Raw genomic sequence first — 46,381 nt, forward strand, 5'->3', positions numbered from 1 at the left:
TAATTATGTCCTGAGAGGGATTCGAACCCACGACCGATGGCTTAGAAGGCCATTGCTCTATCCTGCTGAGCTATCAGGACTAAATGTGCAACAAAGTTGTACTCAACAAAACTTATTGTATGATTTTATTGGCTAAATGTCAATAGTTAAAGCGGAAATAATGAAAAACAGATGGTGACAAAGGCTGATTTGGTTGAGATACCCACACCAACATTATCGTCCATCTGTTATATCATAAAAATAGTTAAGGTTTTAATGTGTTAAGTGCTATTACTTAATATCACTCAAATAAAAGAGCAGTTTTAAATAATCTTTTGGTTCTGTGATTGTGTAAAGACGAATATCGCTGTGAACTTGTGATTGAATTGTAATAGTATCTGCTTGGTAATTGGCAGTGATCGAGCCAATTTTGGCATCAGATAACATATCGTAGATAGTGAAAGACTGTCTGTGAGAAACTTCGAGGTGTTTACGGATATGAATATTGCTACTAGATAGATGATTGATAGTATGCAGGATTTTCTCAAGTCCTTCGCTTTTACTATCATTGAGAGCTTTTAGCGTTGACATTGAATGACCTCCATAAGATAATGTGACGTATAGACCTGTACCCGTATTGAAAGAGACTAAAACGTAATAAGAGGAGGTTGGTCATGAGTTCTGAAGAAGATCGTATGCTGAAAAAAATGCTGGTGTCTGCTAACCGTGTAGCGCCTGAAGATCGACAAATTACCAATTTACTCATAGATATTTATCAAACTGAAAGCAAACATTATGAGGCGATTCAAGTAGGTGAGCGCTTCATGCGAATTGTTGCAACAGATATTGATATCATAGAAAAATTAGCAGCGAGCTACTTGAAAAGTGGTCGTATTCGTGAATACCAACACTGGTTAGAGGATTTAGCGATTGTCGAAGAAACAAAAACGATAGAAGCAGTTGAACAAACGGATAATCTAACGTATATGAGTGCGAGTTTCGTGATACATCCACATATTCAATTTGCTCGTTGGCCATTGCATGACCAATTAGGTTTTTTGGAACGCGGTAGCTATGTGCAATTAAAAGGCTATTTTCAGGATATCCATCAATTATTACAAGATGAAGGGATCACAATGGAGCAGCGTGTTGCATTGATAGAAGCATTGCATCGTTTGGAGGATGTTTCTCAATATAAGCTCGTAGTGATGGGTGAAGAAGTGACTGTTATTCCAGCAAAAATCGATTTACGAGTAGATAATCCATTCTATAATAGTTTAATTGAGAGAGTAACCGTTGAATTGGAAAATGAGAATCCCTCGTTAGCTCAAGAAGCAGAAACTGTTATTCGACGACATCAAACCGCTACTTATCCTTTAGCGCCTGATTTTGGAACAGTCAATGAATGGTGTGAATCCTATTTAGAATGGTTTTATCGTCTTAATCAAGAACCGTTAGATAATGCGGATGTGTCTAAAGAAGTGCTTGAAATTGATGAAGTAGAACGTTACGCCTTAGAAAATATGTCGTTTTAGTAATTATCAGTTGAAAAGACGACGTATGATAGTATATACTTGTATAGGTTGAACTTAAAACAAAAAAATATATAAACGAGCGTTAGCATGAAATTAAAGAACTGACGTTCACTATTTATGGAGGGAATTATATAATGACTGCACAATGGACGAAACAAGAAGGTAACGAAGGTAAATTAACTATCACTATTCCGAAAGAGGACGTAAAAGTTGCTCTTGACGAAGCGTTTAAAAAAGTACGTAAAACATTAGCACCAAAAGGTTTCCGTAAAGGTAAATTACCACGTCAAATATTTAACCAAATGTACGGTGAAGCATCATTATATAACGATGCATTAGACATCTTATTACCAAAAGTATATCCTGCAGCAATCGACGAAGTAGGTATCAACCCAGTAGCATCTCCAAACGTTGATATTGAAAAAATCGAAGCTGACGCTGACTGGGTTATCTCAGCAATCGTAACAGTAAAACCTGAAGTTAAATTAGGTGAATACAAAGGTCTTAAAGTAGATAAAGCTGATGTTGAAGTATCTGACGAAGATGTTCAACATGAATTAGCTCATTTACAAAGCCACCAAGCTGAATTAGTTTTAAAAGAAGATGCAGCTGCTAAAGGCGATACAGTCGTAATCGATTTTGATGGTTACTTAGATGGCGAGCAATTCGAAGGTGGAAAAGCTGAGAACTATTCATTAGAATTAGGTTCTAACTCATTCATCCCAGGATTTGAAGAACAATTAGAAGGCAAAAAAGCTGGCGAAAACGTTTCTGTAAACGTAACATTCCCAGAAGATTACCAAGCAGAAGACTTAGCTGGTAAAGCTGTAGAATTCAAAGTTGCAATTCACGAAGTTAAAACAAAAGAAGTGCCAGAATTAGATGATGAATTAGCTAAAGATATCGATAACGAAGTTGAAACGCTTGCTGAATTAACTGAAAAAGTTAAAGCACGTTTAACTGAAGATAAAGCGACTAAAGCTGTTCAAGCTAAAGAAAACCAAGCTTTAGGTCAAGCTGTAGAGAACGCTGAAGTTGACGTTCCTGAAGTAATGATCGAACAAGAAACTGAAATGTTGAAAAAACAATTCACTCAAGATATCGAAGCACAAGGTTTAACTACTGAACTTTACTTCCAGTTCACTGGTCAAACTGAAGAAGCTTTAAACGAGCAAATGGCAACAGATGCTGGTGGACGTGTGAAAACTAACTTAGTTTTAGATGCAATTGCTAAAGCTGAAGGCATTGAAGTAACTGAAGAAGAAGTTAACGAAGAAGTTGCACGTTTAGCTGAAATGTACAAAATGGATGTACCAACTGTCCGTATGGCATTAGGTGACCTTACAACTGTTACTGAAGATTTACAAATCCGTAAAGCAGTTAAATTTGTTGTTGATAACTCAGTAGAAGCGTAAACTGATAAAATAACACATTGAAAACACTGTCGCCTTGTAGGAAGATACCTTTCCTACAAGGTGTTTTTTATTGCTAGAAATCAGTAAATGATGATTGTGACAGGCGTTTGAAATAAGCTGTTTGATTGTAAGTGTTTTAGTTGCAAGTTAATACATCAATGAGTATAGTTATGGTAGTATAAAACATTATTCGAAAGAGAGATATTGCTAAGCAATTACTTTCTTTAGGTAACCAGTTGATTTAAGGAGTGACGTACGTGTCAAAATTTGATGAAAAAAACCAATTGAAATGTTCATTTTGTGGTAAACCACAGGATGAAGTTAAAAAATTAATTGCAGGTCCAGGTGTTTATATCTGTGATGAGTGTGTTGATTTATGTAATGAAATTATTACTGAAGAGTTGGAACTGGCACCAACAGCACCAATCTTTGAAGAATTACCAAAACCAAGTGAATTACGTTCGACATTAGATGAATATGTTATTGGGCAAGATCGTGCAAAACGTGCATTATCAGTTGCCGTATATAACCACTATAAACGTATCCAAGCGACTGCTTCACAAAGCGAAGGCGACGTTGAATTGCAAAAAAGTAACATTTGTTTAATCGGACCTACGGGTAGTGGTAAAACATTGCTTGCTCAAACATTAGCTCGCGTGCTAGATGTGCCATTTGCAATAGCAGATGCTACAAGTTTAACTGAAGCGGGTTATGTTGGAGAAGATGTTGAAAACATTCTCTTGAAACTTATTCAAGCAGCTGACTTCGATGTAGAACGTGCTGAAAAAGGGATTATTTATATCGATGAGATCGATAAAGTTGCCCGTAAATCAGAAAACACTTCTATTACACGTGATGTGTCTGGTGAAGGTGTGCAACAAGCATTGCTTAAAATTTTAGAAGGTACAGTTGCAAGCGTGCCACCTCAAGGTGGACGTAAACATCCTAACCAAGAATTTATCCAAATCGATACAAGTAAAATTCTCTTTATCGTTGGTGGTGCTTTTGATGGTGTTGAAGATATTGTTCGTAACCGTCTAGGTGAAAAAGTAATTGGCTTTGGTAAGGAAAGCGTTAAATTTAATGAGAATGAATCATTAATGCAAAAGGTTGTTCCTGAAGACCTCTTGAAATTTGGTTTGATTCCTGAATTTATCGGTCGATTACCTGTTATGGCAACCTTAGAGTTGTTAGATGAGCCAACGTTGATTTCAATATTGACGCAACCTAAAAATGCTTTAATCAAACAATACCAACGTTTGTTAGAGTTAGATGAAGTTGAACTTGAAGTCACTGAAGATGCTTTAAGTGCAATTGCGCTATTAGCAATCGAACGTCGTACCGGAGCGCGTGGTTTACGTTCAATCATCGAGCATATTATGCTTGACGTAATGTATGAAGTGCCAACACGTGAAGATGTTATTAAATGTAAAATCACTGCTGACGTCGTGAATGAAAAAGCACAACCAATCCTTATTCTAAATGATGGTTCAGAAGTAGCAATGGCATAGCGATTGTTAGTTTTGTAGTGTATAATGTAAAATGAGCAAGTAAATAAGCTAACTACCTTGTGCATGTTAAAGCAAGGTAGTTTTTTTAAGGAGCGAGACGATGAAAGTTAATCAAGTAGAATTATTAATCAGTGCTGTCCGACCGGATCAGTACCCTAAAGCCTTATTGCCAGAGTTCGCTTTAGCAGGTCGTTCGAATGTCGGGAAATCGTCATTTATCAACCGCATGTTACAACGAAAAGCAATGGCACGTATCTCATCAAAGCCTGGTAAAACACAAACACTTAATTTTTATGAAGTTGAAAAGAAATTAATTTTTGTTGATGTACCTGGATATGGTTATGCTAAAATTTCTAAAAGTGAACGCGCTAAATGGGGCGTAATGATGGAAACGTATATGACAGATCGAGCACCGTTACGTGCGGTGATTCAAATTGTAGATATGCGCCATAAACCATCGAATGATGATGTAACGATGTATGAGTTTCTAAAACATCATGGTATCCGTGTCATTATTATTGCGACAAAAGCAGATAAAATTCCAAAAGGTCGCTGGCAAAAAAGTATTAAAGAAATTAAAGAAACACTTGGTTTTGACCCAGATGATAATATCGTTATGTTTTCATCTGAAACTGGTTTAGGAAAAGACCAAGCATGGAAGATTATTGAAAAATTCATGTAAGGGGTGAGCAGATGTCGAAACGTAACATCATAAAATCGCAAACAGCTTTCAAAGAGGCTGTGACTAAAATGCCAGGTGGTGTAAGTAGTCCAGTTCGTGCATTTAACTCTGTTGATACAGATCCTGTTTATTTTGATCGTGGCAAAGGCGCGTATTTATACGATATTGATGGCAACAAATACATTGATTATGTATTATCATGGGGGCCGCTTATTTTAGGTCATGCAAATGATAAAGTCGTGCGTGCTGTTCAAGAAACGGCAGCAAAAGGTATGAGTTTTGGCGCGAATCATCTCAGTGAATTAGCATTGGTTGATGAAGTTATTAAACGTGTACCATCTGCAGAATCAGTGCGTTTTGTTAACTCGGGTACTGAGGCGACAATGAGTGCGCTTCGTCTTGCTAGAGGCTATACAGGACGTGATTTGATTATTAAATGTGTCGGTAGTTACCACGGCCATGGCGATTCGTTATTAATCAAAGCAGGGTCAGGAGTAGCAACTTTAGGATTACCTGATTCTCCCGGTGTGCCTAAAGGAACTGTTCGTGATACTATTACAGTGCCATACAATGATTTAGAAGCTGTTGAAGCGGTTTTTAAACAATATAAAGATCAAGTAGCGGCGATTATCGTTGAACCGGTTGCGGGTAATATGGGTGTTGTTCCACCAGTAGAGAACTATCTTGAAGGTTTACGTGAAATTACTAAACGTCATCAAGCGTTATTGATTTTTGATGAAGTGATGACAGGGTTCCGCGTTGGAATAAATTGTGCACAAGGGTACTTCGGTGTAACTCCAGATTTAACGTGTTTAGGTAAAGTTATCGGTGGCGGAATGCCAGTAGGTGCTTATGCAGGACCACGTGAGATTATGGATAATGTGGCACCAAGCGGCCCCATTTATCAAGCAGGAACATTATCAGGTAATCCTTTAGCGATGACTGCGGGTGTGGAGACATTGCGTCAGTTAACGCCTGCTGTTTATGATGATTTTACAATTCGAATTGATCAGTTAACAGACGGTATAAAAACAATCGGTAAAGCACATCAAATTCCTGTAACGGTTAATCGTGCGGGGTCAATGTTTGGCTTTTTCTTTGCTGAAGGACCTATCGCTAATTTTGAGGATGTGAACCGTGCCGATTTAAAACTGTTCAGTCATTATTATCGTGAAATGAGTGAACGCGGTATTTATTTACCTCCTTCTCAATTTGAAGGTTTGTTTATCTCAACAGAACATACAAAAGCAGATATTGATACAACGCTGAATGCAATGGAAGATACCTTTAAACAACTCCAATTATTGACGAACAGCGCTCGCTAGTGCTACAATAATGGAAACATAAATAGTAGACCAACAACGATGATGAGGAAGAGTAAATGGGTGGATTAGTATAGAGAGGAAACGGGTGCTGGAAGTTTCTCTAATTGCCGATTGAACGTAGCCTTTGAGTTGCTTTTTTGAACTAATAGTAGAAAAAGCCGGTGCGAGCCGTTACAGAAATGAAGTGCTAAACGTTAATCGTTTGGTATAAAGGTGGTACCGCGGAATGCTCTTTTCGTCCTTTCTAGGATGATTAGAGTATTTTTTTATGCGCAGAAAGGATGATTATAATGACAGAAAAACAAACATTAGCAACAAAATATGAACCACAATCTATTGAAGAAGGCCGCTACGACTGGTGGGTAAAACAAGGCTTTTTTGAAGCAACAGGAGACACAGCTAAGAAACCGTTTAGCGTTGTTATTCCGCCACCCAATGTAACAGGTAAATTACACTTAGGACATGCTTGGGATACGACGTTGCAAGATATTATTACACGTCAAAAACGTATGCAAGGTTACGATGTTTTATGGTTGCCAGGTATGGACCATGCAGGTATCGCGACTCAAGCTAAGGTTGAAGCGAAACTACGTGAAGAAGGCGTCACACGCTATGATCTAGGACGTGAAAAATTTGTTGAACAAGTATGGGATTGGAAAGAAGAATATGCCGGTCATATTCGTCAACAATGGGGTAAATTAGGTTTAGGTTTAGATTATTCTAAAGAGCGCTTTACATTGGATGCAGGTCTTAATACAGCTGTTAATAAAGTGTTCGTTGATCTTTATAAAAAAGGTTTAATTTATCGTGGGGAACGTATCATTAACTGGGATCCAGCAGCTAAAACAGCATTATCTGATATTGAAGTTATCCACAAAGATGTAGCCGGTCACTTCTATCATTTGCGTTACCCGTTAACAGATGGTTCAGGTTTCTTAGAAGTTGCGACAACTCGTCCTGAAACGATTCCTGGTGATACAGCTGTAGCAGTCCATCCAGATGATGAACGTTACCAAAAATACATTGGTAAAACAATTAAATTACCGTTGATGGACCGAGAAATTCCAATCATTGCTGATGAATATGTTGAACGTGAATTTGGTTCAGGCGTTGTTAAAATCACACCCGCACATGATCCTAATGATTTTGAAGTAGGTGAACGTCATGATTTACCGCGTATTATTGTTATGCATGAAGATGGTTCGATGAACGAGAATGCTGGTAAATACGAAGGTATGGACCGTTTTGAATGTCGTAAAGCGATTATTAAAGATTTTGAAGCGCTTGATCTTGTTGTGAAAATTGAAGATCATCCTCATTCAGTGGGCCATTCAGAGCGTACAGATGCAGTTGTTGAACCCTATTTATCAAAACAATGGTTTGTTAAAATGACGCCGTTGGCAGAACAAGCATTGGCTTTACAAAAATCGGAAGATAAAGTTAACTTTGTACCTGACCGTTTTGATGCCCAATATGTACGTTGGATGGAAAATATTCATGATTGGTGTATCTCTCGTCAATTATGGTGGGGACACCAAATTCCTGCTTGGTACAATGAAGCAGGCGAAATTCATGTTGGCATGGAAGCACCAGCTGGCGAAGGTTGGACACGAGATAACGACGTATTAGACACATGGTTCTCTTCTGCTTTATGGCCATTTTCAACAATGGGTTGGCCGGAAGAAGATGCCGAAATGTACAATCGTTATTTCCCAACAAATGTATTGGTAACTGGTTATGATATTATTGCTTTCTGGGTGTCACGTATGATTTTCCAATCAGTTGAATTTACTGGCCGCCGTCCTTTTGAAGATGCACTGATTCATGGTCTTGTACGTGATGAAGAAGGACGTAAAATGTCTAAATCATTAGGTAATGGTGTGGATCCAATTGATGTTATTGAGAAATACGGTGCGGATTCGTTACGTTACTTCTTAACAACAGGAACATCACCGGGTCAAGATTTACGTTTTAGCTATGAAAAAGTAGAAGCAACGTGGAACTTTATCAATAAAATTTGGAATGCTTCACGTTTTGTAATGATGAATATTGAAGGTATGGAAGCAAAAGATATTGATTTGAGTAACGTAACAGATGTAAGTGATCAATGGATTTTAACTCGTCTAAATGAAACTATTGCGAAAGTAACTGAGCTATCTGAACGTTATGAGTATGGTGAAGTAGGTCGTCACTTAAATAACTTTATTTGGGATGATTATTGTGATTGGTACATTGAAATTAGTAAAATTACTCTATACGGTGAAGATGAAGCATCTAAAGCAACAACGAAAGCTGTTTTAGCTTACGTATTAGATAATATTTTACGTTTATTGCACCCATTCATGCCGTTTGTTACTGAAGAAATTTGGCAACAACTTCCTACAGAGGGCGAAACAATTGTTACAGCTGCATGGCCAACTGTGCGTGAAGAGCTTAATAATGCAACAGCAGCAGATGCAATGAAATTGTATGTTGAAGTGATTCGTGCAGTACGTACGATCCGTACAGAAGTAAATACACCGTTAAGTCGTCCGATTACAATGATGATTAAAGCAAAAACACCAGAAATTAAAGCGTTATTACTTGAAAATCAATCATACATTGAACGATTCTGTAATCCTGAGTCATTGACGATTGATACAGAATTAGAAGTACCGACGCAAGTTATGACAGCTGTTGTAACAGGTGCTGAAATTTACTTACCACTTCAAGGTTTGATTGATGTTGCAGCTGAAACAGAACGTTTAACGAAAGAGCTCGATAAATTAAAAAATGAGGTTTCTCGTGTACAAGGTAAATTGAAAAATGAACGTTTTGTTGCAAACGCACCTGATGAAGTTGTGGTGGCAGAGCGCGCGAAAGAACAAGATTATTTAGAGAAATACGCATTAGTTGAACAACGTATTGCTGATTTAGCAAGTCTGTAAATAAAAAGGGTGAAGACGATGACATTACGATATGAGGAAGCGGTGGATTGGATTCATTCACGCTTACGATTAGGTATTAAACCAGGGTTAGAACGGATGTTGTATCTGTTAGAACAATTAGGACATCCAGAACAGAAAAATAAATGGATACATGTTGCTGGTACGAATGGCAAAGGTTCCACTGTTTCTTTTATGCGAACAGTACTGCAAGATTCTGGTTATGAGGTAGGGACATTTACTTCTCCCTACATTGAAAGCTTTAATGAACGTATCAGTGTGAATGGTGTTCCGATTAGTGATGAAAGTATCGTAGCGTTAGTTGAGAAATTTCAACCAATCGTTGAGGGAATGCAAGATAGTCCTTTTGGAGAACCGACTGAATTTGAAGTTGTCACCGCGATGTTTTTTGAGTATTTCGCAACGATGCACCCGATTGATATCGGTATTGTTGAGGTAGGACTAGGGGGACGCTTAGATTGTACGAATGTCTTTACGCCTCTATTGTCTGTCATTACTACGATTGGAATGGATCATATCGGCATTTTAGGTGATACATTAGCTAAAATTGCATCGCAAAAAGCGGGTATCATTAAACGAAATGTGCCAGTTATTTCTGGCGTCACGCAGTTGGAGTTACAACCGTTATTCCAACAGTGGGCTGCTGAGCAAGAGGCTCCCTATTATGCATCTGGTGCTGATTTTAAACTAACCGCAGTTGCAGATGACCGTTTCCATTTTGAAAATAGAGAAAATCGTTTAGCTGATATTGAAGTAGGCTTAGTAGGTGCGCATCAATTACGAAATGCGGCTGTTGCTATTCAAGCGCTGCTGCTGTTGCCGGAGCATTATTCGAATATAACAGAAGCGACCATTCGACAAGGTATTGCTCGAGCGTCTTGGCCGGGTCGCTTTGAAAAATTGAGTGAAGCGCCAGTTCTTATTATTGATGGTGCACATAATAATGAAGGAATTGAAACGTTTGTTCAAACGATGTCAACAGAATACCCGACACAAAAAAGTTATGTGCTCTTTTCAGCATTAACAGATAAACCAATTGATCAAATGATTAGCCGTTTACAGACTTGTTTTGCTGAAAACGTTATTCTCACTACATTTGATTACCCACGAGCATTAACTGCAGCGGAGTTACAAGTGAAGTCAGAAAAGTTAAACGTTCAGGTAGAAGTAGAATGGCAAAGTACGCTGCTCGAACTGATAAATAAAGCGAAAGCAGAAGCAGCTGTTGTTTCAATAACAGGCTCACTCTACTTTATTGCTGAAGTAAGAGCCTTCTTACTAAAGCGTATCGCTGCAACGATTAAATAGAATTATACCGAAGCATCTCTAATGCTAGTTATCAACTAGTGTTAGGGGTGTTTTTTTATTTTAAATAGAAGTACTGCGAAAAAAAGGCTGTTTGTCTTGTTTTAATGGTGATTTTAGTAGAGTCTCACAGAATAAAAATGCAAATTGAGCTTTAGGTACAAGCAATCCTAGTTGTTATACTAACAGCAAAGGAGAAAACGATGATTATAATTGGTTTTATGTTGAGTTCTTTCATCTATTGGAGTGTTGAAAATTATTGTAATCAAAAATCATGGTGGCGAAAACGTTCGTGTTGTGATCAGTGTTTGGTGCGTTTAAAGGTAATTGATTTAATTCCCCTTATTAGCTTTATGTTATTGAGAGGACGAGCTTCGTGTTGCAATGGGATTATTTCAAAAAAATATTTTATAACAGAAGTTATAGTTGTCGTTTTAATGCTACCTCTAGGATTCGAAATAACGTTGACGAATCTACTTGAAGGTATAGTAGTGCTATTGCTTTTTTGGATGACGCTTGTCGATTATCAGACGTTGCATATACCCATCCCGATAGTTGTCGTTATAATGATGATTGGTTTGTATCTCAGAGAAACGGCATGTGAGGGTACGATTTTAATCCCTTTACTGTTGTGTGTTTTATTATATATAATCTTTCGTCATTCGCTAGGAAGCGGTGATATTTGGTTATTTGCGGCTTTGAGCACATGGATGGATGTGATAACTTTTATGTTTTTTGTGGGATTATCCGCAGTGTTAGCGCTGGTTTATGTCATTTTAATGGATCGCCAAGGATTAGTACCATTTTGCCCTTTTATTGGGAGTAGTTTTTATATAGTAATAATAATGGAGGAGGTTTTTCGATGGGCACACAATCAGCTTTAGTCGATTTGCCACGTGAGCGCTTAATAAATGGTGGAGCTGCCGAACTCTCGTTGCAAGAATTACTCATGGTTATCTTACAATCAGGTACACGCGCATTGCCTGTAAGTGAATTGGCGATAAATGTATTGCATAATTATCAAGAACTAGCCGATTTGCATACTACGACACACAGTGAGTTGATGACAATTAATGGGATCGGTCCTGTTAAAGCTTCGCAAATACTGGCGGCTCTCGAATTTGGACGCCGCTTTGCTAAAGTTCCTTTTGAAATAAAAAAAGTTATTAAAACACCTGAAGATGCGGTCGGTGTGGTAATGTCTGATATGCGCTATCTTAAACAAGAACATTTTGTTTGTTTATATCTTAATTCTAAAAATCATTTATTAAAACGCAAAACATTGTATATTGGAGGTGTTAATGAAACGATGATTTCCCCACGTGAAGTTTATCTTAAGGCGTTACAATATGATGCAGTGAGCTTTATTTGTTTTCATAATCATCCCTCTGGCGATGTCACACCTTCCTTAGCGGATGAAAAAGCGACGGTTCGTTTGCATGAAAGTGGTTTATTGTTGGGGATACGTATGATTGATCATATTATTATTGGTGATGGAAAATTTTATAGCATGAAGCGGGCAGGCGTATTTGTTTGAAAAAGGCATACAAACGTTCGTCTTTTTACGTTTGTTTTATACAAAAATAGAGAAATACAGTCAATATGTTGTTTTTAGCCGACAATTTATTTTAAAAAAAGGATAGCTATGTTAAAATAGTGAACATGATGGTTAGTTTCATTTTTAGCTGAGGCATTATAAAAAGAACAGTGTGATTGTATGTATTTGATATGATGGATTCACATACAGTATATGATATAATGATAGAGTGACAAAAGTTAGAGACACATTGAATTGAAATGATGAATAATAATATAGAGAATACGATAAAAATCAACTTTTAAAGGAGTCTGAAAAAATGTTTAATTTCGGAAGCAAGGATATTGGTATAGATTTAGGGACAGCAAACACATTGGTATATGTAAAAGGTAAAGGTATCGCTTTACGTGAACCATCTGTAGTTGCAATTAATAAAGATTCAGGTCAAATCGTAGCTGTCGGAAGTGACGCACGTAACATGATTGGTCGTACACCAGGTAACATCGTTGCAATTCGTCCAATGAAAGACGGAGTTATTGCTGATTATGATATTACCGCAGCAATGATGAAATATTACATTAATAAGTTAAACAAAGGCATGGGTATTGGTAAACCGCATGTAATGATTTGTATACCAGTTGGAGTAACTGGGGTTGAAGAGCGTGCAGTAATTGATGCAACTCGTCAAGCAGGCGCTCGTGATGCTTATACGATTGAAGAACCATTCGCTGCTGCAATTGGAGCGGGATTACCTGTTTGGGAACCTACGGGTAGTATGGTAGTGGACATCGGTGGTGGTACAACTGAAGTTGCGATTATTTCACTTGGTGGTATCGTTACTGCTGTATCAGAACGTACGGCTGGTGATAAATTAGATGAAGCGATTGTTAATTACATTAGAAAAACATATAACCTATTAATTGGTGAGCGTACTGCAGAGCAAATTAAAATGGAAATTGGATCAGCTAATGTTGAAGGTTTAGAAAAACAAACAACCGATATTCGTGGTCGTGATTTAGTGACTGGTTTACCGAAAACAATTGAAATTACAGCAGCTGAAATTTGCACAGCTTTACACGATTCAGTTATGCAAGTAATTGATGCTGTTAAAACAACATTAGAAAGTACGCCTCCTGAATTAGCTGCTGATATTATGGACAGAGGAATCGTCCTAACAGGTGGTGGCGCATTGTTACACAACATTGATCGCTTAATCTCAGAGGAAACAAACATGCCAGTCGTTATTGCAGAAGATCCATTGGATTGTGTAGCAATTGGTACAGGTAAATCATTAGATAATATTGATTTGTTTAAAAACGCTAAAAAATCTAGATAAATTCTGAACTAAGACAGTGTAATTTGCTGTCTTATTCATTATCCATTAATATCAAATTAAATATGTTGAGGTGTTGTTATGCCACGTTTTTTCTTGAATAAACGTTTATTGATTCTACTAGTTGCAGTAGTCTTATTTGTAAGTCTGGTTGGATTTACTTCACGTGATCGTGAAAATGCTTCTTTGCCAGAGCTTTTTGTATATGATGTTGTTGGATTTGCATCTAATATTATTTCCAAACCAGTAAATTTTGTTGTCGGTATTTTTTCTGGTGCAAAAGATTTGAGTTCTACTTATGAGGAAAACAAATCATTAAAAGAACAAGTTGAACAACTTGGACAGTTGCAAAGTGATGTTGTCACGCTAAAACGTGAAAATGCAGAACTCAAACAACAAACAGATGTTAAAAGCACGTTATCTGAATTCGATCCGATTTCAGCACTTGTTATTTCTCGTGATCCAGACGGTTGGTTTGATCAAGTGACAATCAACAAAGGTTCGCTTGATGGTATTAAGCCGAATATGGCTGTTACTACTGGGAAAGGTTTAGTTGGTAAAATTAAATCTGTCAGTGCTAAATCATCCTCAGTTGAGCTTTTAAGTTCTTCAGATTCAAGAACGCGTATTTCTGCTGCAATCCAAGGTAAAGATAATAAAAAAGCTTATGGTATCGTAAGTGGTTACAATAAAGAAGAAAATACCATTCAATTAACGCAATTACCCATTGATCAAAAATATAAAAAAGGTCAAAAAGTCGTAACAACAGGTTACGGTGGTCGTTTCCCAGCAGGTCTTTTAATTGGTGAAATTAAAGATGTTGAGAATGATCAGTTTGGTTTATCACAAACAGCTAATATAAAAACTGAAGCTGATTTGTATGATTTTGATACGGTATTTGTTGCTAAAAGAACAGTGGATACAGATTCATAGGTTAAGGAGGAGCTCGCATGAATAGAATACCTGCAAGAATCCTTCTGCCTATCATTATGGGTTTGGTTTTCATTCTTGAAAATACAGTCAGCTTCTACTTTGCACGCACACTTTTTTATGGTGAGACGAGATTCATTCCTCATTTCATTATTGTGATGTTAGTGATGATGGTTGTTTATTTACCAAGAAACCAAGTGATGATTTATGCATTGGTATTAGGATTAGTATATGATATATATAACATCGGAATTATTGGCATTTACTTTGCGTTATTTCCAGTTGTTGTTTATATTTCGCAAAAATTACTTCATTATCTTCAAGGAACATTTATTATGATTCTGCTTGTTTCAATTTTCGGTGTGGCAATAAGTGAGTTTGGAGCCTACCTGATATTTTCAAGTATGAAGAGTGTATCAATAGCGTTTTTACCTTATGTGACAACGCGATTGACAACGACATTATTATTTAATATTGCTTATTTTCTAATTATTTACTTTCCATTTACGTTATTACTTAAACGTTGGAAACGTGAAACCAAAGGATTATCCTCTACACATGTTAAATTATGATGCATAGATTATAAATCTAGGGAGGTTCTATGATGGATAAAAAACCTGTTCAATTAAAAGGCACGAAAGATGGTATTGTTCTTAATCTATCCGATGAATCGGGCTATAAAGAATTGATAAATGAATTAAAAACGATGTTAAGTACAAGAAAAAATAAGACGGTAGATGAAACGTCTAAACGTTCACCCGTAATTGTTGAAACAGGTGCTAGAATTTTAAGTAAAGATTTTCAAGAACAGATTATTCGTATCATTCATGACGAAAGTGATTTAATAGTAAGTCGCATCCAAACGTCTGTTATGACGAGAGCAGCAGCTAAAAAGTGGAAGCATGAAGATGAGGTTTTTCCTGTCTCACGTTTAATTCGTTCGGGACAATTGGTTGAATCACAGGCGCATATCCTTGTTGTTGGAGAGGTGAATCCTGGCGGTCATGTTGAAGTTATTGAGCATGCGTTTGTATTAGGTGATGTAAAGGGAACAATACACGCAGGAAAAAATGGTAATATGAAAGCTGTTATCATGGGTTGTTTTCATTACCCAGCACAGCTACGAATTGCTTCGAGTGTTCGAACGATTGATAAAGAAGAAGCAATTGCATTATCATCGCGAATGTCCGTTGCGTACTTAGATAAAGAAAATAATATTGCAATTGAAGAATTGAGTAAATATAGTGACGTGAAATCGATTTTTGCAGTTGAAAAAGGGGGACGCTAAACGTGGGCGAGGCAATCGTTATTACATCTGGAAAAGGTGGCGTCGGTAAGTCGACAACTTCCGCTAATCTAGGTACAGCACTTGCGTTGCAAGGAAAGAAAGTTTGCCTAATTGATATGGATATTGGTTTGCGAAACCTCGATGTTATTCTAGGGTTAGAAAACCGTATTGTCTATGATATTGTGGATGTTGTTGCAGGTCGTTGCAAATTACATCAAGCGTTAGTTAAAGACAAGCGTTTTGATGGTGATTTATTCTTACTTCCCGCAGCTCAAAATTCAGATAAAGATGCTATTACAGGAGATGAGATGAAGACGCTCATTGACAGTATGCGTGAAGATTATGATTATATCATTCTTGATTGCCCAGCCGGTATCGAGCAAGGCTTTAAGAATGCTATTGCTGGAGCTGATCGAGCAATTGTTGTAGCTACGCCAGAAATCTCATCAGTACGTGATGCTGATCGAATTATTGGTTTGTTGGAGCAGCAAGAAATGCCAGCACCAAAATTGATTGTTAATCGTATTCGTGTGAATATGGTTGAAGACGGCCGTTCGATGACAATTGAAGATATTACATCACATTTATCTATTGAATTATTAGGAATAATTCTGGACGATGAAGCCGTGATTGAATCTTCAAATAGTGGACAGCCTGTAGTGCTATCTAACACATCAAAGGCCTCAATAGGTTACCGCAATATTGCGCGACGTATACAGGGCGAATCAGTGCCTCTAATGGACATTAAAGAAAAGAAATTAGGGTTTTTCCAACGCTTATTCGGTAAAAAAGCATAGAGACTAGAGTGAACCTTTAAAAAGGTTCACTCTTTTTATGTTGGTAGAAGTAATGTTTTCATGGGCATAAATCAATCGTATCGTATGAAAAAAATCCTGTTGATGACATTGAAACGCTTAACCTCTATAATCGCTAAGAAAAAACCTTATTTCCAGTTGATAACAGTCTATCCTCTGACAAAAAAGGTTCACTTTTGTTTGCTGAGTTAAAATAAAAATATGATACAATGAGAACATCATAACTAAGGAGGAACAACAATGAAAACCATTCAAACATTAGATGCACCACAAGCAATAGGTCCATATTCTCAGGGTCAAATAGTTGGCGATTTACATTTCTTTTCAGGACAAATTCCGTTGGATCCACAAACGGGTGAAATGGTTGGCGAAACAATCGCGGAACAAACAGATCAAGTCATGAAAAACATCAAGGCTTTACTAGAAAGTTGTGGTGGAAACTATTCAAATATTGTTAAAACAACAATATTCACAACTGATTTAGGTGGTTTTGCTGAATTGAATGAAGCGTATTCTGCTGCTCTAGGAGAGGTTCGTCCGGCTCGTAGTTGTGTTGAAGTTGCAGCATTACCTAAAAATGCTTTAGTAGAAATAGAAATGATTGCAGAAATCAAAAAATAATCTGATTAATCATTGACGATGAACAGCTGATATGATATATTAAGATATGTTATGTATGTAGCACCCGTGCTACTGTAACCGCTCATTTCAGGTATTAAGAACCCAGTGTCGCCTGTAAGTGGCGAGTCTAAGTAATCAAGAGGAGGTGCAAAGAATGTACGCAATTATTAAAACAGGTGGTAAACAATTAAAAGTTGAAGAAGGCCAAGTAATCTACATCGAGAAATTAGATGTTGAAGCTGGAGCTGAAATTACATTCGACGAAGTATTATTCGTTGGTGGTGATTCAGTTAAGGTTGGTGCTCCTTTGATTGAAGGCGCAACTGTAACTGGTACTGTTGAAAAACACGGTCGCCAAAAGAAAGTTATCGTTTTCAAATTCAAGCCTAAGAAAAACTATCACAAAACACAAGGTCACCGTCAACCTTATACAAAAGTAACGATTGGTAAAATCAACGCTTAAGTAAAAGACGATTAAGGACTGATGACGTGTGATAAAAGTAAATGTAAACCGATTGAAAGAATCAAAGGAAATCGTTGCGATAGAAATGACAGGACACGCTGATTATGCGGAATCTGGTAAAGATTTAGTATGTGCAGGTGCTTCAACTGTGATTTTTGGGATGATTAATGCAATTAGTTTGCATATTGACCAACTACCGCATATTGAAGAAGAGGATGATGGAGGTTACCTTTATTATTCACTACCCGTTGATTTATCAGATGAGGCCCATAGAGATGTTCAATTGTTAGCGGAAGCTCTATTAACACAGTTCACTACCTTAGAAGCAAGTTATGCTGAATTTATTCAGATAAAAAATAGCTGGAGGTGAAACATATGTTATTAAAATTAAATATCCAATATTTTGCCCATAAAAAAGGTGGCGGTTCTACTGCCAACGGTCGTGATTCACAATCTAAGCGTTTAGGCGCTAAGAGTGCTGACGGACAATTCGTAAGCGGTGGTTCGATTTTATATCGTCAACGTGGTACGCGTATTTTCCCAGGCGCTAACGTAGGTCGTGGTGGCGATGATACTTTATTCGCAAAAGTTGATGGTGTTGTTAAATTCGAACGCGTAGGTCGTGACAAGAAAAAAGTTTCTGTCTACCCTGTAGCTCAAGAAGCATAATTAACACTGTTAAAGGGGACAAAACCTTCATGGTTTTGTCTCCTTTTTATTATTTTAACTGTAGTGAGGAGAGCATAGAACATGAACGAACGCAAAACAAAAGCTGGTATTTTAAGTGGCATACTAACGTATACACTATGGGGCTTTATACCGCTCTTTTTTAAATTATTAAGTGATGTATTACCAATGGAAATATTATCTCAACGCATTATTTGGGCATCAGTTTTCATGTTAATTGCAGTTGTTTTATCAAAAAAATGGCAATCATTTGTCAGAATCATAACAGACTTATTCCGCCACCCAAAAAAACTATTGATGATGTTACTTGTGTCATTACTAATCTCAACAAACTGGTTTACGTTTATTTGGGCAATCAACAATAATCATATCTTACAAACAAGTTTAGGTTATTATATTAACCCTATTATTAGTATTTTACTCGGAGTCATCTTCTTAAAAGAAAAATTAGCACGCGCACAAGTCATTGCAGTAGTCCTTGCTTTTATCGGTGTAATGGTAATGACACTAAGTTTAGGTGCTTTCCCATATATTTCATTAACTTTAGCTTTATCATTTGGATTTTATGGTCTGCTTAAAAAGAAAATGGATTATGCAGTAATTGAAGGGCTTGCGGTTGAAACGTTATTTGTAACACCATTTGCTTTGATTGCATGGTTCTATTTTATCAATTCAGATCAAAGTTTCGTGACCAATCATGCGACGCTTGGTATGTGGGCACTTGTGGTTTCTTCAGGTATAGTAACAGCGGTGCCACTGCTATTATTTGCCTTCACAGCTCGTAATATCCCGTTGAGCATGATGGGATTCATGCAGTATATTGGACCGACTATCAGTCTTTTACTAGGCGTATTAGTCTATCATGAAGCTTTTACAGTGACACATGCCATCAGCTTCTCATTAATTTGGCTAGGTTTGATTGTTTTTTCAGTCGCAACCTTTAAAATGTATCGCGTAACAAAATTATAACTAAAGTAAAACCACCCTTATGGAGGGTGGTTTTTGGCTTATTTAACGCGGGCAAGAGTCATACCATCGCCAGTAGTAGTAATAATAACATCCACTCGTTCATCTTGAGAGACGTATTCATTGAAACGGCGCATAGCACGGATAGGGTTAGATGTTTTATCAGGATCAGGGACTTCACCTTTCCATAACGTATTGTCGGCAACAATCATTGCACCTGGTTTTGCCATGGACAATGCCCATTCATAATAGTTGATATAGCTATTTTTAGCAGCATCGATAAAGAAGAAATCAAAGGTCGCGCCTTCTGATGCTAATTGTTCCATCGCCTTTAAGCCATCATTACAAATAAAAGTAATTTTATCTTTGTAGCCTGTTTTTTCAGCATTTCCTTGCGATAGGGGTTGGTAACGGACATCGTTATCTATTGTTGTGACATGACCTGTAGCTGGGATAATAGACGCAAATAAAATCGCGCTATAGCCACCTAGTGTACCTAATTCGAGTACGTTTTTTGCGCCTGTGGTTTTTAAGAGAACACGTAAAAATTGTGCTGAATCGGCGTCAATGCTCATTTCATTGATACCTGCTGCAATAATACTGTCTCTTATTTGATTGAAGAAATCTGGTTCGTAACTACAAGTTTCTTCAATATATTTTTTTGTTAAGTTAAATTCTGACACGTTTCTCACTCCATTCTATACTAGTATAAGACCGAAAATGAACCTTGCCAACCTTTTTATAAAATTTATTATTTTTTAAAACAATTTAATCATTTTTGTTTAGTTAAAAAGTTGTGTTTTTTGCAATTTATTAATTTTTAATTGATACTATTTATTTTATAGATAGTTATATGATATTATAATTAAATAGTTAATTGCGCAAAATTATAATGGATAATTTATTAGTGAAATTATGTGATGTAAAAAACTATTAATAAAGCGTACTTGTAACAGGTGTGGTCAAATACACAAAAGTGCCAATGGAGGTTAAAAATGGAGTCGACAGTATTATTAAAAAAGACAAGAAAAACCGTGTTATTATTGCTATTCTTAGGGTGGGCAATTGGAAATTTGGACCGTTATTTAATTAATTATGCGGTTGTTGATATTGCAAACGATCTTGCTTTAACAGCGACACAAACAGGAGTTGTACTGAGTTCGTTTTTTTTAGGGTATGCAATTATGCAAATGCCAGGTGGGTTATTAGCGGATAAATATGGTGCGAAAAAAATTCTATTGACAGCTGTGATTATCTGGTCTATTTTCACCGGATTAACGGCTGTTGCCTGGTCTTTTAGTGCATTGATTGTTATCCGTTTCTTATTCGGTATTGGTGAAGGCGGTTTTCAGCCAGCGGCATCAAAGATTATTGCCACCATCTTCCCGAAGAATGAGCGCAGTCGTGCCATGTCACTTTTATTAGCATCTGCAGCAATAATGGCAATGTTAGTACCACTGATATCTGCAGTCTTATTAGGATTGATTGGGTGGCGCCTGTTGTTTGTTATCACGGGTTTGATTGGAGCAGTAATAGCATTTTTATATTGGCGTTATATTCAAGTGCCGGATACAACCGTGGAAGCAGCGAGGGGACTATCAGTTACTGGTGAAAATAAAGGTATTCTAAAAAAATTAATAACGATGCCTTTTATGTGGAGCCTACTGGTTTCTTATTTTACAATTTATGCGGTCAATTGGGGGCTAAGTTCATGGATGCCTAGTTATTTAACGAATGAACGTGGACTTGATTTATTATCGATTGGGTATTTGCAATTAATTCCTGGGGTGTTAATGCTTAGTGGTATGCTTATCTTCGGGATTGTGATTGATAAATTAACATTGCAACAAAATAAAGTAATTGGAGCTGTTTTTGCTGTTGGTATCGCTGGCTTTTTATTTTTAATGTTCCACTCTAACAGTATCGGGATGTTTATTTTTTACCAATGTATTGTTACAATATTAATGACTTACATCACATTACTTTTGCCGTCGTTTGTTTTAAAAACGATTCCACAAGATATCACAGCAACAGCAATGGGGATGGCGAACACGGGCGGACAATTAGCAGGGTTTATTACCCCAGCTGCAATGGGCTTTATGGTCGATTTTTTCAATGGTTCATACAATGCCGCCTTTTGGTTATTGATTATTTTTGCGATGATTTGTATTTTTGCGCTACTATCAATCAAATCGAATTTAAAAGAAGAGAGGGTTTCAAATGTTTAACACACACTCATTTATAAAAGATAAAGCTGCTATTTTTACAGCGTTAAGCGATAAAATTTGGGATGTTCCTGAAGTGTATTTTGAAGAAAAATACGCAGTGACTACCATGGAAGAAGCATTGCTTTCTGAAGGTTTTTCAGTGACAAAAAACGTAGCGGGATTAGAAACCGCTATTCTAGGTGAATTCGGAACGGGTCCGACTATTATTGCTTTTTTAGGAGAATATGATGCCTTGTCACAATTAAGCCAGGTAAATGGTGTAACAGCATATGCACCGATAGAAAAAGAGGGGAATGGTCATGGCTGTGGCCATAACCTATTAGGGGTAGGGTCATTTGCAGCTGCTTGTGCACTTAAAGAATACATTGCCGAGACGGGTGCACCAATTACCGTTCGTTATTATGGCTGCCCTGCTGAAGAAACGGGATCAGGAAAAGCGATTATGACAAAAGCGGGTGTCTTTGACGATGTTGATTTGGCGATATCATGGCATCCGAACACAGCGAATGCTGTGATGAATATTGCCACATTAGCAAATTATGCTGTTGATTTTAAATTTTATGGTAAAAGTTCTCATGCCGCAGCTGCACCACATCTTGGTCGTAGTGCGTTGGATGCAGTCGAGCTGATGAATGTAGGGGTTAACTTTTTACGCGAGCATGTCGAGAGCGATGTGCGGATGCATTATGCGATTACTAATAGCGGTGGAATGTCAGCGAATGTTGTGCAACCTTATGCAGAGGTTTCCTATTTAATTCGTGCGCCCAAAAAAGCACAAGTAATGGATGTGTTCAAACGCGTTGAAAAAATAGCGGAAGGTGCCGCATTAATGACAGAAACAACAATGTCCTATGAATTTAAAGGTGCAGCTTCGAATCTTATTCCTAATACAGTATTAGCAAATGTGATGCAGGAGCAATTAAATACGGTGACGCCATTAGAATACAGTGAAGAAGAATATGAGTATGCAGCAGCTATTTACGAAACGTTTGATGAACAAACGCAAGCAGAAGCTACGGCTCTGTTCCCGAAAACGTTGTTGACCTTATTAGGGGATAAAAAAATCAATCATTTCCCTATTCCGTTATTACCAGAAAGCACGATGATGGCATCTACTGATGTTGGCGATGTGAGCTGGAAAGTGCCTACAATACAAGTAGCTACTTCGTGTTGGACAATCGGGACACCTCCACATACATGGCAAGTCGTGTCACATGGTAAAACATCGATTGGCCATAAAGGAATGTTATATGCGGCTGAATTGATGGCAAATACGGCAATTCATGCGGCTGAACATCCAGCTGTTATTCAAGCGGCTAAAAATGAATTAACAGAACGACTTAACGGTGAAACATATGTTTCATTAATCCCAGAAGAGCGAGGTATGTGATGAGAGAAAACTTAATTGATTTAGTTCACAACAGTACGCTAAAAACAGTTAATGGAAAAGTGGCGACCTATATTCCTGCTTTGGCAGAGGCAGATGGGCAACAATTTTCTGTTTGTTTAACGGACATTAATCAATCGTATGAGTATGGTGATACAGAAACGACCTTTACACTTCAGAGCGTTGTCAAAGTAATTAGTTTTATGCTAGCGGCAGATCATCATGGTTTGACGATGATGATGGATTTTGTTGATGTTGAACCAACAGGCGATTCTTTTAATTCGATTGTGCGCCTAGAAAGTGCAAATACGAAGCCGTTCAATCCGATGATAAATGCGGGTGCCATTACGGTAGCATCACTTTTACCGGGTGAAACGCCAACTGAAAAAGTAGAAGTCGTGACGTCATTTTTAGAAAAATTATTACAAAAAGAAATTACAATTAACCAAAAAATTTATCAATCAGAATATGATTCAGCAGATCATAATCGTGCCATCGCTTATATTTTAAAAGCCAATGGTTACTTAGAAGCTGGTGTTGAGAATGCGATTCAAACTTATTTACAACTGTGCTCGATTGAAGTGACAGTGGGTGATTTAGCAGAAATTGCGCTCTTTTTTGCACAAGATGGTCAAAATGAACGCATCTGTATTGATGGTGCTATTTTAAAAGTATCAAAAGCATTAATGTTAACATGTGGAATGTATAATTCTTCTGGTAAATTTGCTGCATTTGTTGGTTTACCTGCAAAAAGTGGCGTTTCAGGAGCAATCATCGCTGTCGTTAAAAGTGGGATGATTGAAGATTTAAAGGGACCTATTGGGATCGGTCTGTATGGCCCAGCGATTGATACAGTTGGAAATAGTGTGGCAGGTGTAGATTTCTTAATGGAACTTGTGAAAAAGTACAACCTCTCTGTTTTTTAAAGACAACATAAAATAATAGTGGGCAGATTGGTTGTTATTTTTAAAAATTAGCCTATAATAAACCTATAAAATAAAACACAGTAACTTTATAGGAGATGACAAGCTATGATTGAACTTTTACCAGGAAAAGATGGATTAGAAATTGCTTTACCAGAAGGAAAAATGGTTTTGAAACGTGATTTAGGTTATTCACCAGTTGAATTAACGGTTGTTGCAGTGTCTGCATGTGCAACCTATGTATTAGAAAGTATTCTAGATAAACAACACGTAACATATGAAATTTTGAAAACAACAATGACGTATGAACGTAACGAAGAAAAACGTGCAAATCCAATCAAATCGATCGATATTACATTCGAAATTCGTGCGGATGAATCAGCACATGCTAAAATTCAAAAAGCAACACGCTTGATTGCTGGCAACTGCCCTGTTATCCAAACATTAGATGAAGATGTTGAAGTAATAGAAGAAATTGTATTTGTCGATTAAATAAATACGGACTTGCATTTCTGAATCAAGTAATGTATGATAGTCCTAAGTTAGTTAAACAGATATAAATCGTTGAGAAAGAGTAGTAGTTATATGGTTAAGTACCTTTGAGCGAGTCGGAATAGTGAGAGCCGATAGGTACACCTATAATGAATGGACTTTCGAGAGATTTGCTGAAATTAAAGTAAGCAAATTCGGGATCTCCCGTTACAGAGATAGGATATGTTAGTATCCAAAGAGTGAGGAGTTACAAGATAAAAGCCATAGTGTTTTTTCTTTGCTTCTAATTGAGGTGGCACCGCGATAAAACGTCCTCTTACAAGAGACCAATCTGGTTTTTTGTAAGAGGACGTTTTTTTGTTTTACTGATTAACTATAAAAGAGGAGGCATCTTATGCCATTATACATTAAAGAAATAGAAGCGGATGAATTAACACCAGTACGTGTGTTCAAGCAATTAACAGGCAAAAATAAAGCATTACTTGAAAGTTCATTAAAATTTGGATTGAACGGCCGTTACTCATTTATCAGTCAAAATCCAGTGGATAAAATCACGTTAACAGAAGGCAATACAGCATATAATGGTCGACCAAGCACTGCATTATTTTTGGATGAAGTTGAAAAAAGAATGTCAGAAAATGTTGTGAATGATCATCGTTTTCCATTTATCGGTGGTGCGCTTGGATATGTTGGCTATGAAACGATTCATCAATATGAAAACATTGGCGAGTATCTTCCAGATCCGTTAGATTTGCCGGAAGCACAGCTGTATCTATACAAAGAAATGGTAGTCTTTGATCACATCGACCAAACGGTTTTTATCACAAGTATTGAATCGCAAGAAAAAGTCGACGCGTTGGCAACAGAGCTACAAAAAGAATCGCAATTGTCGAAAGGTGAAGTACAAGTCACAGCGTTTACAAGTGCTATTGGACAAAGTGCTTTTGAGGAAATGGTTGAAACAGCACAAGCAGCTATTCGTCAAGGTGAAATCTTCCAAGTGGTCCCCTCACAACGCATGAGTGCAAACTATACAGGTGATACCTTTGAAATCTATCGTCGTCTGAAACGTCGGAATCCTTCCCCTTACTTATATTATCTTGAGATGGATGGGTGTACGATTATTGGATCATCACCAGAAAGTGTGGTTGCTGTTCATGGTCAAACGATAACGATGAAACCAATCGCAGGAACGAGACGACGAGGTGCAACACCAGCTGAAGATGATATTTTAGCCGCTGAGCTGATGGCTGACGAAAAAGAAGTGGCAGAGCACACAATGCTTGTTGATTTAGCAAGAAACGATGTTGGACGGATGGCAGAAAATGGAACAGTTGAAGTCACAAAATTAATGACTGTTGAAAAGTACAGTGATGTGATGCATATCGTTTCAGAAGTAAGTGCGATTTTAAAACAAGGACATACGGCTTTCGATGCATTGCGTGCAGGATTACCAGCTGGCACTGTGAGCGGTGCACCAAAAATTGCAGCGATGCGTTTAATTAATCAAATGGAACAGGTTAAACGTGGCATATACAGTGGGGGTGTGGGTTACTTCTCATTTAATGGTGATATGGATTTTGCCTTGGCCATTCGAACAATGGTTGTGAAGGAAGAGACCTTACATGTACAAGCTGGCGCCGGTGTTGTACTGGATTCAGTACCAGCAAAAGAATACGAAGAGACATTAAATAAAGCGAAAGCATTGATGGAGGTAGCGCGTTATGATTCTTTTAATCGATAATTATGATTCATTCACATACAATATTTATCATCAATTAACAAAAGCTGGTGAAGAGGTAGAGGTGGTGCGTAACGATGCCATCACGATTGCAGAAATTAAGCAAAAACAACCGATAGGTATTGTGTTATCACCAGGTCCGGGTCGACCGGAAGATGCGGGGATTTGTATTGCTATTATTAAAGAATTAGGTGAGACATTCCCTATTTTAGGAATTTGCTTAGGTCATCAAGCATTAGCAAGTGCCTATGGTTATAAAGTAACGACTGCCCAACAAATCAAGCACGGGAAAACAAGTAAGGTTTTACATGATAATACCGGTATCTTTAAAGAAATGCCCGATGGTTTTGAAGCGATGCGTTACCATTCCTTGATTGTTGAAGAAGCAGGTTTGGAAGAAACGTTTGATATCGTTGCTCGTGCAGAAGATGATCGTGAAATCATGGGAATAACGCATCGTGAGCTGCCTTTGTATGGTTTGCAATTTCATCCTGAATCAATCGGAACAAAAGAAGGCCAACGTTTAATTGAAAACTTTGTTGCACGTTGCCGTACACAAGTTCCGTTTACAAACTACTTAACATTATTAACAGAGGGCCATGATTTATCAATGGATGAAGCCCGTGTCGCAGGTAATCGTTTATTTGACAATACGTTATCTGATAGTGAAGTAGCCGCTTTTTTAATCGCTTTAAAAGTGAAAGGTGAAACAGCACCGGAAATAGCTGGGATTGTGCAAGCGATGCGTGCACATGCCATGCCACTGCCACAAAAACATCGAGAATTAATGTGTAATTGCGGTACCGGTGGTGATCGTTCTGGAACGTTCAATATTTCAACGACCTCTGCATTCGTGATTGCAGCCGCAGGTGTAAAAGTAGCGAAACACGGCAATCGTTCGATTTCTAGTAAAAGCGGAAGTGCTGATGTGTTAGAAGCCGTTGATGTTTCTTTAAATGCAAGTGCAACAGAAATCGATCGTCAATTACAAAGCAACGGTATGACATTCTTATTTGCACCGCATGTGCATCCGCATTTGGGACAAGTGATGCGCGTGAGACGTTCGTTAGGGATACCGACAATTTTCAATATCATCGGCCCTTTAACAAACCCTTATCAGTTAGACTATCAAGTGGTGGGTGTTTATCGTCGTGATTTAGTTGAACCGATGGCAGAAGTATTAGTGGCATTAGGTCGTAAAAAAGCGATTGTTGTACATGGTTATGGTGGTCTTGATGAAGCCTCATTAGAAGGTGAGAACACGCTGGCAATCGTTGAAAACAACAGCTATAAAGTGACAACATTAGACCCACAAAAATTGGGGATGACACAACGTTTGAATAGTGAATTAGTCGGTAAAGATGTGGCTTTTAATGCAGAAATATTAAAAAATGTGCTCGCTGGTGAAAAAGGTGCGTATCGTGAAGCGGTTGTGTTAAACAGTGCAATTGGACTAGTGGCCGCACAACGAGCGGATTCATTCGAAGAAGCTATCCTATTGGCAGAAGCAGCAATCGATTCAAATGAAGCATTGGCACACTTACATTACTTACAAAAAACAACGGGGGCGATTGAAGCATGAGTATTTTAGAGGATATTATTACAAAAAATAGTGAACGAGTAGCAAAATATGCCAGTGAAACACATACGATAAACTTGCACAATACAGCAGTCTTTACTAATAATACGAATAATAATCCATTTCGTCTCATTGCTGAAATCAAGCGCGCATCGCCATCAAAAGGCATGATTGATGAAAATGTGGACGTTGTCGCACAAGCTAAAAGATACGAAGCCTTAGGGGCAAGTGCTATTTCAGTATTATGCGAACCTTATTATTTTAAGGGTGATTTTGCTGACCTAATTGCCATTCGTAAAGCAGTGAAACTGCCGTTATTATGTAAGGATTTTGTGACAACCTCAGCGCATCTGTTGAAAGCTAAAAGTGCAGGCGCAAATATTGTATTATTAATAGTAGCTGCTTTGTCACCAGAAAAACTCCAAAGCTTATACCACTTTGCTCGAGAGTTAGCATTAGATGTATTAGTAGAAGTACATGATGAAAATGAATTAGAACAAGCTTTGTTGTTGAATCCTCAAATGATTGGTATTAACAATCGGAGCTTAAAAACTTTTGCTGTAGATCTAGCAACGACCAAACGTTTAAAAACATTAATACCTGATAATATTACGGTTATTTCGGAAAGCGGGATGCTAAGTCCGGCTGATATTTTAGAAATAAAAGCTGTAGGAGTTGACGGTGTATTGATCGGTGAAGGGATGATGCGCCAAGCGGATGTTTTAAAGGAGGTCTTTTAATGACTAAGATTAAAATTTGTGGTGTGATGGACACGGCTACGGCGTTAACCGTAGTCGAAGCAGGAGCTGACTATATCGGTTTTGTACTTGCTCCAAGTCGGCGTCAAGTTTCTTTTGAAGAAGCCAAAAAAATTCGTTGTGTGATACCTTCTAGAGTGAAGGTGATTGGTGTGTTTGTTTCACCAACAACTGCTAACATACTAGAAGCGATTGAAACCATCCATCTTGATGGTGTTCAAATTCATGGAGAGGTGCCGGTGTTAGAAAATATCACGGTACCAGTTATTAGAGCAGTTCCTCTCGCTAAATTAGAGGAAGCGATTGCCTATCAAACGGTTTTAGTCGATTCACCTCAACCGGGTAGTGGAACTGTTTTTGATTGGACGCAATTGCATAATGTGAAACACCCCGATCTATGGTTGGCTGGAGGATTGTCAGCTGAAAATGTCGGGGAAGCGATTGAAAATGTAAAGCCGACAGTTGTTGATGTGAGTAGTGGTGTTGAAACCGATGGTAAGAAAGATGTAACAAAAATCAGAGCATTTATTCAGACGGTGCGATCTAAGGAGGACGAAAACAATGACTTATAATTATCCAGATGAAGGTGGCCATTTTGGCGAATACGGCGGACGTTATGTACCAGAAGTATTAATGGAATCAGTATTGGAATTGAATGACGCCTATAAAAAATATCAAGACGATCCAGCGTTTAAAAAAGAACTCGCTTATTACTTAGAAGAGTATGTTGGTCGTGAAACACCGCTTTATTTTGCTGAACGCTTAACAGACTATGTAGGTGGTGCCAAAATTTATTTGAAGCGGGAAGATTTGAACCACACAGGTGCTCACAAAATTAACAATGCGTTGGGTCAAGCCTTATTAGCTAAACGAATGGGTAAGCGTAAAATTGTTGCAGAAACAGGTGCCGGTCAACACGGTGTAGCAACCGCGACAGTTTGCGCACTCTTTGATATGGAATGTACCATCTTTATGGGCGAAGAAGACATCGCTCGCCAACAGTTGAATGTTTTCCGAATGGAATTACTCGGCGCCACAGTTGTTCCGGTTACGAGTGGTGAAGGTTTATTAAAAGATGCAGTAAATGAAGCGTTGCGTTACTGGGTTGCACATGTTGATGATACTCATTATTTAATGGGCTCAGTATTGGGGCCACATCCTTTCCCACAAATGGTGCGTGATTTCCAAAGTGTGATTGGAACTGAAATTAAACAACAAATTTTAGCGAAAGAAGGCCGTTTACCAGATGCTTTGGTTGCTTGTGTTGGAGGCGGTTCTAATGCGATTGGCACATTTTATCCTTTTATTGAAGATAAAGACGTGAAGCTTTATGGCGCTGAAGCAGGTGGTTCTGGTATTGAAACAGGCAAACATGCAGCAACGCTCACTGAGGGGCGTGTCGGTGCATTACATGGTTCGTTGATGTATTTACTTCAAGATAAAGCAGGTCAAGTAAGTGAAGTGTTTTCTATCTCTGCGGGACTGGATTATCCAGGAGTGGGACCAGAGCATAGTTTGTTACATGATTTGAAACGAGCGGAGTACCATGCAATTACAGATGACGAAGCGGTTGCCGCATTCACTTTGATGTCTCGTAAAGAAGGGATCATGCCAGCGTTAGAAAGCTCACATGCGATTGCATTAGCTTTGAAAATTGCAGCAGACATGCCAAAAGAGGAATTGCTTGTAATTACAGTATCAGGTCGTGGCGATAAAGATGTTGCCCAAATCAAAGAGCGTTTTGAGAAGGAGGGAAAATAAGATGAATGCGATTGAAACAAAGTTAGAGCAAACAGATAAAGCCTTTATTTCATACATGATGGGTAACGCAACGTTGGCAGCGGATTATGCAACATTAGTTGAACAAGGTACCAGCATTGTTGAAATAGGCGTGCCATTTACCGATCCAGTAGCCGATGGCGCTGTTATTCAAGCGGCAGGTTTAAAAGCGTTACGTGCGGGAATCACGCTGACGAGTATTTTCGAGACAATTGCTAAAATTCCTGTTAAAACAGCGCCAATTGTATTGATGACTTATTTGAATCCGATTTTTGCTATGGGTTATAAAACGTTCGCCAAAACGTGTCGCGAAACGGGTGTATCTGGTGTAATTGTGCCCGATCTACCATTTGAGGAAAATGCGACATTAAAAAAATATTTAGATGCTGAAAACATTATTTTAATTACATTGATTACTGCAACTACGACAGCAGAAAGGATGCAACGTATCATGCAAGAGGCGCGTGGTTTCATCTATGCAGTCACTGTCAAAGGTGTTACAGGAGAGCGACAAGCGTTCAGTGATGAAGTGTTTACATTCTTAGAAAAAGTTAAAAAATCAACAAAGGTGCCTGTTATGGCAGGGTTTGGTATTTCAACAGCAACGCAAGTCACTGAGATGTTACCGCATTGTGATGGTGTGATTGTGGGAAGTCGAATCGTGCATTTATTAGAAGAGAAACAAGCGGAGCAGATTGGTGAATTGATAGCAGCAACACGCGTCTGAACAAACAATCGACAACGTTTCCCCAACATAGACGTTTTACTTCTGCTTTCACATGCTATATAATAAAGAATAATGAAGTATAGAATTGAGGAAACTGAATATGATGTTTGTAGATGGAGTTAAGATATATGTAAAAGGCGGAGATGGCGGCGATGGTATGGTCGCTTTCCGTCGTGAAAAATTTGTTGCTAACGGTGGCCCTGCAGGTGGCGACGGTGGTAAAGGTGGATCTGTGGTATTTGAGGTTGAAGAAGGATTACGAACATTAGTCGACTTCCGCTACAAACGCCATTTCAAAGGTAATCCTGGAGAAAACGGTATGAGTAAAGGGATGCACGGACACGGCGCACCTGATTATGTTGTACCTGTACCTCCGGGCACGATTGTAAAAGATGCTGACACAGGTGAATTGCTTGCCGATTTAATCACTCATGGTCAACGTGCAGTCGTAGCGAAAGGTGGACGTGCAGGACGAGGTAACCGTCGTTTTGCAACACCAGCTAACCCAGCACCAGAAATTAGTGAAAACGGTGAACCTGGTCAAGAACGTAATTTAGAACTTGAATTAAAAGTATTAGCAGATGTTGGTCTTGTAGGTTTCCCGAGTGTGGGTAAATCGACATTACTCTCTGTTGTTACTGCAGCAAGACCTAAAATTGCAGATTATCACTTTACAACACTGACACCTAACTTAGGAATGGTAGATACACCCGATCACCGTAGTTTTGCGATGGCTGATTTACCAGGATTAATTGAAGGTGCATCACTCGGAGTTGGTTTAGGACATCAGTTCTTAAAACATATCGAGCGTACACGTGTTATCGTTCATGTTATTGATATGGCAGGAACTGAAGGCCGTGACCCGTATGATGATTTCTTGAAAATTAATGAAGAATTATCACAATATAACTACCGTTTGTTAGAGCGTCCACAAATTGTGGTAGCTAACAAAATGGATATGCCTGGTGCGGAAGAAAACCTAGTGACATTCAAGGAGCAAATCGAAGATAAATATCCGGTATTTGCTGTGTCGGCTTTAACTAAAACAGGTTTATCTAACATGTTGTTAGAAATAGCTAACAAACTTGAAACAACAGAATACTTCCCATTAAACGAAGAACCAACAGAAGATCAAATCGTAATGTACAAACATGAAGCTGAAAAACCTGAGTTTGAAATTTCACGTGGTTCTGATGCAGTATGGGTATTGAGCGGTTCAGAAATTGAACGTTTGTTTGCAATGACTAACTTTGATCGTGAAGTATCAGTCACACGATTCACACGTCAGTTACGTTCGTTAGGTGTTGACCAAGCTTTGCGTGATCGTGGCGCTAAAGATGGCGATACAGTTCGTATTATTGAATTTGAATTCGAGTTTATGGATTAATATTAATCAAATGAAGGGGCAAGGTCAGTTAAATGACTTTGTCTTTTTTTATAAGGAGTGGGAATAGAGTGAATATTGGCTATTTAGGTCCGGTTGGGACTTTTTCATATCAAGTGGCGCACCGTGCTTTTCCAGAAGAGCAACACACAGCGTATACGACGATATCAGAATGTTTAGATGCAGTTGCGGCAAATGAAATCGATGTTTGTTTAGTGCCTTTTGAGAACGCAATTGAAGGGACAGTAAATGTAACGCTTGATTACCTTTATCAAAATGATGTGCCACCTATTCAGGCGGAGTATATTTTACCAATATCACAAAATATCATGGTAAATAAACAGCGTTCAAGTGATTGGCAAGAAGCGACAACAATTTTATCTCATCCGCAAGGTTTGGCGCAATGTCATGATTATTTAACCAAAAACTTCCCGCATATTAAACGTGAAGCAGTTTCTAGTACAGCCTTTGCGGCAGAATATGTGAGCACGCATCCAGATGAAAAAACGTTAGCAATCGCCCCTTTATTTGCGGCAGAGCATTATGATTTGGACGTCGTTCGTGCGAATGCGCAAGGAAATATGCATAATGAAACACGATTTATTGCGTTGAGTAATCGAAAATTAGCGATAACAGATGATCCAATTGAAACAAAAACAACCCTTTTATTAAAATTACCAGATAATGATTCAGGGACCTTGCATACGATGCTTTCAACATTTGCATGGCGTAATATCAATATGAGCAAGATTGAATCACGACCAACAAAAACGCGTCTAGGGCAATACTTCTTCCATATCGATTTAGATGTAGGTGCTGATAATCGATTGCTGGATAATGCGATGGTTGAAATATCGTTATTAGGTGGCACTGTTAAAGTTTTAGGATCATACGATGTCTATAAGATAAAATAACAAGTAGCATTTTGACTTTTTTGTCAAAGTGCTCTTTTTGCATTGTTGGATAAAAGTTAGTGTTAAGACGTAAGGAGATGTATTATGCTGTAAAAAACAGTCACTTGTGTTTATAAGGTGATTTGGTTTTACAATGTATTTCTCTTACAACTCACCCCTTATTTTAATGTAGTGGTGATAATATAAGTTTTAAGTATAAAAGATAAAAGAGGCAAAGCTTAGGATATAATGGGTCTTTAGATTTTGTAAAAGAGGCATCATATCGTTATAATAGAAATAAGTGAATGCTATTAAATCCGTTGGAGGTACAACAGTGAATAATATATTATTAGTTGAAGATGAAAAAAATTTAGCGCGTTTTGTTGAACTTGAATTAAAACATGAAAATTATAATGTAACCATTGCACATGACGGCCGTGAAGGTCTTGAATTGGCGTTAGAAGGTGAATGGGATGCGATTTTGTTAGATTTAATGTTACCAAGCTTAAATGGTATTGAGATTTGTCGCCGTATTCGTCAGCAGGAACAACAAACCCCCATTATTATGTTAACCGCAAGAGACAGTGTCATCGATCGTGTTTCTGGTTTAGACCATGGTGCGGATGATTATATTGTGAAGCCTTTTGCAATTGAAGAATTGTTGGCACGATTGCGTTCTTTATTGCGTCGTGTTGAAAATGCAGAACCCGCTCAAAAACAAACGAAGTTAAGTTACCGTGACTTAAACGTTGAAAAAGAAAGCCGGATGGTTCTAGTTGGCGAAGAAGTGATTGAATTAACAAAGAGAGAGTACGATTTGTTATTGACTCTAATGGAAAATATTAATATTGTGCTAACACGTGAAGTGTTATTAAATAAAGTCTGGGGTTATGAAACAGAAGTGGAGACCAACGTTGTAGATGTATACGTGCGTTATCTACGTAATAAAATTGATCGTCCAGGTGAAGAGAGTTATATCCAAACGGTGCGAGGCACAGGGTATGTGATGCGCACATGAGAATTCATCAAGTTCTCAACATGAAAAATCGTTCCTTAAAATATAAATGGATGTTGGGAACGAGTGTTGCCATCTTTTTAACCTTTTCTGTCTTTGCAGTCGCTATTTATCAAGGTGTATCTACCATGCTTCTTAATGAGGAAAAGAGTAAAGTTCAAACGGCACTTAATAACGTAACGTTTTCATTGACTGGTAAAAGTTGGCATCAAGTGAATGCCACTGATTTTCCAATTGATAGTGAAAGTTTAAATGAAAATATTTATAATCGTGGCTTAATTGTGCGGATTTTAAAGCCGGATGGTAGCACATGGTACCCAGCTCAATACGGTGGTGAACAGCAATATAATATTCCTCTTGAAAAAGTTGAAGCGATTACAGTTAAAGAAACGGTAAATAAAGGCAGTCGCGTTATCGTAGGTATTAAGCCTGTTTTAGAAAATAATGCTAAGATTGTGGGTTATGTACAAGTCATTAATCCGCTCACCAGTGTAAATTCATTAATGAAATATCTTTTTTGGACGTTACTGATTTTAGATATCATCGCATTGGTATTCAGTGCTATTTTGGGATATGTAATGGCCTTACATTTGTTGCAACCCATTAAAGATTTAGCGCGTTCGATGGTGAATAGTCAGGAAAATGGTTTTAAGGCACGTGTGAAAAATATTGATGCGGAAGATGAAATCAGTGAATTACTTACTATTTATAATGATATGATGAGACGTATGGAAGTAACGTTTGAGCAACAAAAACATTTTGTTGAAGATGCTTCACACGAATTGCGAACACCTGTACAAATTATTGAAGGACACCTTAATCTCTTGAACAGATGGGGGAAAGATGATCCTGAAGTATTAGAAGAGTCCTTGAAGGCTTCGTTATTTGAAGTTAATCGTATGAAAAAACTTGTACAAGAAATGCTTGATCTTTCAAGAGCTGAACAAGTTTCTAATACTGCCGAACTACAGATTACTAATCTTAACGAAGCGGTAGAACAAGTTAAACGAAATTTTGAAATATTGCACGACGATTTTAATATTACGTATGATTATAATCCAGATATTGTGTTGCGTTCATTAATCTTAAGAAATCATTTAGAACAAATTTTGATTATCTTATTTGACAACGCTGTGAAATATTCAAATGGTTTGTCAGAAATAAATATTACGCTTGAACAAATCGGTAATCGTGCTGTTATTAAAGTGAAAGATCACGGTGTTGGTATTGATCCTTCAGAGTTAGACAAAGTATTTAACCGTTTTTATCGTGTGGACAAAGCAAGAACACGTGAAGTGGGTGGAAATGGTTTAGGTCTAGCGATAGCGAAGCAATTGGTCGTGAGTTATAAAGGAACTATTTCAGCAGATAGTGTTGTGGGTGAAGGTACAACTGTCAGCGTTTCACTACCTATCATGGAAGAAGAGGTCATTCAAACTGCTCGTAAAAAACCGCTGAAGAAAAATAAATTATAAAAATAATTTTATCTAAAAAAAGCAAAAAAGCGACAGTTTCACTACCTTTCTGAATTTCAGCTGAAGGTGTGTGAAACTGTCGCTTTTTTCAATAAATAATTGTGAAATCTGTTTGTATTGGAGGTTCAATATCCCAAGTTGTTTCTAGTTTAGTCACTCGAGCTGAAGGTGTGGGACCTTTTTTTAATTTATCAATAAAGGTAATTATGTCATGTTTATTACCTTTAACGTGAATTAAAACTGAGTAATCAGGCATGTTTTTAACCCAGCCACTAAGGCCCAAGGAACGTGCGATAAAAAGTGTGCCATAACGGAAGCCAACACCTTGAACTGTACCATATGCTTGTATCTCACAAGTAGTTAAATTATCCAAAAAAATCACACCTTTCTTTATAGTTCTAGTGTAGCGTAAAACAGATAAGTTGAAAAGAGTAAATAAACACGCTACTATTTAAGAGAGATAAAGGAGTGTGGACGATGACACGTTGGCAAATTATTCAAACAGAAAGTTTTAATGAACCTTGGTGGTTCTTCGATGATTGGCAAGAAGATATCGTTTTAGAACTTGAGGCAACAACACGTGAAGAAGCGAAAGCTCTCTATATAGAGGCATTTACGAAATTGCATGATACATACGGATATCAACAAGTTAAAAAAAATACATTAGCCGCATTCTGGTGTGATGAAGAAAAATGTTTTTGTGAAGAATGTGACGATGATTTGCAAGTTTATCATGGCTTACTAGTCTTGAAAGACGGCGAACATGACCCGGATTTAATCAGCAACTAGTCTGTTTGGATAGATAATTATAATAGTTTGAGGTAAACCCTTTTAAATATATTCGAAACATATTATAATGAATATAAGTAAATATGTAAGTCAGACTAAAACACCTTAATGGAAGAACATAATATAAAAAATAACTGAAAAGAGTGAGAGCTAATTGCAGCCTATATTAGGAAGTGCTATTGAAGAATTTATCGAGATATCTGAAGATGCGGACATAAAGTTAACAAGTCGTAAAGCCACAAAAGAAGAATTGAAGATGTTAGAAAGTGAGCTTCCGGTCAAGTTGCCTCAATGGTACCGCGATTTAATCGGTGATTACCCGATCATTAACTTGGAAGTTAAGTGGAATGTTGAAACAACTAACCCGAGTTATAGTGGTGAAACAGCCATTGAATTTTTTGAGCCGCAATATATTATAGAAGAAACGATGGAAGAATTCCCTGGCATTGATTTGGTTCATTTGAACTACATCTGTATTGGGAGTGAACCTGCCGGCACTGGAGATAACTACTATATTCGATTAGATGATGAAGATCCTACGCTGTATCAATTTCCAATCCCAATTGGAAGCGACGAAACTGAACCATTGTTAGAACGTCGTATTCAAATTGCTGAACATATCAGCGATGTTTTTCGCGAAGCCATAAAAACAATCCAATAAAAACAGCTTGTTTTAGATAAAGAGTACAGCAAATATGCTGTGCTGTTTATCTAGCGGTCTAATTTAACGGAATATTCAGAAAAGTGGAAATTTAAAAAATGTTGAATTAGCTATTTATTTATTATCAATCTCATGATATATTCTAATGAGTAATTAAAACACGTAAATTTTTCTATGTAAGCAATTACAACAATCGTGTTTTTTACAAAAAAGAGGAATTAGGGGAGGAACAACTGATGAAAAAACGCTCGTTAGCAGTTGTATTAATTATGGTTGTCGTTTTATCTTCATTCTTAGCAGCATGTGGAAACAAATCTTCAAAATCAGATGATGCTAAAAAAGATGACAAATTTACAGTAGCAATGGTTACGGATCAAGGTGGGGTAGATGACCGTTCGTTTAACCAGTCAGCATGGGATGGACTTCAAAAATTCGGTAAAGATAACGGCTTAGAAAAAGGCAAGTCAGGTTATGATTATTTCCAATCTGCAAATGAAGCAGATTACAAAACAAACTTGAACAGTGCAATTCGTAGCAATTTTGACCTTGTTTTTGGTGTAGGGTTCCAGTTAACTAAAGCTGTTACTGAAACTGCTAAACAACAAAAAGATGCACATTTCGCTTTAATCGATGATGTTGTCGAAGGCGTAGATAACATCGCAAGCATTCGTTTTGCTGACAATGAAGGTGCCTTCTTAATGGGTGTAATTGCTGGTTTAACAACTAAAACGAATCATGTAGGTTTTATCGGTGGTATGGAAGGTGAAGTTGTAGGGCGTTTTGAGGCAGGATTCAAAGCGGGCGTTAAAGAAGTAAATCCTAAAGCTAAAATTGATGTGAAATACGTTGGTTCATTTGTTCAAGCGGACAAAGGACAACAAATTGCAGCAACAATGTACAGCAACGATGCTGATATCATTCTTTCAGCAGCAGGTGCATCAGGTAATGGTGCCTTTACAGAAGCTCGTAACTTGAAAAAAGAAGATTCATCACGTGAAATTTGGTTCATGGGTGTTGACCGTGATCAAGCAGATCAAGGTGAAGTCAAAGTTGATGGTAAAACATTCAACGTGGCTTTAGCATCTCAAATCAAACGTGTTGATATCGCAGTAGAAGAGACATCTAAATTAGCTAAAGATGGTAAATTCCCAGGTGGAAAAACAATCGTTTATGGCTTAGATAAAGATGCTGTTGGTATTGCTGATTCAACTGATAACATTGATAAAAAAGTGTTAGACAAAGTTAAAGAGTACAAAGAAAAAATCATTTCTGGTGATGTAAAAGTTCCAGAAAAACCATAGTAAAAAAATCAAATGATAATAAGAATAAGCTGGTCATTCCGATGTCCAGCTTTTTCAATTAAAAAATTAATTTTAGGAGGGCGCCTTTTGGAATATGTAGTTGAGATGTTAAATATTCGTAAACAGTTTGGCGACTTTGTAGCAAATAACAATATTAATTTACAGGTTAAACCTGGTGAAATTCATGCATTATTAGGTGAAAATGGTGCTGGTAAATCAACATTAATGAACGTGTTATTTGGTTTATACGAACTTGACGGTGGCGAAATAAGAGTAAAAGGTAAAAAGGAAAATATTACAAGTCCTAATAAGGCGAATGATTTAGGTATTGGTATGGTTCATCAACATTTTATGTTAGTGGATAAATTTACAGTCGCTGAAAATATTATTCTTGGACATGAGCCATCACGTTTAGGCTTAATTAATAAAAAAGAAGCAATTAAAGAAATTGAGGCACTTTCTAACAAGTATGGCTTACAAATTGATCCGCATAAACGCATCGATCAAATTGGTGTTGGTATGCAACAACGTGTCGAAATTCTTAAAACGCTTTATCGTGGTGCAGATATCCTCATATTTGATGAGCCTACAGCTGTGTTAACGCCACAAGAAATTATTGATTTAATGGGAATTATGAAATTGCTGGTTAAAGAAGGCAAATCAATTATTTTAATCACGCATAAGTTGAAAGAAATCATGACAGTATGTGATCGTGTGACAGTTATCCGTAAAGGTGAAGGTATTGGCACTGTAAACGTGGCACAAACCTCACCACAAGAACTTGCTAATATGATGGTTGGACGAGCAGTTCTGTTCTCAACCGCTAAAAAAGCGGCACATCCAACAGATGTTGTGCTATCTATTAATGACCTTGTGGTAGCGGAAGAAAAACATAAAATTGAAAAAGTATCTCATTTGAGTTTAGAAGTGAAGGCAGGCGAAGTTTTAGGCATTGCTGGAATTGATGGTAATGGTCAAACTGAGCTTATCGAAGCAATCACCGGTTTACGAAAAGTGAAGCACGGTACAATTCAATTAAACGGGGAAAAAATTCATAATTTAAAACCTCGCCAAATTACGGAAAAAGGTCTAGGACACATTCCAGAAGACCGCCACAAACATGGTTTAGTACTGGAGATGTCTCTAGCTAACAATATAGCGTTACAAACATACTATCAAAAACCATTAAGCAAACATGGTTTCCTTAATCAAAAAGAGATTGATCGTTTTGCAAACGGGTTAATCAAAGAATATGATGTCCGTACAAGTAGTGAACACGTTCCAGCCGGGAAATTATCTGGTGGTAACCAACAAAAAGCAATCATTGCGCGTGAGATTGATCGTTCGCCACAATTACTAATTGCAGCACAGCCTACTCGTGGTTTAGATGTAGGTGCGATTGAATTCATACATAAACGTTTGATTGAACAACGTGATCAAGGACGAGCAGTTGTTTTAATGTCGTATGAGTTAGAAGAAATTCTAAATGTAAGTGATCGAATTGCAGTTATTTATGAAGGACGTATTGTCGCAATTTTAGATGCAAAAGAAACAAACGAACAAGAATTAGGTTTATATATGGCTGGGGAGGTAAAAGCAAATGTCTAGACGTTTTCAAGGTTTAATCGTCCCTGTGGCATCGATTGTGCTAGGTTTGTTAATTGGTGCGATTATTATGCTAGCGTTCGGTTACGACCCAATAGCAGGCTATAGCGCCTTAGCCTATGGTGCATTCGGTAACAGTTATTATCTAGGTGAAACATTACGTTTAACAACACCTTATATTTTAACTGGTTTAGCGATAGCAGTTGCTTACAAAATGAACATGTTCAACATTGGTGCTCAAGGTCAGCTCTTAATGGGTTGGATAGGTGCCGTTTGGGCAGGAACACTGTTTGACTTCCCTAAATTTATTCACTTACCAATGGCAATTGTTGTCGGTGGTATCTGTGGTGCTTTATGGGCGTTGGTTCCAGGACTTTTAAAAGCATATCTTAAAGTAAATGAAGTTATCATCACAATTATGATGAACTATATTGCACTGTATATTTTTAACTGGTTGATTCATGATGTTTTCACAGATGGGAAAGATCAAACGGATGTTGTGAAAGAGACAGCGTCGTTAAAATCACCATTTTTAGAAAATATTACGCAATATTCAACATTGCACTGGGGTATAATTTTGTCACTCATATTTGCTGTTATCATCTGGGTATTTATGAAGAAAACAACAAAAGGTTATGAATTTGAAGCGATTGGTTTCAACGAAAATGCGGCAATGTATGCAGGAATGAATGTACGTCGTAACATCATTTTTGCAATGCTTATCTCTGGTTTCTTAGCAGGTACAGCAGGCGCAATGGAAGGTTTGGGTACATTTGGTTTTGCCTTTACTCAAGGTTCTGTATCAGGAATTGGGTTTGATGGTATTGCTGTTGCATTATTAGGAGCACTTTCACCAATCGGTATTGTATTTAGTGCCTTCTTATTCGCTGCATTAAATATTGGGAAAACAACAATTTCAGTTGAAGCAGGTATTCCTAATGAATTGGTAAATATTGTGATTGCGCTTATCATCTTCTTCGTTGCTGCAAGTTATATTATTCAATGGGTCATTGCGAAGATGGCTGCTAAGAAAGGTGGGCGTTAATACATGGATACTTTATCATTGATTGTTTCATCAACTTTATTAATGTCAGCACCGCTCATTTTCACAGCATTAGGTGGTTTACTTTCTGAACGTGCAGGTGTTGTTAATATCGGTCTTGAAGGTTTGATGATCATGGGTGCCTTTTCAGGTATCGTATTCAATTTAACCTTCGCTGATACATTTGGTGCTTGGACGACATTGCTAGCGACACTTTTTGCAATGGTATGTAGTGGTGTATTTGCACTCTTCCATGCGGTTGCAACGATTACATTCCGTGCCGATCACATTATCAGTGGTACAGCACTCAACTTCCTAGCATTAGGACTAACAGTCTTTTTAACAAAAATAATCTACGGAAAAGGTCAAACAGATACTATTTCACAAAACGTTGATTATAGTAACATTCCGATCTTGCAAGATATCCCGTTTATCGGGCAAATCTTTTTCCAACGTATTTCGTTCTATTCATACATCGCAATTATTGTAGCGATTGTGATCTGGTTCGTATTAAATAAAACAGTCTTTGGTCTACGTCTACGTTCAGTAGGTGAGCATCCATTGGCTGCTGACACAATGGGGATAAAAGTTAACCGTATGCGTTATATAGCGGTTATTATGTCCGGAATGTTAGGTGGTATTGGTGGTGCGCTTTACGCACAATCATTCACAAACAACTTCAATGCAACAACAATCGCAGGTCAAGGGTTTATGGCGCTAGCTGCCTTGATTTTCGGTAAATGGAATCCACTAGGTGCACTAGGTGCCGGTTTATTCTTTGGTTTTGCACAATCATTAGCAGTAATCGGTGGTTCATTACCATTCTTCAGTCATTGGCCAACCATCATTATGCAAATTCTACCTTATGTTTTAACGATTTTAGCTCTAGCTGGTTTAATCGGGAAAGCGGAAGGTCCAAAGGCAAATGGTGTAAACTACGTCAAACCGAAGTAGCAAGGCTTAATACTAAAAGCAATATTCTATTATCCAATTGGGTAAGGGAATATTGTTTTTTTTTTCACAAACTATTGGAAAAGTAGTGTAAAAGTGTTTAGAATAGAAGAAGTACTATAAGGGTCGCCAGATTAAAGACGTACCTGATATTTTAAGGGGGATTTACAACGTGAATAGATTACAGAAAACATTGCTTGTTTCAACTGCGTTATTATTACTTTTAGGTGGTTGTGCTAAAGAGACAACGGCTACAAAAGAAGAGGAAGCAAACAAGCAAGCAGCAGCAAAAGAACAGGTTAAAAAAGAGCAAAAAGAGAAGGAAAATCAGCCTGTTTTGAATAAAACTGGAGTGAAAACGTTGAAAGACCCGTCAAGTATCACTGCACTTGTGAATAAGCACAATAAATTTCCAGACAAATACACACCCAATGATTTAGTGTATCCCGATGTCCCGTTTGTATTTGGTAGTGAAAAGGTTGAACGTAGTATGTTACGTAAAGAAGCCGCTCAGCATTTAGAAACAATGTTCGCCGAAGCTAAAAAAGAGAACATTCATTTATCAGGCGTTTCTGCTTTTCGATCATATGAAACACAAATAGCGATTTTTGATGGTTATGTGCAACAAGATGGTAAAGCAGCAGCACTTACATACAGCGCCTTACCAGGTACAAGTGAACATCAAAGTGGCTTGGCCATCGATATTAGTAACGCAGCAGGTGAGTTTGCCGCTGAACAAGGTTTTGAAACAACAGCCGAAGGTAAATGGCTCGCAGCTAATTCGTATAAGTACGGCTATATCCTGCGTTTTCCAGATGGAAAAGAAGCAATTACAGGTTATGAATACGAATCTTGGCATTTCCGTTATATCGGAGTTGATCTCGCAAAAAAAGTATTTGATAGTAACTTAAACTATGAGGAATATGCAGATAAGCATCCTGAAGGAATCCTACAATAAAATGCTCGGTCATATTTTTGATTTACATTAAGAAAAACATAAAGGTCTTTGTATTAGTGCTGAGGGCGCTTATACAAGGGCCTTTTTGATACATTGTATAAGTTAGCAACTGGATGTTTTCCTGTTAAATGGATTTAGTAACTCAATCATATCAAAATAGTGGAGTAAGAAGAGTGTTAATTAGTATCTGTTCTCGGACGATGATTTATTGCTCATCGCCCTAGGAAATGGAAAATTATGATAAACTTATAAGGAGTATTGTTAGGGGAAATCTAACAATAGTAGTTTTCAGTGGATAGCTATTGTAAAAAAGGAGCGATATAAACATGGATGATACGTTAAAAAGAATTGAAGGAACATGGGAAATTGTTGCGACTAATTTTCCGATGTGGACAAGTGGGAAAAATCATAATCCACAAATTAGTTACAGTAAAGTTTCAGAAGATTCTAGTTATTTAACAGATACTGTTCAATTTGAAAAAAATGATAAAATACGAAAAATTATCGGCACAGATTTATATCAGGATGGAAAATTTATTTGGCGAGGAAAAGGCATATTAAAACTCTTAAAGAGTGAGTGGTCCGTTATTTACCTTTCTGACGATATATTGATGATAAAATTTGAAAAATCGTTGGTTACACCCTCTGGAATTGATGTATTGGTTAGAAAAGAATCAACAATTGATAGTAGGCAAGAGGTTTCAGACATTCTGTTGAAAACAAATAAGGTAGAAAAAAGTACTTTAGACGAACTGTTGTGGCTGAATTGACTTAGGCTTAGTAACAACATCAAGAATAGTATGCTCTAATTAATGAGTCGAATGTTGCGCTCATTTAAAAATGATTTTACGACGAACAAAAACATTGGACAAACAAGCAAGCAAAATATTTAAATATAACAAATATATATTTTTGATACCCTTGTGGGTTTAATCGATCAAACATTTTAATCAGATAAACGTTGTTTTAACAAGTTAATTACTACTTAGTGTTATCTATTTTAATGTTATATGTTATTCTAGAGATATATTATATATTAACAGTGAATGGGGATTGAAAAAGATGGTGACAATTAAAGATGTAGCAGCGTTAGCAGGTGTGTCAACATCAACAGCCTCGCGTGCCATGCATAACAATAAGGTCATTAGTGATGAAACAAAACAATTGGTTTTTAACGCGATGAAGGAACTGGGTTATGAACCAAACTATGCAGCACGTAATTTGGCGAATAAAACAAGCAATACAATTGGTGTTATTTTACCAGTCGCAGGACCTGAAATTTTTCAAAATCCTTTCTTTATGGAAATTATCCGAGGGATTAATCAAGAATGTAATCAGCGACAATACATGGTGACTATTGCCTCTGGAGATACGAATGAAGAATTGGCAGATAATGTGGCAACGATGGTGAAACGTGGAAGAATCCAAAACTTTATTTTATTGTATTCTAAAGTGAATGATCCTGTAGTTACTTATTTACACGATCAAAAAATCGGTTACACAGTTGTTGGAAAACCTGTTGATTATGAAAATGAAACACCTTATGTCGATAATGATAATATCTTGGCAGCAAAAGATGCGACTGAGTACTTAATTCAAGCAGGACATCAGAATATTTGTTTTGTGTATAACAATGAGGAGCAATTGGTAAGCTTAGACCGCTTTACAGGGTACCGACGAGCTATCCGTAGCGCAGATCTTGCTAATGAATACCAATATCAAGCGCCAGTTGATACAAGCCCAACAGACGTGGAAACATTTGGGTCATGGTTAAGTGAACATCCAGAAGTTACCGGATTTGTGACAAGTGATGATATCGTTGGATTGATGGTGCAACAAACCATTAATCAAACCGCAGATATACCACGTAAAGTCGTTAGTTTTAATAACTCTTTATTTTCACAAATGAGCAGTCCCGCCTTTAGTTCAATTGATATCCACGCGAAACAACTAGGTATAGAAGCCGTCTCGTTAATGATGAAATACATCGATAATAAAAACTCGCTCGTATCGAAGATAATTGTCCCACACCGCTTAATAGTGAGAGATTAAAAGTGAAAACACCTTATGTATTCTCTAGAAAATTGGAAGATTTGAAAACGAAAACAACCTGTTTGGTGTTGAAGACAGTGTAGAAAAAAGCATCAGGCTACCTAAGCCTGATGCTTTTTTTGAAATAGTTAAAAATATCTGTTGGTACAGTTCGAGAAAAAAACATTTGTTAGACTAGAAATTTTAGTTGAGGTAGGCTGATTACCGAAAGAAAGCTTCATTTTCTGCTGACATGCCTACTAAAGCACTGAAATTTCGGGTCTAAGGTTTTTTGTTTGTTCTGAAATTTTGTAAGAGAATTGGTGTTGCAACTGGAGACAAGACACCAAAGCTAGGGATACTAAAACTACAGTTTAAATTTCAGGTCTCGTTGTGGATTTTTTGTAGCGTTATGTAATTTTCAGATGTTTTATGTTGAAGTACTGGAGATGAAAAATACCGCTAAAAAGACAACTTTCCCAAGCTGAAGTTCTAGTGACTTTTTTGCAATAATTGAGTTCCTATTATGCATAAATAATTCTCAAACGTGTTTAAGTTAAGTGGAGTGCAAGTCACTACTATCATTCTTGAAATCAATTATAAATAGGAACTTAGTGTTTTTAATTTTTAAAACTAGTTATTTTACAGTGTAAAAAGACGCTAGTCACTAAATATAGTGACTAACGTCTGAGAGTATAAAAAGAGGATGAGCGTTTATTTTTATACGGTTGTAATCAATACACCGTAATGATCCGATATAATGGGTTGGTTAATTCCATTAAAGACGACTTCTGATTTTTCAACACCGAGAGGTTGATTGCAGAAGATGAAATCCAAACGTTTATTATCATCTGATGCTTTTTCACGCCAACCATCAATTGCACCACTGACAGTGAAACCAGCATCTCTTTTAATTGCGAGGGTATAAGTATCATACCAACCATCAGCTAAAATTGTATCGTAACCTTGACCAGGCACATGAGCAGGGTTATTAAAATCGCCCATTAAGTAAAGTCGTCCCTGCTTTTTTGGAGCGAGATGTTCAGATAGTTTTGCCCATTGTGAAGCGAATTCACTACCGTCCGAACGCCACCACCCTGTATGAATGGAGTAAATCCAGTCGTTGTTATCTAATTGAACCCCAACGACTTGTCGAGTGTGATAATCATCGTACGCTTCTGTCGCAGAAATAAGTTGTGTTGCGATAGCGATGATCGGTTTTTTACTTAGTAAGGCAAGTCCTTCATCATAACGATCGTAGCCAATATGTGAAGGTAGCCAAGTGAAGTAATAATCACACGCTAACGTTGCTAAATGATTGATAA

46 protein-coding genes, 1 tRNA gene, 1 pseudogene and 3 other annotated features are annotated in these 46,381 nt (G+C 37.5%); of the genes and pseudogenes, 43 read left to right on the forward strand and 5 right to left on the reverse strand.

Translation table 11 applies throughout. From position 1 onward, the window contains the following. Nucleotides 1–6 precede the first annotated feature (6 nt). Nucleotides 7–80: transfer RNA gene (locus IKV95_RS07905), tRNA-Arg, on the reverse strand. Nucleotides 81–270: 190 nt separating this feature from the next. After that, nucleotides 271–570, reverse strand: coding sequence for a hypothetical protein (locus tag IKV95_RS07910; RefSeq protein ID WP_069126068.1), 300 nt, complete (start codon nucleotides 568–570; stop codon nucleotides 271–273). Nucleotides 571–653: 83 nt separating this feature from the next. On the opposite strand from IKV95_RS07910, the gene IKV95_RS07915 reads away from it, so the two are divergent. From IKV95_RS07915 to rarD, 19 genes are all read left to right on the forward strand, one after another. Then, nucleotides 654–1,514, forward strand: coding sequence for a hypothetical protein (locus tag IKV95_RS07915; protein ID WP_287451620.1), 861 nt, complete (start codon nucleotides 654–656; stop codon nucleotides 1,512–1,514). 134 nt (nucleotides 1,515–1,648) lie between these two features. Beyond that, complete coding sequence (gene tig, locus IKV95_RS07920; RefSeq protein WP_029092200.1) at nucleotides 1,649–2,929, forward strand: trigger factor; 1,281 nt, start codon at nucleotides 1,649–1,651, stop codon at nucleotides 2,927–2,929. A gap of 257 nt (nucleotides 2,930–3,186) precedes the next feature. Next, nucleotides 3,187–4,440 carry an ATP-dependent Clp protease ATP-binding subunit ClpX gene (gene clpX / locus IKV95_RS07925; protein ID WP_069120097.1) on the forward strand — a complete coding sequence of 418 codons (1,254 nt, stop codon included), beginning with the start codon at nucleotides 3,187–3,189 and terminating at the stop codon, nucleotides 4,438–4,440. 100 nt (nucleotides 4,441–4,540) lie between these two features. Next, the gene (yihA, locus tag IKV95_RS07930) at nucleotides 4,541–5,122 is read left to right on the forward strand and encodes a ribosome biogenesis GTP-binding protein YihA/YsxC (protein WP_029092198.1); all 582 of its coding nucleotides are present in this window, start codon (nucleotides 4,541–4,543) and stop codon (nucleotides 5,120–5,122) included. Nucleotides 5,123–5,133: 11 nt separating this feature from the next. Next, on the forward strand, nucleotides 5,134–6,447 hold the full coding sequence (gene hemL, locus IKV95_RS07935; protein WP_029092197.1) for a glutamate-1-semialdehyde 2,1-aminomutase: 1,314 nt from the start codon (nucleotides 5,134–5,136) through the stop codon (nucleotides 6,445–6,447). Nucleotides 6,448–6,477: 30 nt separating this feature from the next. After that, nucleotides 6,478–6,693, forward strand: a binding site (T-box leader). Nucleotides 6,694–6,734: 41 nt separating this feature from the next. After that, nucleotides 6,735–9,374, forward strand: a complete 2,640-nt coding sequence (locus IKV95_RS07940) for a valine--tRNA ligase (RefSeq protein ID WP_096699469.1) — start codon at nucleotides 6,735–6,737, stop codon at nucleotides 9,372–9,374. Nucleotides 9,375–9,392: 18 nt separating this feature from the next. Next, the gene (locus tag IKV95_RS07945) at nucleotides 9,393–10,700 is read left to right on the forward strand and encodes a bifunctional folylpolyglutamate synthase/dihydrofolate synthase (protein ID WP_069120089.1); all 1,308 of its coding nucleotides are present in this window, start codon (nucleotides 9,393–9,395) and stop codon (nucleotides 10,698–10,700) included. Between the two features lie 200 nt (nucleotides 10,701–10,900). Continuing rightward, complete coding sequence (locus IKV95_RS07950) at nucleotides 10,901–11,581, forward strand: prepilin peptidase (RefSeq protein WP_287451622.1); 681 nt, start codon at nucleotides 10,901–10,903, stop codon at nucleotides 11,579–11,581. Continuing rightward, nucleotides 11,560–12,234 (forward strand): RadC family protein, encoded by a 675-nt coding sequence (gene radC / locus IKV95_RS07955; protein ID WP_069120084.1) that lies wholly within the window; start codon nucleotides 11,560–11,562, stop codon nucleotides 12,232–12,234. The genes IKV95_RS07950 and radC overlap by 22 nt, the downstream gene beginning before the upstream one ends. A gap of 319 nt (nucleotides 12,235–12,553) precedes the next feature. Further along, on the forward strand, nucleotides 12,554–13,570 hold the full coding sequence (locus IKV95_RS07960) for a rod shape-determining protein (RefSeq protein WP_029092192.1): 1,017 nt from the start codon (nucleotides 12,554–12,556) through the stop codon (nucleotides 13,568–13,570). Nucleotides 13,571–13,648: 78 nt separating this feature from the next. Next, nucleotides 13,649–14,500, forward strand: a complete 852-nt coding sequence (gene mreC / locus IKV95_RS07965) for a rod shape-determining protein MreC (protein ID WP_036027602.1) — start codon at nucleotides 13,649–13,651, stop codon at nucleotides 14,498–14,500. A 17-nt stretch (nucleotides 14,501–14,517) separates the two neighbouring features. After that, on the forward strand, nucleotides 14,518–15,069 hold the full coding sequence (gene mreD / locus IKV95_RS07970) for a rod shape-determining protein MreD (protein WP_069120082.1): 552 nt from the start codon (nucleotides 14,518–14,520) through the stop codon (nucleotides 15,067–15,069). Between the two features lie 32 nt (nucleotides 15,070–15,101). Then, the gene (locus IKV95_RS07975) at nucleotides 15,102–15,785 is read left to right on the forward strand and encodes a septum site-determining protein MinC (protein WP_069120080.1); all 684 of its coding nucleotides are present in this window, start codon (nucleotides 15,102–15,104) and stop codon (nucleotides 15,783–15,785) included. 2 nt (nucleotides 15,786–15,787) lie between these two features. Beyond that, nucleotides 15,788–16,582 (forward strand): septum site-determining protein MinD, encoded by a 795-nt coding sequence (minD, locus tag IKV95_RS07980; RefSeq protein WP_029092191.1) that lies wholly within the window; start codon nucleotides 15,788–15,790, stop codon nucleotides 16,580–16,582. A 258-nt stretch (nucleotides 16,583–16,840) separates the two neighbouring features. Further along, a complete protein-coding gene (locus IKV95_RS07985) occupies nucleotides 16,841–17,221 on the forward strand; it encodes a RidA family protein (RefSeq protein WP_069120074.1) in 381 nt (126 codons plus the stop codon). Nucleotides 17,222–17,287: 66 nt separating this feature from the next. Beyond that, nucleotides 17,288–17,360 (forward strand) — a sequence feature (ribosomal protein L21 leader region). 15 nt (nucleotides 17,361–17,375) lie between these two features. Further along, nucleotides 17,376–17,684: a 50S ribosomal protein L21 gene (gene rplU / locus IKV95_RS07990; RefSeq protein WP_029092189.1), complete on the forward strand. Its 309-nt coding sequence runs from the start codon at nucleotides 17,376–17,378 to the stop codon at nucleotides 17,682–17,684. Between the two features lie 28 nt (nucleotides 17,685–17,712). Next, entirely contained in the window at nucleotides 17,713–18,054 is a 342-nt protein-coding gene (locus tag IKV95_RS07995; protein WP_287451625.1) for a ribosomal-processing cysteine protease Prp, read from the forward strand. Between the two features lie 5 nt (nucleotides 18,055–18,059). Then, complete coding sequence (rpmA, locus tag IKV95_RS08000; RefSeq protein WP_029092187.1) at nucleotides 18,060–18,353, forward strand: 50S ribosomal protein L27; 294 nt, start codon at nucleotides 18,060–18,062, stop codon at nucleotides 18,351–18,353. Nucleotides 18,354–18,434: 81 nt separating this feature from the next. Then, nucleotides 18,435–19,340: an EamA family transporter RarD gene (gene rarD, locus IKV95_RS08005; protein WP_029092186.1), complete on the forward strand. Its 906-nt coding sequence runs from the start codon at nucleotides 18,435–18,437 to the stop codon at nucleotides 19,338–19,340. A gap of 38 nt (nucleotides 19,341–19,378) precedes the next feature. Here the strand turns inward: rarD and IKV95_RS08010 are convergent, their stop codons facing one another. Continuing rightward, nucleotides 19,379–20,020 (reverse strand): O-methyltransferase, encoded by a 642-nt coding sequence (locus IKV95_RS08010; protein WP_051536002.1) that lies wholly within the window; start codon nucleotides 20,018–20,020, stop codon nucleotides 19,379–19,381. Between the two features lie 312 nt (nucleotides 20,021–20,332). Here IKV95_RS08010 and IKV95_RS08015 point away from each other — a divergent pair, with 312 nt between their 5' ends. The 15 genes and pseudogenes from IKV95_RS08015 to IKV95_RS08080 all read left to right on the forward strand — a co-directional run bounded on the left by IKV95_RS08015 (nucleotide 20,333) and on the right by IKV95_RS08080 (nucleotide 35,718). Then, the gene (locus IKV95_RS08015; RefSeq protein WP_069120321.1) at nucleotides 20,333–21,565 is read left to right on the forward strand and encodes an MFS transporter; all 1,233 of its coding nucleotides are present in this window, start codon (nucleotides 20,333–20,335) and stop codon (nucleotides 21,563–21,565) included. Continuing rightward, a complete protein-coding gene (locus tag IKV95_RS08020; RefSeq protein ID WP_069120317.1) occupies nucleotides 21,558–22,955 on the forward strand; it encodes an amidohydrolase in 1,398 nt (465 codons plus the stop codon). Before IKV95_RS08015 ends, IKV95_RS08020 begins: the two co-directional genes overlap by 8 nt. Continuing rightward, on the forward strand, nucleotides 22,955–23,878 hold the full coding sequence (gene glsA, locus IKV95_RS08025; protein ID WP_036027599.1) for a glutaminase A: 924 nt from the start codon (nucleotides 22,955–22,957) through the stop codon (nucleotides 23,876–23,878). The genes IKV95_RS08020 and glsA overlap by 1 nt, the downstream gene beginning before the upstream one ends. Nucleotides 23,879–23,983: 105 nt before the next feature. Beyond that, complete coding sequence (locus IKV95_RS08030) at nucleotides 23,984–24,367, forward strand: OsmC family protein (RefSeq protein WP_036027598.1); 384 nt, start codon at nucleotides 23,984–23,986, stop codon at nucleotides 24,365–24,367. 63 nt (nucleotides 24,368–24,430) lie between these two features. Continuing rightward, nucleotides 24,431–24,686, forward strand: a binding site (T-box leader). A gap of 75 nt (nucleotides 24,687–24,761) precedes the next feature. Then, nucleotides 24,762–26,111 carry an anthranilate synthase component I gene (gene trpE, locus IKV95_RS08035; protein WP_036027597.1) on the forward strand — a complete coding sequence of 450 codons (1,350 nt, stop codon included), beginning with the start codon at nucleotides 24,762–24,764 and terminating at the stop codon, nucleotides 26,109–26,111. Continuing rightward, nucleotides 26,092–26,592: pseudogene (locus IKV95_RS11215) on the forward strand (anthranilate synthase component II); the annotation flags it as partial. The gene trpE and the pseudogene IKV95_RS11215, both read left to right, overlap by 20 nt. A gap of 42 nt (nucleotides 26,593–26,634) precedes the next feature. Then, nucleotides 26,635–27,690, forward strand: coding sequence for an anthranilate phosphoribosyltransferase (gene trpD / locus IKV95_RS08040; RefSeq protein WP_319633863.1), 1,056 nt, complete (start codon nucleotides 26,635–26,637; stop codon nucleotides 27,688–27,690). Next, nucleotides 27,687–28,427: an indole-3-glycerol phosphate synthase TrpC gene (trpC, locus tag IKV95_RS08045; RefSeq protein WP_287451627.1), complete on the forward strand. Its 741-nt coding sequence runs from the start codon at nucleotides 27,687–27,689 to the stop codon at nucleotides 28,425–28,427. Before trpD ends, trpC begins: the two co-directional genes overlap by 4 nt. Then, entirely contained in the window at nucleotides 28,427–29,017 is a 591-nt protein-coding gene (locus IKV95_RS08050; RefSeq protein ID WP_287451628.1) for a phosphoribosylanthranilate isomerase, read from the forward strand. Before trpC ends, IKV95_RS08050 begins: the two co-directional genes overlap by 1 nt. Continuing rightward, nucleotides 29,007–30,206, forward strand: a complete 1,200-nt coding sequence (gene trpB, locus IKV95_RS08055) for a tryptophan synthase subunit beta (RefSeq protein WP_069125226.1) — start codon at nucleotides 29,007–29,009, stop codon at nucleotides 30,204–30,206. Before IKV95_RS08050 ends, trpB begins: the two co-directional genes overlap by 11 nt. 1 nt (nucleotide 30,207) lies before the next feature. Next, nucleotides 30,208–30,951, forward strand: a complete 744-nt coding sequence (trpA, locus tag IKV95_RS08060; protein ID WP_069134791.1) for a tryptophan synthase subunit alpha — start codon at nucleotides 30,208–30,210, stop codon at nucleotides 30,949–30,951. 103 nt (nucleotides 30,952–31,054) lie between these two features. Further along, nucleotides 31,055–32,338, forward strand: coding sequence for a GTPase ObgE (gene obgE / locus IKV95_RS08065; protein WP_069120330.1), 1,284 nt, complete (start codon nucleotides 31,055–31,057; stop codon nucleotides 32,336–32,338). Between the two features lie 68 nt (nucleotides 32,339–32,406). Beyond that, complete coding sequence (gene pheA / locus IKV95_RS08070; protein ID WP_162917917.1) at nucleotides 32,407–33,249, forward strand: prephenate dehydratase; 843 nt, start codon at nucleotides 32,407–32,409, stop codon at nucleotides 33,247–33,249. A gap of 313 nt (nucleotides 33,250–33,562) precedes the next feature. Further along, complete coding sequence (locus IKV95_RS08075) at nucleotides 33,563–34,246, forward strand: response regulator transcription factor (protein WP_029092175.1); 684 nt, start codon at nucleotides 33,563–33,565, stop codon at nucleotides 34,244–34,246. Next, nucleotides 34,243–35,718 (forward strand): HAMP domain-containing sensor histidine kinase, encoded by a 1,476-nt coding sequence (locus IKV95_RS08080; RefSeq protein WP_036042297.1) that lies wholly within the window; start codon nucleotides 34,243–34,245, stop codon nucleotides 35,716–35,718. The genes IKV95_RS08075 and IKV95_RS08080 overlap by 4 nt, the downstream gene beginning before the upstream one ends. Nucleotides 35,719–35,806: 88 nt before the next feature. On the opposite strand, the gene IKV95_RS08085 is transcribed toward IKV95_RS08080, so the two are convergent. Then, on the reverse strand, nucleotides 35,807–36,091 hold the full coding sequence (locus IKV95_RS08085) for an acylphosphatase (protein WP_051457210.1): 285 nt from the start codon (nucleotides 36,089–36,091) through the stop codon (nucleotides 35,807–35,809). Nucleotides 36,092–36,195: 104 nt separating this feature from the next. On the opposite strand from IKV95_RS08085, the gene IKV95_RS08090 reads away from it, so the two are divergent. The 9 genes from IKV95_RS08090 (at nucleotide 36,196) to IKV95_RS08130 (ending at nucleotide 45,077) form a co-directional block, all read left to right on the forward strand. Further along, complete coding sequence (locus IKV95_RS08090) at nucleotides 36,196–36,507, forward strand: DUF1033 family protein (protein WP_036027668.1); 312 nt, start codon at nucleotides 36,196–36,198, stop codon at nucleotides 36,505–36,507. 154 nt (nucleotides 36,508–36,661) lie between these two features. Next, the gene (locus tag IKV95_RS08095; protein ID WP_029092172.1) at nucleotides 36,662–37,168 is read left to right on the forward strand and encodes an SMI1/KNR4 family protein; all 507 of its coding nucleotides are present in this window, start codon (nucleotides 36,662–36,664) and stop codon (nucleotides 37,166–37,168) included. 236 nt (nucleotides 37,169–37,404) lie between these two features. Further along, nucleotides 37,405–38,469: a BMP family lipoprotein gene (locus tag IKV95_RS08100; RefSeq protein WP_029092171.1), complete on the forward strand. Its 1,065-nt coding sequence runs from the start codon at nucleotides 37,405–37,407 to the stop codon at nucleotides 38,467–38,469. 87 nt (nucleotides 38,470–38,556) lie between these two features. Further along, entirely contained in the window at nucleotides 38,557–40,077 is a 1,521-nt protein-coding gene (locus IKV95_RS08105) for an ABC transporter ATP-binding protein (RefSeq protein ID WP_029092170.1), read from the forward strand. Then, nucleotides 40,070–41,119 carry an ABC transporter permease gene (locus tag IKV95_RS08110; RefSeq protein WP_029092169.1) on the forward strand — a complete coding sequence of 350 codons (1,050 nt, stop codon included), beginning with the start codon at nucleotides 40,070–40,072 and terminating at the stop codon, nucleotides 41,117–41,119. The genes IKV95_RS08105 and IKV95_RS08110 overlap by 8 nt, the downstream gene beginning before the upstream one ends. Nucleotides 41,120–41,122: 3 nt before the next feature. Beyond that, a complete protein-coding gene (locus IKV95_RS08115; protein ID WP_029092168.1) occupies nucleotides 41,123–42,070 on the forward strand; it encodes an ABC transporter permease in 948 nt (315 codons plus the stop codon). Nucleotides 42,071–42,239: 169 nt separating this feature from the next. Next, on the forward strand, nucleotides 42,240–43,025 hold the full coding sequence (locus IKV95_RS08120) for a M15 family metallopeptidase (RefSeq protein WP_287451633.1): 786 nt from the start codon (nucleotides 42,240–42,242) through the stop codon (nucleotides 43,023–43,025). A gap of 326 nt (nucleotides 43,026–43,351) precedes the next feature. After that, entirely contained in the window at nucleotides 43,352–43,795 is a 444-nt protein-coding gene (locus IKV95_RS08125; protein ID WP_287451634.1) for a hypothetical protein, read from the forward strand. A gap of 292 nt (nucleotides 43,796–44,087) precedes the next feature. Then, a complete protein-coding gene (locus IKV95_RS08130; protein ID WP_029092165.1) occupies nucleotides 44,088–45,077 on the forward strand; it encodes a LacI family DNA-binding transcriptional regulator in 990 nt (329 codons plus the stop codon). Nucleotides 45,078–45,776: 699 nt separating this feature from the next. Here IKV95_RS08130 and IKV95_RS08135 read toward each other — a convergent pair. Continuing rightward, nucleotides 45,777–46,381: endonuclease/exonuclease/phosphatase family protein (locus IKV95_RS08135; protein WP_287451635.1), on the reverse strand; the 605-nt coding region annotated here is incomplete at its 5' end.

This window comes from Brochothrix sp. (genome assembly GCF_017549435.1).
GTDB classification, from domain to species: Bacteria; Bacillota; Bacilli; order Lactobacillales; family Listeriaceae; genus Brochothrix; species Brochothrix thermosphacta.

Bases quoted from the DNA above. Each gene is read 5' to 3' on its own strand.
- IKV95_RS07910 (WP_069126068.1), bottom strand. From the start codon at position 570: ATGTCAACGCTAAAAGCTCTCAATGATAGTAAAAGCGAAGGACTTGAG.
- IKV95_RS07915 (WP_287451620.1), top strand. From the start codon at position 654: ATGAGTTCTGAAGAAGATCGTATGCTGAAAAAAATGCTGGTGTCTGCT.
- tig (WP_029092200.1), top strand. From the start codon at position 1,649: ATGACTGCACAATGGACGAAACAAGAAGGTAACGAAGGTAAATTAACT.
- yihA (WP_029092198.1), top strand. From the start codon at position 4,541: ATGAAAGTTAATCAAGTAGAATTATTAATCAGTGCTGTCCGACCGGAT.
- hemL (WP_029092197.1), top strand. From the start codon at position 5,134: ATGTCGAAACGTAACATCATAAAATCGCAAACAGCTTTCAAAGAGGCT.
- IKV95_RS07945 (WP_069120089.1), top strand. From the start codon at position 9,393: ATGACATTACGATATGAGGAAGCGGTGGATTGGATTCATTCACGCTTA.
- IKV95_RS07950 (WP_287451622.1), top strand. From the start codon at position 10,901: ATGATTATAATTGGTTTTATGTTGAGTTCTTTCATCTATTGGAGTGTT.
- radC (WP_069120084.1), top strand. From the start codon at position 11,560: ATGGGCACACAATCAGCTTTAGTCGATTTGCCACGTGAGCGCTTAATA.
- IKV95_RS07960 (WP_029092192.1), top strand. From the start codon at position 12,554: ATGTTTAATTTCGGAAGCAAGGATATTGGTATAGATTTAGGGACAGCA.
- mreC (WP_036027602.1), top strand. From the start codon at position 13,649: ATGCCACGTTTTTTCTTGAATAAACGTTTATTGATTCTACTAGTTGCA.
- mreD (WP_069120082.1), top strand. From the start codon at position 14,518: ATGAATAGAATACCTGCAAGAATCCTTCTGCCTATCATTATGGGTTTG.
- IKV95_RS07975 (WP_069120080.1), top strand. From the start codon at position 15,102: ATGGATAAAAAACCTGTTCAATTAAAAGGCACGAAAGATGGTATTGTT.
- IKV95_RS07985 (WP_069120074.1), top strand. From the start codon at position 16,841: ATGAAAACCATTCAAACATTAGATGCACCACAAGCAATAGGTCCATAT.
- rplU (WP_029092189.1), top strand. From the start codon at position 17,376: ATGTACGCAATTATTAAAACAGGTGGTAAACAATTAAAAGTTGAAGAA.
- rpmA (WP_029092187.1), top strand. From the start codon at position 18,060: ATGTTATTAAAATTAAATATCCAATATTTTGCCCATAAAAAAGGTGGC.
- rarD (WP_029092186.1), top strand. From the start codon at position 18,435: ATGAACGAACGCAAAACAAAAGCTGGTATTTTAAGTGGCATACTAACG.
- IKV95_RS08015 (WP_069120321.1), top strand. From the start codon at position 20,333: ATGGAGTCGACAGTATTATTAAAAAAGACAAGAAAAACCGTGTTATTA.
- IKV95_RS08020 (WP_069120317.1), top strand. From the start codon at position 21,558: ATGTTTAACACACACTCATTTATAAAAGATAAAGCTGCTATTTTTACA.
- glsA (WP_036027599.1), top strand. From the start codon at position 22,955: ATGAGAGAAAACTTAATTGATTTAGTTCACAACAGTACGCTAAAAACA.
- IKV95_RS08030 (WP_036027598.1), top strand. From the start codon at position 23,984: ATGATTGAACTTTTACCAGGAAAAGATGGATTAGAAATTGCTTTACCA.
- trpE (WP_036027597.1), top strand. From the start codon at position 24,762: ATGCCATTATACATTAAAGAAATAGAAGCGGATGAATTAACACCAGTA.
- trpC (WP_287451627.1), top strand. From the start codon at position 27,687: ATGAGTATTTTAGAGGATATTATTACAAAAAATAGTGAACGAGTAGCA.
- IKV95_RS08050 (WP_287451628.1), top strand. From the start codon at position 28,427: ATGACTAAGATTAAAATTTGTGGTGTGATGGACACGGCTACGGCGTTA.
- trpB (WP_069125226.1), top strand. From the start codon at position 29,007: ATGACTTATAATTATCCAGATGAAGGTGGCCATTTTGGCGAATACGGC.
- trpA (WP_069134791.1), top strand. From the start codon at position 30,208: ATGAATGCGATTGAAACAAAGTTAGAGCAAACAGATAAAGCCTTTATT.
- obgE (WP_069120330.1), top strand. From the start codon at position 31,055: ATGTTTGTAGATGGAGTTAAGATATATGTAAAAGGCGGAGATGGCGGC.
- IKV95_RS08080 (WP_036042297.1), top strand. From the start codon at position 34,243: ATGAGAATTCATCAAGTTCTCAACATGAAAAATCGTTCCTTAAAATAT.
- IKV95_RS08090 (WP_036027668.1), top strand. From the start codon at position 36,196: ATGACACGTTGGCAAATTATTCAAACAGAAAGTTTTAATGAACCTTGG.
- IKV95_RS08100 (WP_029092171.1), top strand. From the start codon at position 37,405: ATGAAAAAACGCTCGTTAGCAGTTGTATTAATTATGGTTGTCGTTTTA.
- IKV95_RS08110 (WP_029092169.1), top strand. From the start codon at position 40,070: ATGTCTAGACGTTTTCAAGGTTTAATCGTCCCTGTGGCATCGATTGTG.
- IKV95_RS08115 (WP_029092168.1), top strand. From the start codon at position 41,123: ATGGATACTTTATCATTGATTGTTTCATCAACTTTATTAATGTCAGCA.
- IKV95_RS08125 (WP_287451634.1), top strand. From the start codon at position 43,352: ATGGATGATACGTTAAAAAGAATTGAAGGAACATGGGAAATTGTTGCG.
- IKV95_RS08130 (WP_029092165.1), top strand. From the start codon at position 44,088: ATGGTGACAATTAAAGATGTAGCAGCGTTAGCAGGTGTGTCAACATCA.